General features: G+C 36.2%; 68 protein-coding genes and 1 tRNA gene (1 of these 69 cut by a window edge). 17 read left to right on the top strand and 52 right to left on the bottom strand.

Annotated features, from left to right (window positions below; translation table 11 throughout):
- A protein-coding gene (locus QZ138_RS03480; RefSeq protein ID WP_292886258.1) for a 7-cyano-7-deazaguanine synthase crosses the window boundary here: on the top strand, positions 1-820 show its 3' portion. 194 nt of this gene lie to the left of the window's left edge; 820 of the gene's 1,014 nt are visible here — the last part of the coding sequence; its start codon lies off the left edge, out of view; its stop codon occupies positions 818-820.
- Positions 821-1,000: 180 nt separating this feature from the next.
- On the opposite strand, the gene argH is transcribed toward QZ138_RS03480, so the two are convergent.
- From argH to thsA, 22 genes are all read right to left on the bottom strand, one after another.
- On the bottom strand, positions 1,001-2,422 hold the full coding sequence (gene argH, locus QZ138_RS03475) for an argininosuccinate lyase (protein WP_292886255.1): 1,422 nt from the start codon (positions 2,420-2,422) through the stop codon (positions 1,001-1,003).
- Positions 2,423-2,491: 69 nt separating this feature from the next.
- Positions 2,492-2,644, bottom strand: a complete 153-nt coding sequence (locus QZ138_RS03470; protein ID WP_067042875.1) for a 30S ribosomal protein S27ae — start codon at positions 2,642-2,644, stop codon at positions 2,492-2,494.
- A 9-nt stretch (positions 2,645-2,653) separates the two neighbouring features.
- A complete protein-coding gene (locus QZ138_RS03465) occupies positions 2,654-2,974 on the bottom strand; it encodes a 30S ribosomal protein S24e (RefSeq protein WP_292603977.1) in 321 nt (106 codons plus the stop codon).
- Between the two features lie 18 nt (positions 2,975-2,992).
- Complete coding sequence (locus QZ138_RS03460; RefSeq protein ID WP_292886252.1) at positions 2,993-3,502, bottom strand: GTP-dependent dephospho-CoA kinase family protein; 510 nt, start codon at positions 3,500-3,502, stop codon at positions 2,993-2,995.
- 9 nt (positions 3,503-3,511) lie between these two features.
- Positions 3,512-3,688, bottom strand: coding sequence for a transcription elongation factor subunit Spt4 (gene spt4 / locus QZ138_RS03455; RefSeq protein WP_292886249.1), 177 nt, complete (start codon positions 3,686-3,688; stop codon positions 3,512-3,514).
- Between the two features lie 2 nt (positions 3,689-3,690).
- A complete protein-coding gene (locus QZ138_RS03450; RefSeq protein ID WP_292886246.1) occupies positions 3,691-4,269 on the bottom strand; it encodes a DNA-directed RNA polymerase in 579 nt (192 codons plus the stop codon).
- A gap of 36 nt (positions 4,270-4,305) precedes the next feature.
- Complete coding sequence (locus QZ138_RS03445) at positions 4,306-4,698, bottom strand: PIN domain-containing protein (protein ID WP_292603969.1); 393 nt, start codon at positions 4,696-4,698, stop codon at positions 4,306-4,308.
- Positions 4,699-4,707: 9 nt separating this feature from the next.
- Complete coding sequence (locus QZ138_RS03440; protein WP_292886243.1) at positions 4,708-5,922, bottom strand: translation initiation factor IF-2 subunit gamma; 1,215 nt, start codon at positions 5,920-5,922, stop codon at positions 4,708-4,710.
- Between the two features lie 50 nt (positions 5,923-5,972).
- A complete protein-coding gene (locus tag QZ138_RS03435) occupies positions 5,973-6,356 on the bottom strand; it encodes a 30S ribosomal protein S6e (RefSeq protein WP_292603963.1) in 384 nt (127 codons plus the stop codon).
- Between the two features lie 34 nt (positions 6,357-6,390).
- Entirely contained in the window at positions 6,391-8,181 is a 1,791-nt protein-coding gene (gene infB, locus QZ138_RS03430) for a translation initiation factor IF-2 (RefSeq protein ID WP_292886240.1), read from the bottom strand.
- Between the two features lie 39 nt (positions 8,182-8,220).
- Positions 8,221-8,673 carry a nucleoside-diphosphate kinase gene (ndk, locus tag QZ138_RS03425; protein WP_292603960.1) on the bottom strand — a complete coding sequence of 151 codons (453 nt, stop codon included), beginning with the start codon at positions 8,671-8,673 and terminating at the stop codon, positions 8,221-8,223.
- A complete protein-coding gene (locus QZ138_RS03420; protein ID WP_292886237.1) occupies positions 8,670-8,831 on the bottom strand; it encodes a 50S ribosomal protein L24e in 162 nt (53 codons plus the stop codon). Before QZ138_RS03420 ends, ndk begins: the two co-directional genes overlap by 4 nt.
- Positions 8,832-8,845: 14 nt before the next feature.
- Positions 8,846-9,052, bottom strand: a complete 207-nt coding sequence (locus QZ138_RS03415) for a 30S ribosomal protein S28e (RefSeq protein ID WP_292801795.1) — start codon at positions 9,050-9,052, stop codon at positions 8,846-8,848.
- Positions 9,053-9,086: 34 nt separating this feature from the next.
- The gene (locus tag QZ138_RS03410) at positions 9,087-9,431 is read right to left on the bottom strand and encodes a ribosomal L7Ae/L30e/S12e/Gadd45 family protein (RefSeq protein ID WP_292886234.1); all 345 of its coding nucleotides are present in this window, start codon (positions 9,429-9,431) and stop codon (positions 9,087-9,089) included.
- 446 nt (positions 9,432-9,877) lie between these two features.
- Positions 9,878-10,078 (bottom strand): histone family protein, encoded by a 201-nt coding sequence (locus QZ138_RS03405; RefSeq protein WP_292886231.1) that lies wholly within the window; start codon positions 10,076-10,078, stop codon positions 9,878-9,880.
- A gap of 249 nt (positions 10,079-10,327) precedes the next feature.
- Positions 10,328-11,524 (bottom strand): threonine synthase, encoded by a 1,197-nt coding sequence (thrC, locus tag QZ138_RS03400; protein ID WP_292600063.1) that lies wholly within the window; start codon positions 11,522-11,524, stop codon positions 10,328-10,330.
- Between the two features lie 33 nt (positions 11,525-11,557).
- The gene (locus QZ138_RS03395; RefSeq protein ID WP_292886229.1) at positions 11,558-12,175 is read right to left on the bottom strand and encodes a stage II sporulation protein M; all 618 of its coding nucleotides are present in this window, start codon (positions 12,173-12,175) and stop codon (positions 11,558-11,560) included.
- Entirely contained in the window at positions 12,172-13,269 is a 1,098-nt protein-coding gene (locus QZ138_RS03390; protein ID WP_292886226.1) for a tryptophan--tRNA ligase, read from the bottom strand. Before QZ138_RS03390 ends, QZ138_RS03395 begins: the two co-directional genes overlap by 4 nt.
- A 98-nt stretch (positions 13,270-13,367) precedes the next feature.
- Positions 13,368-13,883, bottom strand: coding sequence for a tRNA-intron lyase (endA, locus tag QZ138_RS03385; RefSeq protein ID WP_292600072.1), 516 nt, complete (start codon positions 13,881-13,883; stop codon positions 13,368-13,370).
- A 93-nt stretch (positions 13,884-13,976) separates the two neighbouring features.
- Entirely contained in the window at positions 13,977-14,690 is a 714-nt protein-coding gene (locus tag QZ138_RS03380) for a metal-dependent transcriptional regulator (RefSeq protein WP_292600108.1), read from the bottom strand.
- Between the two features lie 136 nt (positions 14,691-14,826).
- Positions 14,827-18,456: a transglutaminase domain-containing protein gene (locus QZ138_RS03375; RefSeq protein ID WP_292886223.1), complete on the bottom strand. Its 3,630-nt coding sequence runs from the start codon at positions 18,454-18,456 to the stop codon at positions 14,827-14,829.
- Positions 18,457-18,873: 417 nt separating this feature from the next.
- Entirely contained in the window at positions 18,874-20,532 is a 1,659-nt protein-coding gene (gene thsA, locus QZ138_RS03370; protein WP_292886220.1) for a thermosome subunit alpha, read from the bottom strand.
- A gap of 117 nt (positions 20,533-20,649) precedes the next feature.
- Here thsA and QZ138_RS03365 point away from each other — a divergent pair, with 117 nt between their 5' ends.
- The 4 genes from QZ138_RS03365 to QZ138_RS03350 all read left to right on the top strand — a co-directional run bounded on the left by QZ138_RS03365 (position 20,650) and on the right by QZ138_RS03350 (position 23,025).
- Positions 20,650-21,666, top strand: a complete 1,017-nt coding sequence (locus QZ138_RS03365) for a tetratricopeptide repeat protein (protein ID WP_292886218.1) — start codon at positions 20,650-20,652, stop codon at positions 21,664-21,666.
- Positions 21,667-21,732: 66 nt separating this feature from the next.
- Positions 21,733-21,867, top strand: coding sequence for a hypothetical protein (locus QZ138_RS03360; RefSeq protein ID WP_292600257.1), 135 nt, complete (start codon positions 21,733-21,735; stop codon positions 21,865-21,867).
- Between the two features lie 37 nt (positions 21,868-21,904).
- Complete coding sequence (locus tag QZ138_RS03355; protein WP_292600117.1) at positions 21,905-22,357, top strand: hypothetical protein; 453 nt, start codon at positions 21,905-21,907, stop codon at positions 22,355-22,357.
- Between the two features lie 8 nt (positions 22,358-22,365).
- Positions 22,366-23,025 carry a DUF116 domain-containing protein gene (locus tag QZ138_RS03350; RefSeq protein WP_292886215.1) on the top strand — a complete coding sequence of 220 codons (660 nt, stop codon included), beginning with the start codon at positions 22,366-22,368 and terminating at the stop codon, positions 23,023-23,025.
- Here QZ138_RS03350 and QZ138_RS03345 read toward each other — a convergent pair.
- The 4 genes from QZ138_RS03345 to QZ138_RS03330 are packed head-to-tail and all read right to left on the bottom strand — an operon-like array spanning position 23,006 to position 26,012.
- Positions 23,006-23,209, bottom strand: coding sequence for a hypothetical protein (locus tag QZ138_RS03345; RefSeq protein ID WP_292886212.1), 204 nt, complete (start codon positions 23,207-23,209; stop codon positions 23,006-23,008). The genes QZ138_RS03350 and QZ138_RS03345 overlap by 20 nt on opposite strands.
- Before the next feature lie 2 nt (positions 23,210-23,211).
- Positions 23,212-24,414 (bottom strand): hydroxymethylglutaryl-CoA reductase (NADPH), encoded by a 1,203-nt coding sequence (gene hmgA, locus QZ138_RS03340; RefSeq protein ID WP_292886210.1) that lies wholly within the window; start codon positions 24,412-24,414, stop codon positions 23,212-23,214.
- Positions 24,415-25,275, bottom strand: coding sequence for a succinate--CoA ligase subunit alpha (sucD, locus tag QZ138_RS03335; RefSeq protein ID WP_292886207.1), 861 nt, complete (start codon positions 25,273-25,275; stop codon positions 24,415-24,417). It abuts the gene before it with no gap.
- 11 nt (positions 25,276-25,286) lie between these two features.
- Positions 25,287-26,012, bottom strand: a complete 726-nt coding sequence (locus QZ138_RS03330; protein WP_292600126.1) for a hypothetical protein — start codon at positions 26,010-26,012, stop codon at positions 25,287-25,289.
- A gap of 131 nt (positions 26,013-26,143) precedes the next feature.
- Here QZ138_RS03330 and aroD point away from each other — a divergent pair, with 131 nt between their 5' ends.
- Positions 26,144-26,821: a type I 3-dehydroquinate dehydratase gene (gene aroD, locus QZ138_RS03325; protein WP_292886204.1), complete on the top strand. Its 678-nt coding sequence runs from the start codon at positions 26,144-26,146 to the stop codon at positions 26,819-26,821.
- A 5-nt stretch (positions 26,822-26,826) separates the two neighbouring features.
- Positions 26,827-27,429 (top strand): S24/S26 family peptidase, encoded by a 603-nt coding sequence (locus QZ138_RS03320; RefSeq protein ID WP_292886201.1) that lies wholly within the window; start codon positions 26,827-26,829, stop codon positions 27,427-27,429.
- Between the two features lie 71 nt (positions 27,430-27,500).
- Here QZ138_RS03320 and QZ138_RS03315 read toward each other — a convergent pair whose 3' ends face one another.
- Entirely contained in the window at positions 27,501-27,839 is a 339-nt protein-coding gene (locus QZ138_RS03315) for a P-II family nitrogen regulator (RefSeq protein ID WP_292886198.1), read from the bottom strand.
- An 11-nt stretch (positions 27,840-27,850) separates the two neighbouring features.
- On the bottom strand, positions 27,851-29,068 hold the full coding sequence (locus QZ138_RS03310; RefSeq protein ID WP_292886195.1) for an ammonium transporter: 1,218 nt from the start codon (positions 29,066-29,068) through the stop codon (positions 27,851-27,853).
- A 200-nt stretch (positions 29,069-29,268) separates the two neighbouring features.
- Here QZ138_RS03310 and QZ138_RS03305 point away from each other — a divergent pair, with 200 nt between their 5' ends.
- The 6 genes from QZ138_RS03305 to QZ138_RS03280 are packed head-to-tail and all read left to right on the top strand — an operon-like array spanning position 29,269 to position 33,362.
- A complete protein-coding gene (locus QZ138_RS03305; RefSeq protein ID WP_292886192.1) occupies positions 29,269-29,586 on the top strand; it encodes a hypothetical protein in 318 nt (105 codons plus the stop codon).
- Between the two features lie 4 nt (positions 29,587-29,590).
- Entirely contained in the window at positions 29,591-30,817 is a 1,227-nt protein-coding gene (locus QZ138_RS03300) for an HD domain-containing protein (RefSeq protein ID WP_292886189.1), read from the top strand.
- Between the two features lie 9 nt (positions 30,818-30,826).
- A complete protein-coding gene (locus QZ138_RS03295; protein WP_292600140.1) occupies positions 30,827-31,375 on the top strand; it encodes a UbiX family flavin prenyltransferase in 549 nt (182 codons plus the stop codon).
- Positions 31,376-31,939 (top strand): precorrin-6Y C5,15-methyltransferase (decarboxylating) subunit CbiT, encoded by a 564-nt coding sequence (gene cbiT / locus QZ138_RS03290; protein WP_292886186.1) that lies wholly within the window; start codon positions 31,376-31,378, stop codon positions 31,937-31,939.
- Between the two features lie 17 nt (positions 31,940-31,956).
- Positions 31,957-32,715, top strand: coding sequence for a hypothetical protein (locus QZ138_RS03285; protein WP_292600144.1), 759 nt, complete (start codon positions 31,957-31,959; stop codon positions 32,713-32,715).
- 17 nt (positions 32,716-32,732) lie between these two features.
- On the top strand, positions 32,733-33,362 hold the full coding sequence (locus QZ138_RS03280; protein WP_292886184.1) for a molybdenum cofactor guanylyltransferase: 630 nt from the start codon (positions 32,733-32,735) through the stop codon (positions 33,360-33,362).
- Here the strand turns inward: QZ138_RS03280 and rrp42 are convergent.
- The 8 genes from rrp42 to QZ138_RS03240 form a co-directional block, all read right to left on the bottom strand.
- The gene (rrp42, locus tag QZ138_RS03275) at positions 33,359-34,144 is read right to left on the bottom strand and encodes an exosome complex protein Rrp42 (RefSeq protein ID WP_292600148.1); all 786 of its coding nucleotides are present in this window, start codon (positions 34,142-34,144) and stop codon (positions 33,359-33,361) included. The two genes, QZ138_RS03280 and rrp42, sit on opposite strands and share 4 nt — an antisense overlap.
- Positions 34,145-34,156: 12 nt before the next feature.
- Positions 34,157-34,852, bottom strand: coding sequence for an exosome complex exonuclease Rrp41 (gene rrp41, locus QZ138_RS03270; RefSeq protein ID WP_292600150.1), 696 nt, complete (start codon positions 34,850-34,852; stop codon positions 34,157-34,159).
- A 23-nt stretch (positions 34,853-34,875) separates the two neighbouring features.
- On the bottom strand, positions 34,876-35,850 hold the full coding sequence (gene rrp4 / locus QZ138_RS03265) for an exosome complex RNA-binding protein Rrp4 (RefSeq protein ID WP_292886181.1): 975 nt from the start codon (positions 35,848-35,850) through the stop codon (positions 34,876-34,878).
- A gap of 22 nt (positions 35,851-35,872) precedes the next feature.
- Complete coding sequence (locus tag QZ138_RS03260; protein WP_292886178.1) at positions 35,873-36,574, bottom strand: ribosome assembly factor SBDS; 702 nt, start codon at positions 36,572-36,574, stop codon at positions 35,873-35,875.
- A gap of 34 nt (positions 36,575-36,608) precedes the next feature.
- Positions 36,609-37,385 (bottom strand): archaeal proteasome endopeptidase complex subunit alpha, encoded by a 777-nt coding sequence (gene psmA / locus QZ138_RS03255; RefSeq protein ID WP_292886176.1) that lies wholly within the window; start codon positions 37,383-37,385, stop codon positions 36,609-36,611.
- A 211-nt stretch (positions 37,386-37,596) separates the two neighbouring features.
- Positions 37,597-37,953, bottom strand: coding sequence for an Rpp14/Pop5 family protein (locus QZ138_RS03250; RefSeq protein ID WP_292886173.1), 357 nt, complete (start codon positions 37,951-37,953; stop codon positions 37,597-37,599).
- Positions 37,943-38,653, bottom strand: coding sequence for a ribonuclease P protein component 3 (gene rnp3 / locus QZ138_RS03245; RefSeq protein ID WP_292886170.1), 711 nt, complete (start codon positions 38,651-38,653; stop codon positions 37,943-37,945). The genes QZ138_RS03250 and rnp3 overlap by 11 nt, the downstream gene beginning before the upstream one ends.
- Before the next feature lie 72 nt (positions 38,654-38,725).
- Entirely contained in the window at positions 38,726-39,382 is a 657-nt protein-coding gene (locus QZ138_RS03240) for a zinc ribbon domain-containing protein (protein WP_292886168.1), read from the bottom strand.
- A gap of 155 nt (positions 39,383-39,537) precedes the next feature.
- Here QZ138_RS03240 and QZ138_RS03235 point away from each other — a divergent pair, with 155 nt between their 5' ends.
- Positions 39,538-39,828: a winged helix-turn-helix domain-containing protein gene (locus QZ138_RS03235; protein WP_292600163.1), complete on the top strand. Its 291-nt coding sequence runs from the start codon at positions 39,538-39,540 to the stop codon at positions 39,826-39,828.
- Here the strand turns inward: QZ138_RS03235 and QZ138_RS03230 are convergent, their stop codons facing one another.
- The 8 genes from QZ138_RS03230 to QZ138_RS03195 form a co-directional block, all read right to left on the bottom strand.
- Entirely contained in the window at positions 39,829-40,806 is a 978-nt protein-coding gene (locus tag QZ138_RS03230) for a zinc ribbon domain-containing protein (RefSeq protein WP_292886166.1), read from the bottom strand.
- 8 nt (positions 40,807-40,814) lie between these two features.
- A complete protein-coding gene (locus QZ138_RS03225) occupies positions 40,815-41,690 on the bottom strand; it encodes a zinc ribbon domain-containing protein (protein WP_292886163.1) in 876 nt (291 codons plus the stop codon).
- An 11-nt stretch (positions 41,691-41,701) separates the two neighbouring features.
- Positions 41,702-43,966 (bottom strand): DHH family phosphoesterase, encoded by a 2,265-nt coding sequence (locus QZ138_RS03220; RefSeq protein ID WP_292886160.1) that lies wholly within the window; start codon positions 43,964-43,966, stop codon positions 41,702-41,704.
- A 12-nt stretch (positions 43,967-43,978) separates the two neighbouring features.
- The gene (locus QZ138_RS03215; protein WP_292886157.1) at positions 43,979-44,425 is read right to left on the bottom strand and encodes a hypothetical protein; all 447 of its coding nucleotides are present in this window, start codon (positions 44,423-44,425) and stop codon (positions 43,979-43,981) included.
- 134 nt (positions 44,426-44,559) lie between these two features.
- A complete protein-coding gene (locus QZ138_RS03210) occupies positions 44,560-44,925 on the bottom strand; it encodes a desulfoferrodoxin family protein (RefSeq protein ID WP_292886154.1) in 366 nt (121 codons plus the stop codon).
- A gap of 56 nt (positions 44,926-44,981) precedes the next feature.
- Positions 44,982-45,356 (bottom strand): Fe-S cluster assembly scaffold protein NifU, encoded by a 375-nt coding sequence (gene nifU, locus QZ138_RS03205; protein ID WP_292600174.1) that lies wholly within the window; start codon positions 45,354-45,356, stop codon positions 44,982-44,984.
- A 2-nt stretch (positions 45,357-45,358) separates the two neighbouring features.
- Positions 45,359-46,567 carry a cysteine desulfurase NifS gene (gene nifS / locus QZ138_RS03200; protein WP_292886151.1) on the bottom strand — a complete coding sequence of 403 codons (1,209 nt, stop codon included), beginning with the start codon at positions 46,565-46,567 and terminating at the stop codon, positions 45,359-45,361.
- Between the two features lie 80 nt (positions 46,568-46,647).
- A complete protein-coding gene (locus tag QZ138_RS03195; RefSeq protein ID WP_292886149.1) occupies positions 46,648-47,943 on the bottom strand; it encodes an O-acetylhomoserine aminocarboxypropyltransferase/cysteine synthase family protein in 1,296 nt (431 codons plus the stop codon).
- A gap of 491 nt (positions 47,944-48,434) precedes the next feature.
- Between QZ138_RS03195 and QZ138_RS03190 the strand changes: the two genes are divergently transcribed.
- A complete protein-coding gene (locus tag QZ138_RS03190; protein ID WP_292886146.1) occupies positions 48,435-49,349 on the top strand; it encodes a metallophosphoesterase in 915 nt (304 codons plus the stop codon).
- Positions 49,350-49,414: 65 nt separating this feature from the next.
- On the opposite strand, the gene cysS is transcribed toward QZ138_RS03190, so the two are convergent.
- The 8 genes from cysS to QZ138_RS03150 all read right to left on the bottom strand — a co-directional run bounded on the left by cysS (position 49,415) and on the right by QZ138_RS03150 (position 56,065).
- A complete protein-coding gene (gene cysS / locus QZ138_RS03185; protein ID WP_292886143.1) occupies positions 49,415-50,761 on the bottom strand; it encodes a cysteine--tRNA ligase in 1,347 nt (448 codons plus the stop codon).
- Between the two features lie 31 nt (positions 50,762-50,792).
- Positions 50,793-50,863 (bottom strand) — tRNA-Cys (locus QZ138_RS03180).
- A gap of 73 nt (positions 50,864-50,936) precedes the next feature.
- Positions 50,937-51,311, bottom strand: coding sequence for a transcriptional regulator (locus QZ138_RS03175; protein WP_292600183.1), 375 nt, complete (start codon positions 51,309-51,311; stop codon positions 50,937-50,939).
- 1 nt (position 51,312) lies between these two features.
- Positions 51,313-52,029, bottom strand: coding sequence for a serine O-acetyltransferase (gene cysE / locus QZ138_RS03170; RefSeq protein ID WP_292600184.1), 717 nt, complete (start codon positions 52,027-52,029; stop codon positions 51,313-51,315).
- Between the two features lie 60 nt (positions 52,030-52,089).
- A complete protein-coding gene (cysK, locus tag QZ138_RS03165) occupies positions 52,090-53,037 on the bottom strand; it encodes a cysteine synthase A (protein WP_292600187.1) in 948 nt (315 codons plus the stop codon).
- 139 nt (positions 53,038-53,176) lie between these two features.
- A complete protein-coding gene (nth, locus tag QZ138_RS03160) occupies positions 53,177-53,806 on the bottom strand; it encodes an endonuclease III (RefSeq protein WP_292600189.1) in 630 nt (209 codons plus the stop codon).
- The gene (gene aroA, locus QZ138_RS03155) at positions 53,803-55,122 is read right to left on the bottom strand and encodes a 3-phosphoshikimate 1-carboxyvinyltransferase (protein ID WP_292886139.1); all 1,320 of its coding nucleotides are present in this window, start codon (positions 55,120-55,122) and stop codon (positions 53,803-53,805) included. The genes nth and aroA overlap by 4 nt, the downstream gene beginning before the upstream one ends.
- A gap of 214 nt (positions 55,123-55,336) precedes the next feature.
- The gene (locus QZ138_RS03150) at positions 55,337-56,065 is read right to left on the bottom strand and encodes a DUF4013 domain-containing protein (protein WP_292886136.1); all 729 of its coding nucleotides are present in this window, start codon (positions 56,063-56,065) and stop codon (positions 55,337-55,339) included.
- Between the two features lie 330 nt (positions 56,066-56,395).
- On the opposite strand from QZ138_RS03150, the gene QZ138_RS03145 reads away from it, so the two are divergent.
- Positions 56,396-57,100, top strand: a complete 705-nt coding sequence (locus QZ138_RS03145) for a hypothetical protein (RefSeq protein ID WP_292886133.1) — start codon at positions 56,396-56,398, stop codon at positions 57,098-57,100.
- Between the two features lie 35 nt (positions 57,101-57,135).
- The coding region (locus QZ138_RS03140) for a phage holin family protein (RefSeq protein WP_292886130.1) at positions 57,136-57,671 on the top strand (536 nt) is incomplete at its 3' end.

Genomic DNA, 57,671 nt, shown 5'->3' with positions numbered 1-57,671 from the left:
GGGCCTTGACAGTATACATGTTGAGTCATATGGGGACTTTTTAAACAAGAATTATAAATTGAAATTATCCAAAAAGACAGTGCATAACGTCAATTTAGATTCTTCTGGACTGAAAAACCTGGAAAGAACCATTGACTGCAAACTGGAAAATATCTACAGTTTCAATTTCGACAAATATTTCAGCGAAAACGAGTTTGAAGAATCTTCAAAAATTGAAGCCGTCGTTGCACTTTCGGGTGGTGTGGACAGTAGCTTTTCACTTATTCTAGCCAAAAAGCTTGGTTTTAATCCTGTGGCGGTTACGGTTGATCCGGGAACCATAATTCTTCCGAACCAATTCAAAAAGAACATCAAGGTTTTGGTTGAATCATTAGGCATTAAACATAAGTATATTGAAGCCGATTATTCAGATGTCATCGGCGAATCTTTCACAGGCAATGTTCATCCTTGCGGAAGATGCTCCAAAAACACCGGTCAACTAGTGAAGCACTACGCAAAAGACAATGAAATTCCAATAATTATATTCGGTGATATGCTTGCAACAGGTAGCCAATGCATAAATTTACAGGAGGATTCATTATATCGCCTGAACCTTCCAGCAAGTTTAAGTGTCGGCAAGCAAGAGATTAAATCCTTAATCAGAAACTATGATTTGCAGACATTCAAAGGATTTGGCTGTCCGCTGCTTTATGAAGTTCACAAAAAATTTCCACATATGAGAAAATTCTCGATTCAAAGAATATTGAGAGAAACCCGTTCAGGCGCACTGGAGCCTGGTGAAGCTCTTGACTTAATTTGGAGTTTCAATAAGGCAAAATAAATAGATGTGAGATATTAATAGAAGCTGAGCCTTACTTAATAATTTATTAAGTAATTCTACTAACATCTCACTGTGCCACATAACCAGTGATTATGTTGGCAATACTATTTTTGTAACTTAGACTATTTAAATTTTAGGTAAACCTAAAAAATTTTAAAACTAAAAAAAATATAGGAATGTTTAAATTCCTTTCTTTTCGAATTCATCATTTAAGAATGATTTAATATTATCCCTTGCCATTTCAACCATTTCAGGTGCAGGACCTCCCGGAACGGATCTGATTCTGACATTTTCGGCAGGATTTAAAGCATTTTGAATCAAATCATCTGACAAATTCAGTTCATCAAAACCTAAATCAACTGCAACATCATCAATGAATGCGGAAGTGATGTCCTCTTCGGCCATGTCATTTGCTGTGGCTTCATTAACAATCCTTCCAACAATCTTATGAGCGGTTCTGAATGGTATTTCCTTTTCACGAACCATGATGTCTGCAAGGTCGGTTGCAGTTGCAAAGTTTTTACCTGCAAGCTCAGCGCATCTGTCGATTTTGAACTCAACGGAAAGAAGCATTTTGGTTACAATGGACAATGTATCCTGAGTTACCTTAATTGAATTCCACAAATGCGGAGTGATTTCCTGCAAATCCCTGTTATATGTATAAGGAATTGCTTTCAGGATTGTCAAAATTGTTACCAATTCACCATTGACAATTGTACATTTTCCCCTTGCAAGCTCTGCAACATCAGGATTTTTCTTTTGAGGCATAATAGAAGAAGTTGATGAATATTCATCAGCCATTTCAATGACTCCGAATTCATAGGTGCTCCATAAAACCAGCTCTTCACAGATTTTGGACAATGTGGTGCAAAGTGAAACCATATCAAATACCGCTTCGGCAATGAAGTCCCTTGCTGAAACCCCATCCATTGAATTTTCAAGATATGCGTCAAAACCGAGCAAGTCAGTGGTCAACTGCCTGTTGATTGGAAAGCTGGTGGTTGCCATTGCAGCTGAACCTAATGGGTTTAAATTAACACGCTTATAAGTATCCTCAAAACGTTCATAATCCCTTTTTAATGCTTGCACATGAGCCATCAAATGATGTGCAATGGTAATCGGTTGAGCATGCTGCAGGTGAGTGAAACCGATGAAAACATCTTCCAAATGCTCGCCGGCCATCTCATTTATTCCTTCAATGAATTCCAAAATGCCAATCTGAAGCTCTGTGATTTTTTGCCTTAAAACCAATCTGACATCACATGCAACCTGATCGTTACGTGATTTGGCAGTGTGCATAAAACCCGCTTCAGGGCCGATTTTAGAAGTTACATAGTTTTCAATAGCCATGTGAACATCTTCAACTGAAGGATCAAATACCAATGCTTCGTAGCCCTCCTCTTTAAGGCTGTCAAGAGCGCATAAAATATTATCTGCAATTCCTTCATCAATGATTCCCTCATGCTTTAACATTGAAGTATGTGCAAAATTAGTTTTGATATCAGCTTCAAAAAGAAGTTTATCCGCTTCAAGTGATGAAGTATAAATAGCTGCTTCATCAGTCATTCCAGTTTTAAAACGACCGCTTCTAATATTATCCAAAAAAATCCCTTCTGAAAAATAATTGAAAATAAAATAAATAAAAAAAGAAATAAAAAGATTTGAAAAAATCTATTTTTTCATTTCGGTGTATCCGCATTTACCGCAAGCGACTCTGTCACCGTGGTCAGCCATGAATACGCCTTCACCACAACGAGGACAAATCTGGTTTTTTCTAACGATTTTGTCTCCGTCCACTTCATATAAATCAGATTTTCTTACCATTTAAATCACCTATTCTTCTGCTTCTGCTTCTTCTTCAGCAGGTTCTTCTTCAGGTTCTGCATTTTTAGCAATTACATGTTCAGTTTCAATGTAAGTCAAATCATCTACAGTGTCGTAGACTTTAGCATAACCTAATGCTCTAGGTTCACCGTAGTGTGGTTGTACATTGTCGACAACGATTAATTCTTTTTTAGTGTTTAATAAAGCAATTAATTTAGATTTGATATCTAATACTTTAGGAGTTGCTTCTCCATCGTAATCAACATAAAATTTAATTTCCTTTCTGTTAAATAATTTATTTTCTTTTTCTTCAATAAATTCAATTTCCATGATAAAACCTCATTTAATTTATTCATTAATAAATCCGTCAATAAGCTTTTGAGCTTTATTTTTTAAATCACCAGCTTTTAAAAGCACCAATCCTTCATTAGGTTGACCATAAAGAATGGTAGTTTCCGGATTTGCCATCAAGATGCAAGGAAGAACTGCAAGATCTTCTTCCCCAGCCACTTCAATTACATAACATTCGCCATTGTCAGATAATTCAAGAGCCTCGCCTATGGTTTCCCATAGATCATCAGTAAGGCATCCGGCGGGATTGTCAGCTTTTAGAATGTGATTTGCAAGTATAATTTCATGAGTATGATTTTTTCTTTGAATTAAATTATCAATTATACCAATATTAGGATATAATTTGTATTTTGTAAGATTGGCAAAAGTCGCATCCCCAACAGAAATTAAAAACTCTGAAGCCTTGATTTCATCAATAGCATCTTCAAAGTCAGGATATAATGTACCTAAAGGCTTTTTGAGCTCAACGATTATATCTTTATTTAATTCTGCATCTAATCTTAACACGAAAACACCCTATCTTACTCTTAAACAATATTCGCCTGGAATTTCAATATTTAATTCGCGAGCAATCTTAGAATCTTCAGGATCAGTTATAATCAAAAGACCGCTCCAATTATCTGAAGTTGGGTTTCCACAACTAGGACACTGGTCTTTACTTGAAATCATTTTACAAACAGTACAAGCTTTCATTATTAAACCTTCTTACTTTTTTGTTTTGCTTCTTCAATCCATTCAAATTTACCTAAGTTATTTTGTCTCATAGTAAGCGGAATTTTAGAATTTCTATGATTTTCCATACTGTTAGTGGATTCATCTTTAATAGAAACGCTAACTGCTCTAGCCCTTACTAAGTCACCAACACCTAAAGTCTTATTAGATTCTTTTGCTATTAAAGCTCCTCTTTTACCATCATGATTAATATAATCATCAGTGACTTGAGAAACATGAATTAAACCATCCATAGCTCCAATTCTAACAAAAGCACCATAATCTGCAATATCAATTACTTCACCATTAAAGATCTCATGTTGCTCCGGTTTAAAGAAAATAGCATCAAAAACAACATTATGATATGAAGCTCCATCACCCATAATGAGTTTTCCTTCACCAATGTCATCTATTGAATTAACACAGATGAGTAAACCGAGTTTTTTGTCTAAACGACCTTCATAGGTTTCATTTAATGTCTTAATTGCAACTTCTTTGAGAGGCTCTTCAAATCTGTAAGGAGGAATCCTTACAATGTCTTTAATTTTTGTTTTATAATACAAAATAATCCCTCATTTTTTTAATAAGTTTAATTAATATTATATTTTACCCTCAACAGCAATATATTTTTTTTGCCTCAAATATACGACTGTAATTCCTTTATCTTTTGCACGATTTTTTAATTCAATATCGTTTGTAGCTAAAACTTCTGAAACTCTAAGTAACGCATCATCCACAGTTTCGTTTTCAAGTAATGAAATATCCTTTATTTCAACTTTTGAAGAATTAGCTAATTTTAAGGCCAAATTTGCATTTAACCTTACTTTTCCTTTATTATTATTTTTTAAACCCTTCAATTCATTGATAACAAAGCTTGGAGTAGTTAATGTATAAGAAGGTAATTTATTTTCAAGTTCAGTGATGATATCCACATTGAACTGAAAAGGAACCATAAAAAAATTGGTATCAATCACAACTTCTTTAGAGTTCATTATTTACCTCTACTTAATAATACCGTAACCAATTAATCTCCAACGAGCACCGACTCTACGACTTAAAGCGACTCTATCACCAGGGCTTGCGCATACCGGCAATTTAAGAGTGACATCTACATTGTTTTTCTTGGTTGAAGTAACAACACCAATAGTAGTTGTAGTACCGCAATTAATCATTAATGGTTCTTTAATCTTAATTGGAGCAACTTCACGTTCCTCTTTAGTACCGACAACACGGTCAAGTAAATTGGCTTCCATTGTAAAAGCGTCCAATACTTCAGGCAATGTACCTTCTTCACCAGCAACGGTTCCAGATAATGAATCTGATTTGGTTAAGGATGGATCCAATTTGGTTGCAATACCAACAAGTCCTCCAGGACCAATCTCTTCAACTTGCTTACCGTTGGCTTCAAGACCAATAATCTCTGATTTTAATGTGACCCTTTTTCCATTGTTGGTAGGGCCTGGTCTGATTTCAATGGTATCGCCAAGTTTGAAAGTCCCTTGAACTAATGTACCACCTATAACTCCACCTTTGATTTTATCAGCGCCGGAACCAGGTTTGTTGATATCAAATGATCTTGCAACATGCATTAATGCAGTATCATCAACGTTCCTTTCAGGAGGTTGAATTTGCTTGAGCATGTTTTCGATTAAGATATCCATGTTAGCGCCTTGTTGAGCGGATACAGGTATTATTAAAGCATCCTCTGCACAGGTACCTTTAACAAATTCCTTGATTTCATTATAACTTTCAATAGCTCTTTCTTTTGAAACAATATCAATTTTATTTTGAACTACAATAACATCCTTAACACCGATTACATCAAGTGCCATTAGATGTTCTTTGGTTTGTGGTTGTGGACAAGACTCATTTGCAGCAATTACTAACACTGCACCATCCATAATTGCAGCACCAGATAACATAGTTGCCATAAGAGTTTCGTGACCTGGAGCATCAACAAAAGATACTTTTCTTATTAATTCAGTTTCGCTCCCACAGATTTCACATTTATCAGAAGTAGTGTAACATTCAGGTTCATCGCAGTTAGGACATTTCTTGAATTCAATGTCTGCATAACCCAAACGAATTGAAATACCTCTTTTTGTTTCCTCACTGTGAGTATCAGTCCATACACCTGATAATGCCTTAGTAAGAGTAGTCTTACCGTGGTCTACGTGACCAACTAAACCTATGTTAACATCTGACTGTACGTTCACAGATAACCACCTTTTTATTATAAGTTAAAGTAATGAGAAAAATAGTAGAACTATTCTTCCTCTTCTTCACCAGCACCAAGAATATCAGCTATTGATTTGCTACCAGCTTCAGTAACTACAGTATTGATTTGTACTATATCATCAGCAATAGTGTTTCCTCTAACGGTTTTTCTTCTTTTAACACCATCTGCTTTTGGATGATATCCTGTACCACCAGTTAATAAACTTTTTATTCTTCTGGTACCTGGAACATCTTTTTTCATGGTGAAACCGTTTTTATCACTACCACCAGTTATTTTTAAAGTGTAACCATCTAAACCAACAATAGAACCATCAAATTCATCGCCGATGACTAAACCGTTAAGTGCTTTAGCATCTTCAACTTCCATTTGATAAGTTTCAGCTTTTTGAGACACAACAATTTTGAATGCCATGGTATTCCTCCATAATTTTTATAATCATAATTTATTATTCGAAAAGACCAAATTTACCCCAATCTGGATCTTGTTTACGTTTTATTTCAACAAATTCATATAAAGTTTCAAATTCATCTTCTGTTAATTTCTCCTTGAATTCCCTTTCAATGAATTTATAATGCTTTTCTGGAACATCAACATATAATTCGTCCCCTTCATCAAAATGTTTTCCAACAACAGCATCTTTAATTGCCATAGCCACCCTTTGACCTCTAGGGATAGAAGGTAATGTTTCGCCCTTATCTTCCATACTGGCTATAACACCAACATAGTCACCATTCTTATTGATTAATGTTTGACCTTGTTTAACTGTACCGCTAATAGATTCAATTCCAATAATAGCAGGTTTGCTTTGACGGAAAACCAATTTAGGCAAAGACATGAATTTAGCAGGCTTAATGATAGCATCATAAAAGGCTTTTTTCTTTGCTTGTTCCATTTCATCAATCCATGCTTCATAATCTTCAATAATCTGATAGATTACATCGCCCTGGAATAGTTTAACATCTGAATTCTCTAAATCCTCGACAGAATTAGAGTTAACATTTACATTGAAAGCAATGATTGCACCGTGTGCATCATTTTCGTTTAAAGCAATAGATGAATTGATTATATCTCTACGATTTACATCACCGATGTCCGCTTCACGAATAGGAATATCCAATTCCTTAAGCAATTTAACAATAGCTTCAAGGGAACCTAAAGTATCCGCTTTAACCAAAACACCTTCATCATCAGTGCTGATTGTGATATCTTCAATTTCCTTTAGGATTTCCTCTTCCACATTCTCCTCATCATTCAATACTCTTAAAGGAGAGCCAGAAATAACATCATCCAAATTAGGAGCAGCTATTTTAATACCTGCAGCCGCAACAACTTCGTCGAACTTTTGGAATTTCTTTTTGGAATCCCTCATTTCTTCAAGTGGAAGTGGCCTTAAGATAGACCTAATCTTAGTTGTTAAAACCTCATTTGAAGAGGTCATTAAAGCTATTTCATCATTAGTTCGCAAAACACCATCGTAAATGATACTGTCAATAGTAAGACCTAAACCGACTTCTTCCTTGATTTCAAGTACTGTACCTTTAGCCGGAGCATCTTCATTAATTTCAAGCTGTTCTGTTAAATATTCCTGAGCAAGACCCAAAAGCATTGCCAGAACTTCAATAATCCCTTCACCAGACCTAGCACTAATCGGAATAATACTGATTTGTGAAGCGAAATTACTGATCCTGTCAAATCTTTCGGACTGGAATCCCTCTTTGTGAAGAGTACCAACAATCTCATAAATTTTAGTGTCCAAAGTTTGCTGTACACTTGGAGCCTGTTGATTAAAGGATTCCTTAAAGGATGCTCCTTCATGTGTTTCCCAACCGAAAATCATGTCGATTTTATTTGCAACAACAATAAAAGGAGTCTTATACATCTTAAGAATATTTATTGCCTCATAAGTTTGTGGTTTAAAACCATCATTAATATCAAGAATTAAAACAGCTAAATCCGCTAAAGCGCCACCACGTTTTCTTAAACTGGTGAATGCAGCGTGACCCGGAGTATCAATGAAAAATAATCCTGGTATTAAATCTTTGATAGACAATCGTGATATAAAATTCCCACAGATTTCTTCAATTGTATCATTCGGGATTTCTGTAGCACCAATATGTTGTGTAATGCCTCCTGCTTCCTTATCAGCAATAGCACTACCTCTAATATAATCTAATAATGTAGTTTTTCCATGGTCTACATGTCCTAAAACTGATACGATTGGGGATCTGATTTTCATAATATCTTCTTTAATAATAAATGCTTTTAAAATCTAAATTTATTCATAAATTAAGTCATTATCGATAATTTGATAATCACAAATTTCGTCTTCATTAAAGAAAAGGCCAATTTCTCTTTCTGCAGATTCAGGAGCGTCTGATGCATGAATAATGTTTCTTCCGGTATCCATACCAAAGTCTCCTCTAATTGTTCCAAGATCTGCTTCTAAAGGATTGGTTGCTCCAACGATTTTTCTAATAGTGGTAATAGCTTCTTCTCCTTGAATTACCATTGCAAGGCATGGTGAAGAAGTAATATACTCAACTAAACTTGGGAAAAATGGTTTTTCAGCGTGTTCTCCATAATGAGTTTTTGCTAAATCTTCATCAATTTGAATTAATTTACATGCTACGATTTGAAGTCCTTTATCTTCAAAACGGGATAATATTTTACCCATGAGACGTCTTTGTACAGCGTCTGGTTTCATCATTACAAAACTTTTTTGAATCATTGTTTAACCCATTTAACTTTTCTTGGAACTCTTCCGAGTTTAATCATATTTTTTTCGCATTTGCTGCTACAAAAGAAATAAATTGAACCGTCTCTTTTAACGTACATTTTTCCTGTACCTTCTTCTATTTCTTTATTACAGAATGAACAAGTTCTCATGCTTTTACACCTTCTTAAGGAGTTCTAATTTCTTTAGCTTCTCTAATAGTATCAAGTAACATTAAAATGTCGCCTTTTCTTACAGGACCCATAATGTTTCTTGTTAAAATTCTTCCTTTGTCTCTACCATCGAGGATTCTGCATTTGATTTGCATAACCTCACCAGTCATACCAGTTCTTTTTAAAACTTCAATGACTTCAGCAGGAGTTCCTTCTTCCATTTAAATCACCGTAAAAATCCTTAAAAGAATTTATCTATTCTTTTAATTCAGCAACTTTTTCTACGATTTCAGTTACAGCAGCTTCAGCGTCACCAGCATCAACAATACATGCGGAAGCAGTACCAACAGTTAAACCAGCAGCGATACCCACTTGTTCTTTGGTTGGTAAGTAAACATAAGGAATTTCCTTTTCATCAGCTAATACAGGAATGTGTGCAACGATTTCAGCAGGATCAACATCTTCTGCGATAACAACTAATGCTGCATCTCCTTTAGTACCTTTTGCTACTTTACCAGTAGATTGTGCGGTTTCTAATGCTTCTTCAGCTTGTTTAGCTAATTCTTCAGGTGTGTCAAATTTTACATAAATGTTTGCCATAATATATACCTCCTTTTTCATCTGGCATTGCCATCCATCGGCAGATATTATAATCCATTTTGAATCATAATATTATTTAATTACTGCTTTAAACCACTCAAATTATTTTATAGAGTAATCTAATAGCATTTAATAATACTAATTCTTGAATAATTCATATATCACTAAATATAATCCCGTAAGAAAAAATAGGGGGATTAGACTTTCAATACAAATACTTCTGAATTTCAATAATTTTTAGCAAAACTAAAAATAAAAATTTAGTAATTAATGAAATAATTCTAGAGAACTAGACAATAATAAATTGGTTAGTATAGTATATAAATGTTTGTAAAAATAGCTTAAAATAAGTCGATTTTTGCGTTAAAAAAAATAATACAAAAAAATAAAAAAAATGTAAAAGCGATAGTAAAAAATTACTATCTAGAAAATGATCATCAACAAATCTATTTGATTGCTAATTTTACATCTTCAGCTTTTACGGTTTTCCTACCTGCGTGGCGTGCAAATCCTACTGCTTTTTGTGCGATTTCGTTACCGTAGTCTTCGATTGCTTCGGTTAAAGCGATTTTTGCGTCATCACTTACTCTTTGTGCACCAGCATTTTTGAGGACTCTGCCTACAGGAGCAATTGGTAATTCACTCATTTATTACACCTCACATTTAACTTGGTTAATAATAGTTTTAATTTGCTTATATATAAATCTATTGGTGTTACATCGGTGATTTTAAAAAATTTCAACAAATCTTACCATGATATTTTAACATAAATAGTGACATGAATATATTGGGAAATGTTTTTCATATATTGGCTTAATTAAAAAAAGTATAAATTTTGTTCGAATATAACAGAATTAAAAGAAAAAATTAAAATTAAAAGAGATTTAAAGCAATATTTATTTATTCATCAAAATCTCTCTTAAAGTGTCTATATCAGCATCAACCTGTGTAGGCTGTGTACATGCATCAATAGCAGTGTTAGGATCTTTAAGCAAGTGACCTGTAACTACACAAGTTATTGTTTCACCCTTGTCAACTACTCCTTGGTCTACAAGTTTTTTAAGACCTGCAATGGAAGCCGCTGAAGCCGGTTCAACACCAATACCCTCAGTTCTTGCGAGTAATTTTTGTGCATCAAGGATTTCCTCATCAGTTACAGTTTCTGAATAACCATTTGAATCATAAATAGCGTTTAAAGCTTTAATGTCACTGACTGGAGCACCAATACGTATTGCAGTTGCAATGGTTTCTGGATTCTCTACAGGTACAACACGCCTGTCTCCTTTCTTAAATGCATTTGTAACAGGACATGCACCTTCCGCCTGAATACCAGTCATCATCGGCAAATCTTTGATGAATCCTGCATCATAGAATTCACTGATTCCCTTCCAGATAGCTGAAATGTTACCTGCATTACCTACAGGCAAAATGACTCTATCGGGAGCCTGCCAACCTAAATCACGGACGATTTCATAACCTATAGTTTTTTGCCCTTCCAGTCTGTAAGGGTTGATTGAATTTAATAAGTAAAGATGTTTTTCTAATGCAAGAGCGGTCATTGCTTCAAGAGCCTCATCAAAGTTACCGTTGATGGACATTACCTCAGCGCCGTGGAACATTGCCTGTGCCAATTTACCTAATGCAACCTTTCCTGAAGGCAGGAATACAATACATCTCAATCCCGCACGGGCAGCATAAGCTGAAAGTGATGCGGAAGTGTTACCGGTTGAAGCGCAACCTACAGTATGAACTCCCAATTCCATTGCTTTTGTCATACCCACGGTCATTCCCCTATCCTTGAAACTTCCGGTAGGGTTTGATCCTTCAACTTTAACATACAGGTTGACTCCAAGCTCTTCACCTAACTTGTCACATTTGCAGAATGGGGTTCCTCCTTCATCAAGGGAAACAATTTTTGTCTCATCTACAGGAATGCACTCTTTAAATTTCCATAAGTTATCTCTTCTACCATCAAAAATGTCTTTTGAAACATCTATCTCATTGACGAGCTCAAGCACTGATCCACACTTTTCACAGGTGTAGATTACTTCATCATCATCATATTCTTCTCCACAAGAAACACATCTTATCATAAAAAATCACTATCTATATCTTTTTAATTAGTTTTATATAAAATTTAATATAAATTCGGCAATATGAATTGTCAAATAAACTTCAACAAAACCTGCAATTGCCATCAATATTGAAGCAATAACAAGCAGAATTATTGCCTGTTTTAATTTATCGGCACTTTCATCAAAGGAATTTGACAATAGCTCCTTAACAGAACCATCGTCTTGGCCATGCAATGTCTTGAGGAACTTGAACAAAAAGTTAAATAAGACAAAGCCTGATGCGCAGGCCAGGATGCATGATGAAAACTCAAAAATTCCATGGGGAATTATCAAAAGCGCAGTCACCAGCAAATTATCGGTTGTGGCCACATAGTAACCTGCAAAAAATCCATTAAACCCAAGAAGAACTCCTGAAACGAAACAGGTTACTCCAAATATGAACATTGCAAGTACAATCCGGATATTATTTAAGAATATGCTCTGGAAAGTCAATTTGATAGTGCCCTGCTGGACTTTCTGGGTCAAATCATCGACAACGGGATTGAAATAGCTATACAGATAAGGCTCTAAAAAATATCCCAATACCATAGAAATGAATAAAATAGCCATTGCTGCATAAATTGCCAATTTATTTTCACGAAATGCCGATTTAACTTCGTCAACGATCATATCAATGTTTTGGCAATTTCTCTTGCTTCAACCTGCTTTTCGTGCAAATCATCCATGAACTCTTCCATCAGCTCGGCGGTTCTGACCTTACATTCGCCGCATCTCAATGTTCCGTTCAGACACTCCTGCCTGATTTTTTCAAGCTCTGAATCATCATCGATGAAGTGATATAAAAGCATTTCATATATTACGCACTTGTCTACTTCACCGCCCAGTTCCTCTTGCTCTTTTAGGGTTTCCCGTCCACCGGTTTTAGCAGATTTGACCTTTTTGACAGCGGTTTTGGTATCATCGTTGAGATAGATTGCGGTAGCCGGCTTTGAACTGCTCATCTTGTCACCGGTCAGGCCTGTCAGGAACCTGTGATATGTTGAAGCGGGTGATATGAATCCCTCTTCCTCATTGAGCTTATGTGCAATATCTCTTGTTAGCCTGATGTGAGGGTCCTGGTCTATTCCTACAGGAACAACAACCTTTTTCGGACCTCCAAACTCTTCAATCTGAGGAAGCAGTATGTCTGCAACCTGGAATAATGGTGCCTGAACGTGAGCAATATTTGTAGAGTTTTCAAAACCGTAAATTGCCCTTAACTGACTGAAGTTTGTTTTGATTGAAGCCTTGAATGCCAAATTCTTCAGCAGGTTATTTTGTGACTGCAGATAAACGTTTACATCGTCCTTTTCAAGGTCAAGGCCCAAAGCAATCCAGTTAGTCAGATATTCGTTTACCGCAATTTCACGACCCCTATCAAAGCTCATGTCACGTGCGGCATATGCCTCAAGGTCTGCAATCGGCAGGGACAGCATTGCCCCCATGTCCTGATACCATTTTATTTGGTCAACGACCATCTTATGACCAATATGCATTTGTCCACTTGGCATCATACCTGTTACAACTGCAAAATCCTTGTTTTGATTGATTAAATTATTAATTTCATTGAATTCCCTGTGTCCGAAGATTACCCCCCTTTTCATCAGTCTTTGAGGGTTTTTAACGTCTCCAATCATGTCTGAAATCTTACCTATTCCGAACTTGTTAACTAACTTGTCATAATCCAGGCTGAATGATGCCCATGGATCGATTAAATCTGCCATATTATCACCACTATTAATGTTAAATTAGATTTACGATTAAAAATTATTATAGTAAATATAAAAGCATATTAAAATATAAATGATTTCTTTAATTAAACTTATGGTCTTGTCCATTCAATATTATAGTATGTTATGTCAAAATCCTCATCCACTATTGCCAAAAGAAGCTTCTTGTTAACACCATGGGAAACTCTCACATAACTTGCAAAATCAAGTGCATTGATATCATAATTTTCAAAAATGATTTTAACCAGATAATCGGAATGCCCTTGTCCTGGACCCCCTCCACGATTATACAATCTGAATTCGGTGCCATACTTAAAACCGGTTTTTATAACATATCCACGGTCTTTTAAGTCACGGTAAACTACATATTTGCCATAAAGTTCCTCTTCCTTTAAAAGGTCAATCAAATAGCCTACACTGCATTTGACATCATCCTCATAGATATTCAAACGACCCTTCTCCTGCAGATAGCATGCCTCAATCAATGAAATGTGAAGGAAATCTGATTCGATTTTGCCGAATTTGCTTTTCTCATGTAAAGCTATCGGTCTTTTGCTTCCCTCTTCAATTTTAATTGAAACAATATCATTAAGTAAATCTCCACGCATTAAAACACCGCAAAAAGAAATAAATTATATTTAATGCTTATTACTTTGAAAAAAATATTATATAAAATTTTTGTAAAAAAAGAGTTGAAAAAGTTAAACTCTAATAAAAATATTATTAGCCATTTCTGAGGAAACGTTTAACTCTTTATCATCAATCATGACGGAATAATTATTTGTCAAAGTGTTTTCAACGAATTCATATTTCAGATGCTGACCCACTTTAATGCCTTTATCGGTAATTTCATCCAACAATTCAGCGTTTCCGCGAATGAATGAAATGGTTCCTTCAGCATTGCCTGTTAACTCTGAAATTGACAACAAATTAAATTTCCTGTTCATAACTTGGTCAAAGTCCTTTTGAGAGAAGCATTCCTGACAGCTTCCGAAATCAAAATTGCATGCAGGAATCACATTTTCGTCAGGACATAAATCCGGATGATGCAGCATGGTACAGATTGCCCTTTCCGCCTCATCGGATAAGGTATGTTCCATCTCACATGCCTGATCGTGAATATTTTCCTCCTTGACCTTCAATATATCCAATAAGAATTTTTCCAAAATCCTGTGTTTTCGGGTAATCTTTTGAGCTATCTTCATTCCTTCATCAGTCAATGTAGCTCCTTTGTATGGAGTGTATGTAATGTAACCCAAATCTTCTAATTTTTTAAGCATTTGAGTTACGCTTCCAGGCGCAATGCCCAAATCCTTTGATAGTTGTGTTGTGGAAACCTGTTCCCCATTGCTTCCATTACGGTAGAGAACTTCTAAATATTCCTCAATGTTTTCACTTATTTTAGCTTCAGCCATGAAAAGTCACCTACATTTATATTAATTAATATTCTGTAAGTAACAGTATAAAAAAGTTTTGGTAAACCTAAATAAAAATGAAAATTTTGTAAAAAAAATAAAGATTGATTAAAAAAAATAAAAAGAAAATAAATAATTAGAATGGCAAACTTGCATATTTACTGTGCAAAGTAAATGATTTAGTATTCCAATTATTTATTACTCCAAATGAGTTTCTAGAACTGGTAGGATCTACACAAGTCCAAACACCATCAACCAATACCTGAACCCATACATGACCATAAGTGCTTCCACTACTGGTGAAATAACAGGTTCCATGGACATATCTTGCAGCAATACCTGCTGTCCTGTACATAGCAACCAATAAGTGAGACTGGTCCACACAGTTTCCGGTCTTATAGGACAATGTGCTTGCAGCACCGTATCTGGTATCGGAATAGAAACTGTATGAAATTTTATCCCTCACATAATTAAATATTGCCACTGCCTTATCCTTGACAGTTGTTAAACCACTTATTACTGAATTAACAGTGCTTTTGATTGCGGAATTAGTAATTGGACAGTTTGTAGTAGCCTTTAGATATGCACTTACATCAGATAATGTATTTTTCTCATTCAAACCAGATCCAGTTATTGAGACTGTACCTGTACCTGTGCTTGTACTGGTACTGGTGGTTCCATAGACAACCATTGAGTAATTCGGCAACTGATTGTTATTACCATAAAATGTCAGTATACGTGAAAATGTATCAACAACTTCATAGTAGATAATGTCTCCCAGTGAAGATGAGGAATAATTCGGAGCCTGATTATTCTTGACGATATAATTTGCCAAGTTTTTGGCTACCACCAAATAATCCGCCTTATACAATTCATCGTTAAGAGTGTCACCAAAAGGAGATTCCGGATCTACAATGCCTCTAATGATAGCAATATCATTATTATTAGAATTACCAAGTTGGTAAATTGCCTGTGACATCAGATATAAGAATTCCGGAGTGGTGAAAGTCTGTCCACCAGCACTGACACTGCTTGGCACCTTCTTATTGGTTTCATAATATGATTTCACTGTACTTGCACCGGCAATAATATCCTTGATAGATATTGTATTGGCCGAAGAAGTTGCAGTTGCTGTTGTAGCAGTTGAATTAGCTGTTGCAGTTGCTGTTGGAGTAGCTGTAGCAGCGGTTGTATCAACAGCAGCGGATGCAGTATTTATAACCGGTCCGGAAGAAGCCAAATATCCTGTCAGTGATTTAAAATTGACAAAATTAGTGACTCCCCATCTGAATATGATTACACCAGATGCGCCACCGTTAATTGCTGATTGTGAATCTGTTTTGATTGCAGAAGAGGACAATTTAGCAGTATTCTCATCAGAAACATAACCCTGCAAACCGCTCCATATCTTTGCACCTTTGGAATTATCCACAAACCACTTGGTAGTGGATTTAATCCATGCAGTTCCAGAGTTATAATTGCCCTTGTAAATCATAGGAATAATTACATCCATATATTGAGAGAGTGTAGCCATATCCTGACCATAATAATACTTGTTATCTGTTGTTTCAGGCATTACTGCACAGGACAGGATTAAATTTGAATTTACACTACGTACTGCCTGAGTGATCTGTTTTACAAATTCGTTGATTGCTGCAGTACCTTTTGAAGTCTGATATGCATTTCCAGGATATCTCAGATAATCTATATGGACACCTGCAACACCTTTGACATTTGCATACTTCTTGGCTTCCGCTATTTTCTGATTGAAAAATGCCTGATTATAAGAGCCGCTTTTAACCGGATTAATCCAACTTCCATCATAAAATGCCTGCATCCAGATATGAACCCTAATTCCTAATTTATTTGCACTGGCAATCCAAGATTCCACTGCAGACTGACCATGAGCAGTTAAAGCATAGAAATTCAGGAACAAATCAGTAGTTCCCTGAGAGGCCAATGTGTTTAAATTAACACTTTTCATGTCAGATCCGAAAACCCAGTATCCATATCCATTTGAAGACACATCTCTTTTGGCAACTTCAATTTTTGAGGATCCTGATGACGGAGCGTTATCGTTATCCCCACTAGCATCATAATTAAATGAAACGGTATAATTTCCAGGATTTAAACTGACAGTGAATGTTGCATAACCGCTTGAAGAGGTTTTAGCTGTATAAGTTTTTGAATTTACAGTTAATTTAACAGTTTTACTAGCCAATGCCTGATTGTTTGAATTTTTCAATAAAACTTTAAAGGAATTTGAACCCTGATAGAAAGAAGTTCCACTTTTCCATGTCACAGTTGTAGGAGTTCTTTCTTTAACAGTTATTGTTTTAGAGACTGTTTTTGAGTTTACTTTTGACTCGGCCTTATTCTTATATGTTATAACATACTTTCCAATAGGCAATTTAATAGTCAATGAAGCAATTCCATTAGTGTTTGTGGTTTTAGTGTATGATTTACCGTCCACTGTGAAAGTGACAGTTCTTTTTGCTAAAGGAACCTTGCCTGCAGTCAAAGCAACTTTAAATGGAGTGTTTGCCCCATGACCAAAGGTGGTTGTGCTTTTTACTGTGAAAGTAGGATTTTTAGTGGTTATAACGTATAGTTTGTTGCTTGCACTTGATTTTTTATATAAGCTATTACCTGCAAAGCTGTATTTGACAGTGTATGCTCCAGCTTTTAAAGAAGGCAATTTAAGTGTAGCAACACCTTTAGCATTTGTTTTTCTATTGTATGTTTTTCCATTTACTTTGAACTTAATAATCTTTCCTTTTCCAGGAGCATAGCCAAAAGCGTTAAGAAGCTTGACTTTTATCCTTTTTGTATCCTTCTTAAGGAAAGTGTACATGTTTGTAGTTAATGAAGTTTTTACAGATTTAACGACTTTAACCTTATTTGTTTTGGTTAAACCATCTTTATTATAAGAAATTATTTTATATGTACCTTTCTTAAGGGTTTTTAAGGATAAAGTAGCTACACCTTTACTGTTTGTTTTTACCTTGTATGTTTTTCCATTAATCTTAAACTTGATGGTTTTTTTAGCCAACACCTTTCCATTACTTTTATAGAATTTTGCACTGAATTTCTTACCGTCAGTATAGACCTTAGAGATATCCTTTGCAGTAATGGTGGACAATATTTTGAAATTTCTAGTTAGGCTATAACCTGTTGCAGGATTAACCGCAATTACCTTGTAGGTTCCAGGTTTAAGATTTATCGCTAAAGAAGCCACCCCATTCGCATTTGTTTTGACAGTGTGTAAAACACCATTTACAGTAATCTGAACATCAGTATGAGCTAACGGATTACCATAGGCATCTAAGAATGTTGCGCTGTATTGAGTGCTTCCCTTGTAATATTTAGTAATGTCTTTTGCAGTGATTGTCTTAGACACATCTATTGTTGAAGAAACGTTGCTTTCATTTCCCGCATCGGAGGAAACTACAGCAACCCCACTATCACTACTTAAAAGATCATTATCATCTGAGTTAGTTGATAAAATATTTGAATTGTCAGATTCTAAAACTTCTTCACTTGATAGAGAAACTTTAGATGAATCATTATCAACGTTTGAATCACTTGATACAGAAAGATCTGATGAATCAGCAGTATTCTCCAGTGGGACTGATACATCTGACGTGTCATCTACTAAGTTAGTAGCATACGAATCTGTAACATTAACTTCACTTGCTGAAATAGTGCCGACTGCAAAAACAGCAATGAGCAATATCAACAAAGCGAGCAATATTTTATTGTTCAAATTAATTTACCTCCATAACAAAATTTTTAAACATAATGGGAGAAATCCCATGTAACTAATATTTATTACAAATATCTTATATAAACCTTTTTATTTACTAAATCCGATTAAATGAATTTAATTTTTAAAAATAAAGCTAAAACTTTATGAAAATTAACTATAAAGTAAAATTATCATTGAATTTAATTATAAAAGGATTAAATGATATGAAATAATATTTAAAGTTACTTAACTTTACTAAACTAAAAATCATTATTCTAATAGTTATAATATAAAATAGGGCATGTTAAAAAGTTATTTAATTTAAAATCATTGAATAAAGTATGATTAGAATAAAAAACAATGCATTTAATAAAGAATTTTGAAAAATAAGCATGAAAAATAAAAAAAAGTAGAAAAATGTAAAATTTTTAAATTTTACATCATTGGAGGCATTCCGCCCATTCCACCCATGCCGCCCATACCAGGCATTGGAGGCATGCCGCTGTCATCGTTTCCGGTCTCATCAGGTCCGGTGGAATTGAGTGCATTTCTTGCTGCAATCATGTCATCAATACGCAATATCATTTCTGCAGCTTCGCCAGCTGATTGAAGAGCTTGTATTTTTACCCTTAAAGGTTCAATTACACCTGCATCCTTCATGTCAACCACTTTGCCTTCAAATACATTGATTCCGATGAACGGGTTGTCTTCGTGAGCAGCCTTTAAATCAGCAATCAGGTTAATGGTGTCCAAACCTGCATTTTCAATTAAGGTTCTTGGAATAACTTCCAGTGCTTCGGCATACTTCAAGATAGCCAATTGTTCTCTTCCGCTTACGGATTCACCATATTCCCTTAACTGTTTTACCAAATCGATTTCACAAGCTCCTCCACCAATGAGAACTTTACCTTCTTCAATGGTTGCTCCAACCACTCCTAAGGCATCGTCAAGAGCCCTTGCGATTTGTTCGGTAACATAACGGGTACTTCCCCTCAATACAATTGAGGAAGCCTTCGGATTGTCACATTCTTCGATTAAGGTTAATTCGTGATCAAATATTTTATCAAGATATACGTGACCTGCATGACCTAATTTATCTTCGGATAAATCTTCAATGTCAGTTACAAGTTTAGCGCCTGTAGCCTTTTCGATTCTTTCCATGTCAGATTTTTTAACACGTTTGAAAGCCATGATTCCTGCCTTTTTAAGGTAGTGTTCTGCCATGTCGTCAATACCTTTCTGACAGAATAGGACGTTGACTCCGGAGTCGATTACCTTGTTGACTAACTCTTTGATCATGTTTTCTTCCTGTTTGAGGAATGCTTCGAATTGGTCAGGACTAGTTATGTCAATTTTTGAATCAGTATTAACATCTTTTAATTCAATAGGATATTTCATGATGGCAATTTTTGCATCTTTAATATCTTTAGGCATGTTTTTGGATACTGGAGCTTTATCGATGATGATTCCTTCAGCTAAAAATGAATCCTCTACAGAATCTCCTGAAACCCTTTGTATGTTAATATTGTCAATGTCGGATTTTCCGTCTTCTTTGATTCTTAATGCAGCTTTCACAACTAAATCGGCCAAGTGTTCTTTTGCATAGTCTGAACCTTTACCGCTCATTGCAGTGATAGCCACTTTTTTAAGAGTTTCTTCATCATCCGCATCAATTGCGATTTCCTTTAATAACTCAACTGCTTTTTTAGTTGCATTTCTGTATCCTTTAACAACAACGGATGTTGCAATTCCATCTTCCAATAGCTCTTCAGCTTTAGATAATAATTCACCAGCAACAACAACGACAGAAGTGGTTCCGTCTCCAACAATTTCTTCTTGTTTTTTTGCTGTTTCCACAAGCATTCTAGCTGCAGGCTGGTTGATTTCCATTTCTCTCATGATGGTTGCACCATCGTTGGTGACAGTCACATCACCTAATGAATTGGTTAACATTTTGTCCATTCCTTTAGGACCGAGAGTGGTTCTTACGATGCCTGCCAATACTTTAGCGGCAGTGATATTCATTCTTAAAGCATCTCTTTTTGAATATCTTTCGGTTCCTTCAGGAAGGATAAATATTGGTTGATTTGCCATTTAATAATCACCTTAAATTTTTTTTAAATAAAATATAAAACTAAGTTTTTATACATTAATAAATAGGTAAGAGGTAATATAAAAACATTGCCCATTAAAGTAACTTTAGGTGTGTTAATGTACGAAAAAATCATAAAAGAAATTAAATCTAACTTAGGTGAAAACAAGGATTTGAACAGGCAATACTTGTCCGACCAGATAGAAGTCTATAAGGACCATCCATACAACAAGGAAATAATCAAGGAAATCTCCCGCCTGATGTGGGACTGCCTGAGCGATGATGAAAAGCAGGAGTTCATTGAAATGTCGGAAAAGGAAAATCCGATACTTGACATTCTAAATGATATCTATTTTGATATTGAAAACGGCAACTATGAAACACCTCTAAAAAAGCTTGATGAGTTTATGAAAACATTTCCTGCAATGTTTGAAGACGATAAGGTAAGCGAGTACCATTACTTTACCAATCCTCTGGAAGAGCTGATCTTTAGAAAATATATCGGACTGAAAAAGGAACTGAGATACATTCCGGACAATCAGCCCCTGCTTGACTTGTATTACGTTTATGGATTTCTGCTTCTTGAGTCCAAGCAGTATGACAAGGCTGAAGAATACCTGAAAAAGGCCATTAAAATCAATCCGGTCTCATCAAGAATAATTCTGGAACTGACTGAAATATACAAGGTCCACACATACACATTCAATGAATACGTCCTGCACACATCCGATGCACTGAAATACGCCTATTATCCGCAGGACATTGCGAGATGCTACAGGAACCTGGGATATTACTATGTGGAAGAAAACGACATGAAAACTGCCCTGGCACTATACATCTACAGCATGGAGTTTGAGGCAAGCCCCCTTGCATATGCCGAAATAAAGTTCATCCAGTCAAAAAACGACAACATCGAATTGTCCATTAAAGAATGCATTGACATTATTGCAGGTAAAAACATTCAATTGGGAGCAAATCCATTCATTTTGGATGCATTGAATGAACTGATTGAAGAATATGATAAAAACAAGCTATATAATCAATTGTTGTATTTTTTAGAATTGAAATTTGATTTGGACAATGACAGACAAACACTTGAAAGAATTAATGAAACCCGAAAGAAACTGGAAAACTAAACTATTAATAATATATAATATATATTATATAACAGGTGATTTATAATGTGTTCAAGTGGAGGGCCAATGGCCGATATTGATTTGAAAAAATTGAAAACCAAAAAATACCATTGTAAAGACTGTGGAAATTCCTTTAAGGGACTTGGAAAAAAAGTAGTTTGTCCGTCCTGTCAAAGTGACAATGTAGAACTTGCAGAGTAAATTTATTTACTCTCCTTTTATTTTTTTAGTGATTAACATGAATATTGATTTTAAAGATGATGAAATACTATTTCTTGAAGGCGAAACCGGAATGGTTGGCGTCGTTAAGGTGGCATATGAAAACAAGATGCTTTTCATTGCAACACAGGACAACGAGGAGATAGTCCAATTTTTAGAATCAGATGACATTATCGCCGTATCAAACTTCAAAAAAGATAAAAGGGCCATTCGCTCACAGGCTTATCTCAGCCGTGAAGAATCCTCACCACTGGTCATTCTAAACAAGGATCATCCGTCAACAAAGCGTTTGGAAACAGTGATATCAATAGGAGATGGAGTAAACCTGAACTGCAACATCACACCGGGAACACATCCAGAACAGAACGTATTATGTTCCTGTGACAGCCTGTCAGGACTTGAGATAATAAAGACACCCACCGGCGTGAAATTAAACAGAGACTTTGAGAATTACACTATTGAAAAATTTTAGGTTGAAATATGATTTTTATTGACTCCTTTTACATGTTTTTAGGTCAACTGGTAGTTTTTATAGCTATCCTGATTGTCATATTATTTATTGTGGTGTTGATTTTAGGATATCTGATAGCCCGTAAAAACAAGATAAAGTTCCCAAGATTCCTATTATACATTGTGGATTTATTATACTCACCTTTCAAGACAATTGCCAGCTTCTTAAAATTGGATGAGCATCTGATTGACAACATTGCAATAAAAGTTCGCGATGACCTCAACAGGGAACGATTCAGACATATTCCTGCTGAAAAGACATTGATTTTTTTACCTCATTGCCTCAGACACAGGGACTGTCCTGCAACGCTTCAAAAGGAAGGCATAAACTGCATCGAATGTGGATTATGTTCCATCGGAGCCATCAAGAAAAAATCCGAGCCAATGGGTTACAAACTATACATTGTTCCTGGATCAAGTTTCGTTAAAAAAATAGTCATGGAAAATAAGTTTCAGGCAGTTCTCGGCGTGGCCTGCCATGAGGATTTGAATCAAGTGATGATGCTTCTATCCGATTTCTGCCCGCAGGGCGTTCTGCTTGAAAAGACAGGATGTTATGAGACAAAAGTAAATGTTAAAAAAGTATTTGAAAAGATAGATTCCAAATACCCTAATCAAAATAAGCCATGAATTCATCGGATTCCGGTGTTTCACTAAACTCTTTAATGAAATCGTTTAAATCATTGATGAATTCATCTTTTCTTTTGTCCAAATCTTTAATCTCAGAATAGTCCTTTTTAACTGATATTGTCATTGCAATATCATCGGTTTCAAGAGTGATTTCAGGATACAGCGAATCTAGAAAATCATCCATGTTTATCCTCTTCCAAGTTCCTGGTGAGCTCTTGCAAGATGTCCTGCAGCCAATGCCCCTACAAGTGACAGTTCACCTGCCAGAACGGTTGAAGCCACAATTTCTGCAAATTCACGTGCATGACCTGAACCTGCAACACCAAGAATCTCCAGTCCTTCATGAGCAACTTCCAAACTGGTTCCGCCACCAACAGTGGCAACAGGCAAATCAGGCAAGTTTACTGAGAAATATAAATCGCCGTTTCTGTTTTCGGCTGTTGTTATACCAAGAGATCCTTCAGCAACATGTGCCGGGTCCTGACCGGTGGCCAAAAATATTGCCGCAACCATATTAGCATAATGGGCATTGAACGCCATGGAACCGCTTGCCGCTGAACCGATTAGATTTTTAGCAGTGTTGACCTCAACGATTGCCTCGGATGTTGTTTTCAGTTTTTTAGCTACAATGTCCTTTGGTATTAATATGTCTGCTATAACGCTTTTTCCCCTTCCTTCAACAATGTTTATAGCAGCAGGCTTTTTATCGACACAGACGTTACCGCTCAATGCAATATGGAGTGCACTGGTCTCTTCAGCCAATTTATCTAAGATTTTTTCAGAAGCTATTGTCACCATGTTCATCCCCATGCTGTCTCCGGTTGAGAAGACAAATCTCGGATACACATAGCTTCCGACGATTAAGATAGGATCTATTTTAATCAGTTTACCATGAGAAGTTGTACTTTCGGCAATCTGCTTTAACTCATCGAAATTATCAATAAACCATTGTTTGATTTTCAAAGCATCACCAACACCATCACATTTGATTGCTGGTGCACGGGTCATGATATCTGAGACAACCCTCGGATTTACACCACCGGATGCAGTGATTGTTGATGCTCCTCTGTTGATTGATGCAACTAATGCTCCTTCAGATGTTGCGAGTGGAACAAAGACTTCCCTTTGACAATATTCCCCATTGATTTTCATTGGCCCTGCAATTCCCATAGGCAACTGCAATACGCCGATTGAATTTTCAATGTTACGGGCAGATGCCCTTTCCATGTCCAAAGTATAGTTTGCAATATTGGATAATTCCAAATCATACTTCTGTTCGAGAAATTCCCTTCTAATGTCGGTTGCTTCCTTTGCTGAAACCTCTTTATCAACCTGATAAAGCTTCATTTCTCCGCTTAATAATTTATCAATAATTTCCTGATTTGACATCTACATTACCTTTTTAAGTAAATCTACAATTTCAGATGGTTTTTTAGCTACTTCAACACCAGCCTCATTTAGGGCTTGGGTTTTGCTTGCAACTGTACCTGATGATCCTTGAATGATTGCTCCGGCATGTCCCATTCTTTTGCCCGGAGGTGCTGTTCTTCCTGCAATATATGATACGACCGGTTTTGACATTTCTTCAGCAATATATTTGCCGGCCCTTTCCTCTGCATTTCCTCCAATTTCACCAATCAAAACAACAGCATCGGTTTGCTCATCCCTTTCAAATCTTTCCAGGATATCAACATAGTTGCTTCCGGTTACAGGGTCTCCTCCAATACCTACAGCGGTGCTCTGGCCGATTCCTGCATTGGTAAGCTCGCTTGCAATTTCATATGTTAATGTACCGCTTCTTGAAATTACGCCCACGTTACCTTCCTTGAAGATGTGGGTCGGCATAATTCCCAATTTTCCGATGCCCGGAGAAATGATTCCAGGAGTGTTCGGTCCGATAACGGTTGTGTCCATCTCCTTTGCATATGCCATGATTTTCATACTGTCATGAACTGGAATATGTTCTGAAATGATAACAACCAAATCCAAGTGTCTGATTGCTTCAAAAGCAGCATCTTTTGCAAATCTTGCAGGAACAAAAATGATTGAAGCATTAACATCGACTTCCTCTGTCGCTTCTTCCATGGAGTTAAAAATAGGAACTCCCATAAAGTCCTGACCTCCTTTTCCAGGAGTCAAACCAGCCACAATATTAGTATCGTATTTTAACATTTGTTCAGTGTGGAAAGAACCTTGCTTACCGGTTATTCCCTGAACTAAACATTTTGTATCTTTGTTTAATAAAATCATAATTAAATCTCCTATCTCAATATTCTTGTTTTATTTTCAAATGGAACAGCTAAATCTATTACATTTCCATTCATCAATGCAGTAGCTGAAAATATTACACTACCAGGCAATACATTACAAGTTGTTCCTCTTTCAACTAAATAAACGTTCTTATTTCCAAGTGCAGCTCCAATCATGGCTCCTGCAATAACTCCAACAGATTCTATATTCTCAACAGTTGCTACAACAACAGGATCATCGGTTTCCGGTGAGACATAACCTACACCGGGAATCTTTCTTGTCTTTGGCTCGATATAATCTGATACATCAGTGCAGTTTTTCATGCCTTTTGCCGCTTCAATTGCTGAGTTTGCAACATCCGCAACGAATGGCTCACCACCATAAGTGTCAAAACCCAAGATAATGGCATCAGGATAGAAATCCTTTCTTATGCTTGCTTCAGCATAGGATATTCCTTCTCCCGCATCATCCGGATTATCAGATATTCCAGACAAATCACCAAGATTTTCTGCACTCATCTTTAAAACATTGACCAGACCTTCATTGACCACTTCAAGCAAATCATCCTCAACAAATGCGGTGACAACGACATCATCACCGGTGACATTTGTTAATTCAGCGTTTCTTGCACCTAAGTCTATCACACTCTGAAGGTTCTTTTCTATAGTTTCTACTAGCTTAGAACTGCAGGATACATCATTTTTTGATATATCTGCACCTATAGCTGTAACTTTCAAATTAACACCTTGTATAATTAATTTAACAAATAAATAAAATTTTGAAATTTTATTGGTATATATTATGTTTTTTAATTTATATAAAGTTTTTAAGAAAACTTATTTAATAATAATAAATATAGTATAATGTAATGTATTCACAAACAAAAATTGCAATTCCCATTTTTCAAGAAAAATACGAGGATGTCATTGAAGTTGCAAACGATTGCATCGATAAGGGCGCTGACGTATTGGAATTCAGGATAGATGCACTTGAAAATCCTGAAATTAACAAAATCAGAGAGACAATCAAAAAAATTGATTTTCCGATGATCGCCACCAACAGAATCAACACAGAAGGCGGTTCCTTTAAGGGAAGCGAAGAGGAAAGGTTCAATATTCTCTATGAATGCTGCGACCTTGTTGATTATGTGGACATTGAGCTTCAAAGCAGCGACGAATACATAAATAAAATTCATGATACAGGTGTCAAAACCATCGTTTCCTATCATGACTTTGAAAAGACTCCCGATTTAAATGAGATAATGTACATTGTCGATAAAGAGCATGAAATGGGAGACATCGCCAAGGTTGCCTTCATGCCACAGGATTTGGAGGATACCTTAACAATACTTGCAGTTCTTTCCCATTGCGAAGACACAATCGCCATTTCAATGGGGGATCTGGGAAGCTATACCCGAGTCATGGCTTCCAAATTTGACTCACCAATCACTTTTGCTGCCGGAAGGGATGCAACCGCTCCCGGCCAAATAGACATTGAAACAATGAAAGCTCTTCTAAATATGGATTTAAACATTATGGATGAGTGATTTAAATGGCTAAAAAGATAATTTTAGCTTTAATAATACTGATTTTAATCATATTTTTAGGAATCCTATTTCTAGGCAATAATACAGTTGATGTTTATAACGACGGGGAAAACGTGACTGTCGAAACCACCACCTTTTCAGACATCGACAAGCACAGGCTTAACAAGGAGATTTGCAACTACACTTTAGATGTCATGAACAATACAAATACAAGCATATCCACTTATAGGCATGGAATCGAGGATATATGCAGACAGTATGGTCTTGAAAATGTTAAAATAAATATAGAATCAAGCATTGGCCCCAATCAGATTCCGATTATAGTTACTGTCGACGGAACATCCATGCTTCCAACGCTGCAGGATGGGCAAACCGTTCTTTTAAACAAGACCCATGACATACATGTCGGGGATATCGTTGTTGCCGAATCTGATGAGTACGGCGGAATCATAAAAAGAGTTGACCAAATCAAAGGAAATGAAGTCCATCTGATAAGCGACAATAAGGGAATCTCATACGAGTACATAAATGGCGTTTTATATGAAGTCAGCGGCATAACCACCTGGGTTGACATTTCAGACATAAACGGTGTGGTTATTCAGTATTAAAAAAAGGAAAATAATGCAGAAATGCACTATTTTCCCAGGGAGATATAAAAATAAGTTTTTCAAGGAATCGGCTACACGGCATCATCCCCCTCTTCACCAGTTCTTATCCTTATCACATTCTCAACAGGCTGGATGAATATCTTTCCATCCCCAATGTTTCCTGTATGAGCTCCTTTCTTGATTGCATCAACTAATAAGTCAAGGCCTTCATCTTTTACAACAATTTCTATGCGTGTTTTCGGAATCAAATCTACACAATAGCTTGATCCCCTGTAAGACTGTCTGATTCCCTGTTGGCTTCCTCTTCCTTTTACTTCAGTGACTGTCATTCCTTCACAGCCCGCTTCCACCAAGGCCCTTTTGACGTCATCAAATTTTTCCTGTCTTATAATTGCAACAATACGTTTCATTTACATTCCTCCTATGAATTAAAGTTATAAGCAGATTCTTTGTGAAGATGGGTATCCAGTCCACCAATTTCTTCGCTCTCTTCTACTCTTATACCATTCATTGATTTATCTATTATCTTAGCCAATATATAGCTTACTACAAATGAATAGGCCATTGTTGCGATAACGCTTATTATCTGTATTACAACCTGATTGGCATTTCCTGCAATCAATCCTGCAACTCCTCCAACTGATGGAACTGCAAAGATTCCTGTTGCGATTGCTCCCCATACACCGGACATTCCGTGAATGCCCCATGCATCCAATGCGTCATCGTATCCGAGTTTAGGTTTTAAGTAATTGATTGAATAGTATGACACAATAGGAGCCACAGCACCAATGACCAATGCTCCGAAAACATCCACAAAACCTGCTGCAGGGGTGATTCCTACCAAACCTGCCACAGCACCGGATATTGCACCTAACATTGTTGGTTTTCCAATTTTTGTTACATCAATTATTGTCCAGACAATGAGACCTGTAGCTGCAGCGACATTTGATACGATTATAGCGTTTGCTGCAAGACCGTCAGCCGCAAGGCCTGATCCTCCATTGAATCCCATCCAACCAAACCAGAGCAGTGCAGCACCAAGTACCGCATATCCTAAATTATGTGGAATCAATGAGGTGTTTTTCCTTTTACCTAAAACCAATGCCACGGCAAGAGCGGAAATACCTGAATTAATGTGGACTACCGCACCTCCTGCAAAATCAAGTGCGCCCATCTGCATCAGCCATCCTCCGCCCCATACCCAGTGGGCAATAGGGACGTAGACAAGACATGCCCAAATCGGAACAAATATTACCCATGCTTTTGTCTTCATTCTTCCAACCAAAGCACCGGACATGATTGCAACAGTAATTCCTAAGAATGCACATTGAAACATTACAAACAGTAATGTCGGAATAGTTCCATTTAAGTCATCCAATCCAATTCCCTGCAAGAAGAAATTGGTTGGTGAACCGATTAATCCATTAATATCACTTCCAAATGCAAACTGATAACCGAATGCTACCCAAAGCACACTGATTATTGCAAATGCAATGAAAGTTAAAAACATTGTATTTAAAACATTTTTTCTTTTGCTTAATCCTCCGTAAAAAAATGCTACTGCAGGAATGCTCATCAGAAGCACCAGTAAGGTACAAATAAGAACCCATGCAGTGTCACCAGCACTAAACATATCCATAATATCTTAACTCTATCTATTTTTATTAGTCGGAAATATACTGTCGGAAGTATACTTCCGATATAGTAATTTATCACTAATCCTATATAAACATTTTGCAAAATTGAGAAAAAAACTTTAAATGTAGTTTAATTTTACCAAACAATTAAATAATAGCTTTTAAAAAAAATAATAATAGCATAGATTAATAAAGTGTTATTATGAGAGGTTCAATTAAAGCAAATTTAATAGTATTTTTAATAATTGCCGTAATTGCGTTTTGTATCAGCTCAGCATTCGCAACACTGACAATACATGAAGATAATGAATCGTACAAATTAAAATCACTTGAAGACGATTCATTTGAACCAGAAGAGATTGAATATGTGCCGACATACATTCCAAAAAATGATACAAACACAACAAATAAAACTACAACTAATGACACTAAGACTAATGTAACCGATTATGTAGAAACTATAATAGACAATCTGACGGATGACAATTACACAATGATAGAAAAATACATTGAGGACTGATAAAATGAGTGAAAAAAAGAAATTTATCAGAGATAGCGTCTATGGAGATATTAGCTTAAACAGTTTTGAAGTGAAAATAATGGACATGCCCCAATTTCAACGTTTAAGACGCATTAAGCAGTTGGGACTGATAAGTTTAATTTATCCCGGTGCAACACACACAAGGTTTGAACATTGTGTCGGAACCATGAATCTGGGATCAAAACTTTCCGAAGAATTGGGATTGAATAAAGACGAAATAGAACTGATTAGAGCATCCGGACTCCTGCATGATATCGGCCACGGCCCATTTTCACACGTTTCAGAAGGAGTGCTATCCGTTCCTCATGAGGAATTGTCAAAATATGTAATCACCAAAACATCAATGAGAGACCTTCTGGAAGAAAAATTTGATGTTAATGAAATCGTTGACATCATCAACGGAAAAGGCACACTAGGACCAATCGTTTCAGGAGAGCTTGATGTTGACAGAATGGATTATCTTTTAAGAGATTCACACAATACCGGCGTTTCCTATGGAAAAATAGATTATGAAAGACTGATTTCAAATCTGAGATTAGATGATGGACTTATACTTGACATCAAAGGTGTTCAGGCAGCTGAAGGAGCATTAGTATCAAGATATTTCATGTATCCGAGCGTTTATCAGCACCACACCACCAGAATCGTGAACACAATGTTTAGAAGGGCTCTGAAAAAAATAATCGATGAAGACATAATCAAGGAACGTGAAATCTACAAATACGACGATTCAGACATTATCGCAACATTCAGACAGTGCGAAAACGATTATGCAAGAGACATTATGTACAGGCTTGACAACAGGATTGTTCCAAAAAGAGTGAAGACAATCCGTTTGGACAACTTCAAATTTCCGGAAAAAATGTATAAGATAGAAGCCGATGAGCTCAGAAAAGCAGAAGCGGAAATTGCAGAAGATTATGGGCTTGACAAAGATTATGTATTCATAAACATTGCAGAATATCCTCGCTTTGATGAGATGAAGACCCAGGTGAGCGTTGATGGAAAACTGTTCCCATTGACTGAAATATCAAACATCATCTCAGCATTAAGCAAAGCAAGATTCAACATTCCAGACATCAGCGTTTATGTTCCGGAAGAGGAAAAATCAAAATTTGACAAATTAAAACTCGAAAATTACATTGACTTACCAGAGATTGACCGTGAAAAATTCCACGGAATACATTATGACCAGATTAAACTGTTTTAGGAGAATAATATGATAGTAGTTGGAATAACAGGAGCAAGCGGAGTCATATATGGAATAAGACTTCTTGAAGCGTTGAAAGAATTGAATATTGAAAACAGTTTGGTCATAAGCGATGCAGCCAAGATTGTCATTGAATCGGAAACGGATTACAGCGTTGAGGATGTCATCAACAAAGCTGACATATATTACGATTTCAATGACCTGACCGCTTCCATAAATAGCGGATCATTTAAAGCGGACGGCCTGGCAATTGTTCCATGTTCGATGAAGACATTGTCATCAATTGCCAATGGATATGGTGCAAATACAATAACAAGGGTTGCCGACGTTAGCCTTAAAGAAAGAAGACCAACTGTTATTGTTCCCCGTGAAACTCCGCTTAGAAGCATTCATTTACAGAACATGCTAACATTATCACAGGAGGGAGCCATCATTTTACCAGCGATGCCTGGTTTTTACTCAACACATGACACCGTTGATGACCAGATTAATTTCATTGTCGGAAAGATTCTTGACTCCCTGAAAATTGAAAATGATTTATTTAAAAGGTGGGAATAAATGTTAGAAGACAAGGATTTCTTTAAATCCTGTGAAGTTCCAGGACCAACCAAAGAAGCCATAAGAGCAATAATACTATATAAATCAGAAGTGAAACCAACCGACAGGGTTGTTGACTGCGGCTGCGGAACCGGAGGGATAACCTGCGAGTTCAGCCAAAGGGCAGGGGAGGTCATTTCCATTGACACCAACCCTGAAGCGATTGAAGTAACTTCAAAAAATCTTAAGAAATTCGGACTTGGAGATAATGTCACATTAATTAATGATGATGGAGCAAATGCCCTAAATGATATTGACAATATTGATATTGCCGTTGTGGGAGGCAGCGGCAGGCAATTAGAAAATATTTTAGACATTGTCCATGAAAAACTGAATTCAAAAGGTAGAATCATCATTACAGCTATTCTGGTTGACACTAAAGTTGAAGCAGTCAATAAGCTTAAGGATTTGGGATACAATCCAAAACTTATGGAAGTCAATGTTTCAAATGGAAGAATCCTCGACAGAGGAATCCTGATGATTAGCGAAAACCCGATAGCCATCATAACTGCAAAAAAACGATAAGATTGGAGATTATACAAATGAGTAAACGATTAAGTTGGAAGGTAAAATTTTCCATAGTAATGGTTTTGCTGATAATTATCATTTATGGATCAAATTACCTTGTATTAGGTGACGGAGAACATATTATTTCATATGTTTGGACACATTTAGGTTTCATTCCAGTTGATATTCTGCTAGTAGCATTCTTGCTTGATGAAATCATTGAAAAGAAGGAAAAAGAAGCCATGCTTGAAAAATTAGACATGCTTATGAGTACTTTCTTTTCAGAAGTTGGAAACGACTTGATTAGCCAGTTGAGCGCTGCAAACAAATATAAAACAAGTACCGAAAACTTAAAATCAATCAAAAATTGGAATGAAGAAGACTTTGACAATAAACTAGCTGAACTAAAAGACGCTTCACTTGATTTTCAGGCAGACATCTCTGCTGAAGAACGTGAAGAGTTCTTAGAAAACTTAAGAACATTGCTTGCAAGTAAAAGAGAATTTATTATTAACTTAATAAACAACCCTAATTTACTTGAAAAAGAGGAATTTACCGAATTGACCAATGCCATTCTTCACTTGGATGAAGAGCTTGAACACAGAAAAGATTTGGCATTAGTTACAGATACTGACTTCGGCCATTTGAATGGAGACATGAAAAGGGTATACGACAAATTAGTCTATGAATGGGTCAATTATCTAAAATACCTGTATAAGAATTACCCTTACATGATTGCATTAGTTATTCGTACCAATCCATTTGATGCTGATGCAGACGTATATGTAAAATAGTTCCGGAGAGATTTAATATGAGTAACGATATTGAAAATGGTGAAAGTATTAAATCTTGCATTATTTTATGTGGAGGTAAGAGTAGCAGAATGGGTCAGGACAAAGGTTCCATGATTATTCGGGACAAACCTATGATCAAACATATTCTTGCTACTTTAAACCACCAGATTAATGAAGCAATAATTGTTTTAAATGACACAAAAAGGATTGAGAGATACAGCGAATTTATCAATCCAAAAGACTACACATACACAATTACTTTTGTAGAAGATAAGATTAAAAACAAAGGCCCCATGCCCGGAATCATGACCGGACTATATGAAATCAAAGGTGAATATGCCCTTATTCTGCCTTGCGACAGTCCTTATGTTTCCAAAAATTATATAAATACTATTTTTGAAGAGATTGATGAAGACTATCAGGCCATTGTGCCATATCACGATGATGAAAACAAATTGAAAACATCCGAACCACTTCATTCAATATACCATAAAAGCATTATTCCCGAAATCGAAAATCTGATATCAAATGATGTTCTGCATATCAAGGGACTGATAGAAAAAATAGATGCAAAATTTGTCCTGATTGATAATAAAAAAATAGAAAAAAAAGAATTTAGAAATCTTAATCGTCCTCAGGACATTTAAAGATGTTCTATTAACTCTTTTGTTTTTTTAACTGCCAAATTGACAGCGAAAAGAATGTCATCTTTGGTCAATGGCTCTTTTCCACCTTTTTGCATGGAACAGATGTGGCCATCTTTTGTAACACCAACATTTAAACGAGCGGAAGCTACGCTTTCTTCGGATAATGTTGGGTCGATTACAATCTTATCACCAATTTTAACGAAGGTACATAAAGCCAATTCGTTGTTGATTGGTAAATCAAAGGTTTCATCTTCACTGAGTACAACTTCTTCATCAACGATAGTTGCAACAGGCAATTTAGTGGTTTTTAAAGCAGCCATGACTGCTAATTCACATGCATCGAAAAGGTTTCCACAGTTATCGATAATATGCAAGTCAATGAATAGCATCCAAACGTGTTTTCCTTCTTCAACACATAACTTATCTAATTCCACCAATTCACTTTCACGAATACCTCTGTCAACCACACGTGCAAGTTCGATTGAATCTTCACTAGGTGGTCCCGGTTCAAAAGTAGGATCAGCCATCGGCAACATTTCACAGTTGGTCATTAAAACTCCTAAATCTGGAGTGTCCGGGAATGGGCTTCCAAGCTGTGGTTTAATACCTACAATAACTTGAGTTCCACCGATTTTAACACGAGCGGAACCTTCAGCCTTAGAAATAACATTAGTTTCAATAGAAATGTCCCTATATTCATCAAGTGCCCTGCCATCTTCTCTTTTATCATTTCCGACAAGGTTTTCAATACTTCTTCTTGTAATTTCTGGTACTATCTGCATATTTCCACCCCCTTATTCTATAGAATATTTTTTCATTAAAGCTTCTTTTTGGATTTCATTTACTTTACGACATCCTTCCATAGCTAAATCGATTGCTTTTGCAAATTCTTCTTCAGTTAAGTCACCGTCACTTTGCAATAAGGTGATTTCGCCGGTTCTTGGCATCATAGCTATTGGAACATCAGCTTGACCTTCCTTATCCTCTTTTTCAGATAAGTCAAGGACTATTTCATCATAAACTTTACCTGCAGCGCAACCTACAACAATGTCTTTCATAGGTATTCCTGCATCGACAAGAGCAACGGAAGCTGCTGTAATTCCAGCACAACGGGTTCCACCTTCAGCTTCGATTACTTCTATATAAATATCAATCATTGATCTAGGATAATTTTCCAACATTAATGCTGGTCTTAAAGCATCAGCAGTGATTTTGGAAATTTCAGAGGATCTCCTGTCAGGTCCTGGTCTTTTTCTGTCATCTACAGAAAACGGTGCCATGTTATATCTGCATCTGATTACACCGGTGTTAGGTTCGAGTAATCTTCTGATGTATGATTCCCTAGGACCATAAACAGCTACCAGTATTTTATTTCCTCCAACTTCCAAGTAAGCTGAACCGTCTGCACGTTCAAGAACTCCAGCTTCAATCTTAATAGGACGTAATTCATCAAATTTCCTACCATCATCTCTTATAATATCTGACATCATATCAACCTCATAAACGTGAAGAATTATTTATTATTCAATATGAAAGAATTGTTTGAGTTATCACCGTATGATAGTGAACCATCTTTGCTTTTATTTTTTCTTTTAAATTCTTCTATAACTTCACCAATGTCTGGTTTTTCTTTTTTCTCTTTCTCTTCTTCTGCTTCTTCAGCCTCTTCTGATTCCTCAGCTTCTTCAGCTTCTTCTGCTGCTGCCTTTTCTTCAGCTTCCTTTTCTTCTTGTTCTAATTCTTCTTTAAAATTTTGAAGTTTAGGTTTTTCTAAAACAAATTCCTCTTCGGTTTCCTCAACTTCTTCAGGAGGCAATTCTCCATCGATAGCCAGGTACAATTTGTTTTTAATTTTATTTGTTAAACCAGAAGTATGAGCTTCAGCTTCAATCAAATGAATTATTTCACGGGTAAGCTGTTCCATGTCTTCGTTTCCTTTAACCCATACAAGACCGTTTTGACCAACAACGATTTTACATTTTGTTTTGTCTTTAATCATGTTAATCATTGAGCCTTTTTTACCGATTAATCTAGGAACCTTGGTTGGAGCAATATCTACAATAATTCCTCCTTTGAATTTACCCATTCCTCTACCTTTTAAACCGAGTTTTGCCTTTTTGATTTCATCAACATCGACAACTCTTAAAAATAGCACATCCCCAACATCATATACCTTGTTGAGTTCTTTTTTCTCACGACCAAACACTTCAAAGGCAGGTAAAATTCCTGAATATGGTGAATTGATGTCTACATCCCACATTGAGAATCTGACATCCTTAATCTTACCGATTACGACATCTCCTTTTTTAGGAACATATTTGCTCTTTAAAGGAATGACTCTAATTTTTTTATTCCTTAAAGAAACACGTCCCAACAAAGAAGAGCAAACTTTACCGTTTTCTTTAAAGGTACCTCTTCCTGAATAGTATTCATCATCAGCCAATATCTGGCCTGGAATAACTAAATCTTTATTTTCCACGTGTATCATAGTAATCCCTATAAATATGAATTTACTTTATAGTTCTGGTTTCCGCCTCTCCACCTGAAATTTCAGCCATTTTTGAAGCGAAAGAATTCTGAAGACCACCCGGCATTTCCACAATGCCTATCCAAGAACCGTCCTGCTGCCATTCTTCATTGACGATTTCTCCAAATCCATGGATTACATTATAGGCTCCGCCTGCTACTGAACCCGGAAGTCTGACAGCGACTTTAACTTTTTCAAATCTGATTGGAATAAGTGGCTTGATAGCTTTAAGGGCTGATTGAACCTGTTGGTCAACTGATGTGAACGGATCAAATTTGACCTTGGCCTCGTCACATGCATTTTCAATCCTTTGGACCGGATGAGGCAAGCCATTTTGAGGATTGATTGCTTCTCTTGCAATCTTATTTATTACAAGTTTTCTTTTATCCTCCTGCATCTTTCTTTTTTGATCGGCAGTTAACTGTACAGTTCCCTTTTCAAGTATAATCCTTGAAACTTCAATAGGATCGGTAGTTTCAAAGATTTTATTCATGGCTTCATCAGAAGCCTTATCTCCTTTTTTGGAGTCTTTAAAAATTTCTTCAACAGCTAAAAGATCTTCGATGGCAACATCTGGGCCGTCAGGATTTCGAAAATCTGCCGCTAAATCAGGGTCAACCAATATTTCAAAATGTTCACCTGAGTACTCGTATTTAGCAATTATAGCTTCATCAACATTTACCATCAAAGCATCCCCTAACTAATTTATCAGAAAATAATTATTCTTCTTTGGAATCCTCTTCGGATTCTTCGTTTTCGTCTTCTTCCTCTTCTTTAGGAAGTACTTCATCAATGTATTTTTGTACTTCATCCTGAGAGAGTTTCACATACTTTTCGTCATCGATTTTAATTACTGCGATTTCAACATTGTTTGAAGTGGTTTCATGATCGGTGGCTTCATTGATAGCGGTCAATGCCAATTCGATAGCTCCCTCCAATGTTAAAGAATCTTCGTATTTTTCTTCAAAAATGTCCATTGCAGCATTTCTTCCAGAACCAATAGCGGTTGCCTTGTATTCAATTAAAGCTCCACTTGGGTCAGTTTCGAATAATTTGCATTTGCCGTTATATATTCCACCAATGATTAAAGCTGAACCGAATGGCCTTACTCCACCATTTTGAGTATATAACTGTAGCATGTCACATAATTTCTTAGATAAGCTAGTTACACGAATAGGTTCACTATATGTGATTTTATTGATTTGAGCTTCAACTCTTGCTCTTTCAACCAATGCCCTTGCATCAGCGACAAGACCTGAAGTAGCTGCTCCAATATGCTCATCTATTTTGAAAATCTTTTCGATAGATGAAGCTTCAACCAATTTTGAAGTTGTTCTTTTGTCAACAGCTAAAACAATACCTTCTGAACTTTTTACACCTATTGATGTAGTTCCTCTTTTAACAGCTTCTCTTGCATATTCTACTTGGAAAAGTCTTCCATCTGGGCTAAATACAGTAATAGCCCTGTCATATCCAGCATTTTGTAAAGGTTGCATATTAATACCTCATATTTTTATAAATATTATATTTCATATTCGACAACTTAAAAAAAATAAAACCAAATCTTCCATGAAAAGGCAAATTTTTATTTTAATCACAAATCAGTGCGAATTAAAATATTTTTTATTCTTTTTTTCCATAAATCCAATTGATATTTATAATTATATTTATTTATAAAGTTTTCTATTTTAAAATAACAAAAAGTAATTAAATGTATTTTTGAGAAGCCTTTATAGTTCCGGACATGCCGATGGTAGTCAGCGAAACAACATTGCCGTTGTACTTGTAGGTCAGGGCAAGGGAAGATCGTACATTTTCTGCAAAATCCCTTTGGCATCTCACAATGGATTTGTAATTAATGTAATCCTCTGTTTTTTCGATTTCATAAAATTTCATGACCCATAAATTAAAATTGGAAGACATAGCTTCACCCTGAAAACGAATACATGTGTCCCATATCATACTTACCAATTCGTCTTTGGTGATTGGAGAAGTGGTTTTGATATCCAATGTAAGATATCTGTTATTTTTTCTAAGAGTGGGCGGCAAAACCTTAAGCCTCATCGTTTACCCTCCTAACGCCCTTAAAAATCAAGTCCTTCCTATTCTTGTTGAATTCAAGTATGTCCTTGGATGTTTTGAACGCAGTGATTATTTCATCTTCACTCAAACCGGTTTGCTTGAAAACAGAAACAAAATCCTGGGTGGTCTTTACATCAAATATGGACTCTGCTCTTGAAGATAGAATCAAAGGAAAATCGAATTTCCTGTATAATGTGTAAATGTCTCTGAAATTTGAAATTATTTTTGCCCTAGGCGCCAAATAGCTTTTTAAAATATCCTCAAAACATAATTCAATGGCAACATTATTTTTTAGAGCTTCTTTTGCAAGAATATGATTTAATCCGGAATCATACCTTTTCAGGTAAGGTCTTGACAATACATCAATTTTAACATTTTCCAGAACGGCCCGGTTAACCTTCAAATCTCCACCAATAACAGAAATGCATAATGAGTCATTCCGGAATTTATTGACTGCCTTTCTGATTTCATTAATGTTTGTTGATTTAATCTCCAAAGTATAATTAAAAGTAATAATGTCTTTTAAACTATCTTTTAACTCATCACTTAAATTCAGGGCATTTTTAAAGTCATTTTGATTGTATGAAAAATTAATATGCTCCCATCCATACTCAGAAGCCTGCCTAGCCAATTTGACATTATTTTCCAAGCTACTGCCCTTAACATTTAAATCAAAAAACATAGTAATTATTTTATTATTCTATATATTTAAAAATTTGTCAAAAAAAAATAGAATAAGTGATTATTTAATCACTTATTGATACCTAAAGAATTCAACTTCCCAACTTACAGTCTCATAATAATCTATCGTAAATTCTTCCTCTGATTTAGAGGTAAACTTGAATGAATCTGATCTTGTCTCAACATCACTTGTTGGACCCCAATCCACTCCACCGGACTCACCATTTGTACCAGATACATACAAATGGTTTGTAGCGTAATTCAAAATTGGATATGCAGAAAGTTCCACTTTAATTTTACCATCAGGAACCTTGATAGTTTTAGAACCTGAACCGGAACCGGAATATCTTCCTATAGAAACCCATTTTTTCGATTTAGATGAACTGGATGTTTTTGAAGAAGATTCATGTGTTTTCTTTGAAGAATCTGAATTATCGTTAGAACTATCATTAGCCTTATCATTAGAATTATCATTAGACTGAACTTTGTCGGAATCTGCACTAGTTTTTGGACTGGCATCACCAACACCTGAACCGTTATTCAGTGCAAAATAACCAATAACTCCAACCAGTACTATAATAACAACAATCAAAGCGATTATCAGATATTTAGTATTAAAATTGGAATTGCTAGGCGTAACACTTTCAGCGGGTGCTGACAATGGGTTGCCGCACTTAGTGCAAAATTTCGCTTCACGCTTATTTTCTTGACCACATTTACTACATTTCATTTTAATCAGTGTACAAATAATTTTAATATGTTAATATTTTTAACAAGCCTTATATATGAAGTTATTTATCCATGAATATCATAACCTAAGAAGTGTTTAAATTAAACATACAATGTTATAAAATATTTTATATCATAAAGACTATATATTTTATTATGGTAAAAGACAATGATGAACTTTTGAAATTAACTTCATATGTTCAAATTTCAAAATACCGAGAAAAAACATTAAAATCAATTGGTGATGATGTTAAAATACCAACAAACATTGCTAAAGATAGTGGGATTAGAACTAATCATATTTCAAAAGTTCTAAGCGAATTAAAAAGCAAAGAAATTGTTGAATGTATAAACGAAGAAGCCCGTAAAGGAAGATTATACAGATTGACCGATACCGGCAAAGACGTTTTAGAAACTATTAAAGAGAAAGAAGAAAAAGAAGAGTAATTAATCTAATTCTATACCTTCTTTTATACTTTCTAATTCAATTATATCTCCATTGTTTGAAACTTCTTTTAAGACATCATATAACATTTTTAACAAAAGAGTATTTTTTATATCTAATGGATAACTATCTGTTGTTTCTTTAAAAATTGACTCATATGTTGGTTGAACCAAATCTTTTCTGTACTGTAGCTTTATTTCATTTCTAAGCTCTTCATCAATATATTTTTCCAAATAGATTATTATCTCATTAGCAAATGAATTGCCTAATTTTATCATAACATCAAGCGATTCCTCATCAAATCCATAATTTTCAACCAAAGCATTGAAAGATCCGTAATTTTGATACCCGTATGGAATGAACCTTCCCTCAACAGTGTGTGCACAGTACTCATTCATGATTTTGAATTCCGGAAGGGTTAAAAAATGCCAAACAAAACTTTGAAGAGTGGAAGAAGATTTGACCTTAAAAATATAACATAATAAGATTTCAACAATTTCAAATAAGAAAAAATGACCTAATTCATGAATTAATGTGGCAATCTGAACTGAATCCTCCAACCTATCATCATAATAAATTCCATTGCCTACAAATATAAAACCCCTCTCATATCCCCGTGATTTAGGCTTGCACTCAGTGAAAATGCCTGCCAGATTTAATATCTTATTTTTTATAGTATCCCCCCAAACGTCAAAGTAATCAGCCCTGACAAATATATTGGATAAAATCTGATTATACTGTTCACCGGAAATATTGGCATTCAATAACATGTTCTGGTTGAATTCGGAAAACAGAGTATCAAAATCCTCAATACTGATGGGATTGATTTGGCTTTTGCATCCAACACAATATGTAGCTGAATCAGGATTGTTTTTGCCGCAGAATGGACAAATATGCTCCAATATTAATTTATTGCCGCAATGGGTGCAATAATTATTTTCCTTAAGATTCAAAGTTCCGCAAATATCACAGGTTCTCATGGCCATACCTACCTAAACATGTCCTTAAGACTTCTAACCGTTGAATTGATTGAAATTTTTTGATTAATTCTTCTTCGAATATTTTTACCGCAATTTGAACAAAATTCCGCATCCCATGTCAAGATTTCTCCGCATGAGCAAACCAATCTTGTTTTTACATTTCTCTGAGGATTTAATGGCCTTTCACAGTTTTCACAGAATTTCAGATGTTTAGGATTTCTATGTCCGCATATGCAGACTATTTTTGTATCCAGTTTTTTTAGATTATTGCCGCATTCAATGCAGAAATCGGACGTGATTTCATTTAGGGTGGAACAAGTGCATAAAATTGCAATTTCTCCTAAATTGCCGTAATTGACCAAAGGACGTCCACAGTTGCGGCAAAACTGTGAGAATTTTTCATTTTCCTCACCGCAAAAGCAGAATATTGAATCATTGAATTCGAGATTGAAATTGCTGTAGTTATCATCAGGCCTGATTTCATCGGCTTTCAATTGTTTGCCGCACATTTCACAGAAAATGTTTTCATTTGAGTTGACTGCCCCGCATTCACACAAAACATTACCCACAGAAAACTTTGGCTTGGCATTCCTTTTGAAAATTTTTGAAAACCTGCTCTGTGATCGTTTGGCTCCACACATATAGCAATATTCGTTATTTATATCGTTTAAGTAACCGCAGGAGCATATCTCATATTTGAAATCATTTTTAGTGATGATATATGGTGAAAAGTCTATTTGAAAATTAAAAAATCCTATATTGTGTATTGGAGGGGTTAAAACAGGAACTGCATTACTCGCATCAAAACCTGTTTTATGTCCGCAACCTATACAGTAAGGTTCATTTGGCAGTATTCTATGACCGCATATTTTACAATAGTTCATTGATGCCATTTCTATCCTTTTCTAGATAATGATTGTATTTCCTCTACAACTTTATATAATACCTCTTGACCAAGGCCCTCAATGTATTTGATGGATCCTGCACATTCGTGACCTCCACCATCCACACCGGCTTGAGGTACATTTTCTATCATTTTTGCAACAATTTCATTTACGTTAAATCCATATAATTCATTTACTGCATCAGTTGCTCTAAATACGCCAAAATCAGGACCATGGCCCAATGTCACTATCGGCTTGTCTTCACCGATTTCCTTTATGACATGGTCATGTACAAATCCGCAGGTTTTGCCCGGTGCAGGGAACGTGAATTTGTGTGCGAACTTTTCAACATCGAGCAGATTAAAGTAAATTCCATTTTCAAGCTGAGTCCTTTTAATGTTTGGAAGGGCAGCCCTAAGCTGGGTGTCGATTCTTTTTTGATATTCCTTATAGAGAGCATCTATCATTTTTCTGTGCTTGTCCAGATTGTCAACCGCAAGAATGGTATCCATTATTCCCCTTCCATTCATGAATCTTAAAAAGTATGCCTCAAAATCAACACATTCGGCAACCTTTGAAAGATGTTCCTGGCTGAATCCCTTCTGGGCGGCAAGCTTAAGGTATTGATAAGTCTCACCGCATTCAGCACGGTCTCCCAATGATGCAATTGCAGGCAGATGCTTGATTAAATCTTCAACATCAGGATTTATTATATGTGCCACCTCTGTTGCAAGACATCCTGCAGTCAGCTGTGAATCTCCGCCGACAAGGTATGGATTTACATGTGTGTCAACATATTCGTCCACCGCAACTGTTGCACCGAAGATTTCGCCATCCCTTTCATCTTTTGTGAGCAATTCTCCCGGAGAATGGTGGTCTATTACAACGACTTCAATGTCATATATTTTCGCCTGCATCAGTGCCACGATGTCCTCTTCTGTTGAACCGTTGTCCAGCAAAACGATTAAAGGCAATTTTTGGCCATGCCTTTCCTGGTCTTCAAGGGCAAATGACAGATCCTTTACAACATCTTCAAGCTCATAAAACGGCGCTTTGCTCGGTGACCTTTTAAAGTAATAGTATTCCGCATCATTGCTTGGATTTGATTCCTGTATCAATGGCACAATGGCCTTTTCCATAGCAACACCTGAAACGATACCGTCTGCATCATTGTGGTGTCTGAGAAGTATTGTCCTTCCGTCAAGTATTGCCCTTCTGATTCTTTGAGCTGCCTCATACATCTTAGGTCTGAGCCTGTTTAAAACATCACTTTTGACAAAGAAATCAACCTCTTGTGGCTGAGCTTTGCGATTTAATGCATCGTCAATTAATTTATGTAGCTGGCGTGTGCTTTCTTCATCAAGTTTTATCATTGAAGATGACTCGATTTGTGTCTTTCCACCATGTTCGTTAACTTCACCGATTACCTGAACAGCATCATTCAGCTCAATTTCCGGATATGACCTTTCGCCTGCCTTATCAAAGGCGGCAATTTCAGTGGTTCCAGTTTCATCGCTGATGATGAATATTGTTGGGCCGGAAGTCTGCTGAATCTGCTGGACTTGACCGTCAATCCTGACAATCTTGCCTTTACTTTCATCCAATTCTGAAATAAGAGTTCTTGGAATTGACTTTGTGAGTCTTTTAAGATTATATGACTCAACATAAGCCGGTGCAAAATCGATCTTGCCTTCCCTTGATTTGATTGAAGTTACAAATACGATTATCTCTTCACCAACATTATATTCAGATACATCTCCCCTCATGAGTCCCCAGACATTATTGTTTAGGGATATGAAAGCACCATACCTTTCTATCCTTGTGATTTTTCCTTTGTATAGCTTATCCCTGTCAATATCCTTCATATTACATATTGAATCCAGGACATATACGTCACGGACCTCTTTTCTTTTAGCTTCAAATTCATCGTGCTTCATTTTCTCAGCCTTTCTTTTTTCACCACATTCGTGGCATAAATCATATTTTTCATCAAGTATCTTTCCACAGTCACGACATACATTTATTTGACCGGTTCCATGACAATGAGGGCATTCCTCGTAAACTTCAACTTGCCCTTTTCCATTGCATGCTTCACATGGAATATCCTCTTCTCCTCCGAGGTCAAATTTATCACGTGCTTTGCTGTTTACTCCTTTAAAATGACTTCCTATATCAAAAACATCATCTTCATAACCTGTTCCACCACAGGCATCGCATTCCTTATAGTCCACTACAACTGAACCTATTCCCTTACATTTCGGACATTTTGTTTTCATTTAAACACCTGCCTAACTAAATAAATTTGAATTATTCTGGAGGATTTCATTTCTTTCATTCTGATACTTCAATGCATCATACATTATCTCGTTTGCATCTGTTCCATAAGATGATCCGGTATAATTTTCATACATCTCCAGATAGTATATTGAATCCTTCAAATTATCAACAGCTTTCAACTTGAGTTCCAATTCTTTGATGGTTGTGTCAATGTAGTCTTTGTGAACTTCCTTCAAGTCCTTTTTGTATTTATCTTTGATATTTTGCAGACCATGCAAACTATTATTATAATTGTCTCCTGCGGATATCGCTTTTTGCCTTGATTGGTCATAATTTTGATTATTCAATAATTCAACGGACTCATTGTAATCCCTGTCGCCATGAACAATGCTGTCACTAATCTTAGGCATTGATTCGTTAATGGTATCCATTGAGCTATCGATATAAACAACAGCCACAGATATTAAAAGTAAAACTACAATAAAAATTATTAATTTGATATAACTAGACACATTATAAGGTATATAAAAAGAAGTAATTAAAATTTTTCATGAAAAAAAATAAGGAAAGTTTAAAAAATATATTTTTAAACTTATTCGCTGGACCAAAGTCCGTGCAAGTTACAGAATGCTAAGGCTTTAACATCATCTGTTGAGTTTACAGTGAATGTTGCTTCTGCAACATCACCAGGTTTGAAGCATTTTCCGTATTGTTCTGCACCAGCTTCAACAACTAAAAATTGGATGTAGTGATCATCATCCATTGGGTGAGCGGCTTCGCCGACTTTTACGGTCACTTTGTCACCATCGATTTCAACTACAGGTTTGTGTTTAGGAGCTTTTTCCCCTTCGGTTTGTACAGGGATTGCGAGCATGTGAGTGTCACATGTGTCTCCGTCATCTTCAACTAAAACTTGGATAATACTTCCACAGTCGTCACATTTTAATATTTTTGCCATAATAAAACATCTCCTTATTTGAGTTAAAGATAATTTATTTATCAAAGTATATATTATTATTGATTGTTTTCTTTATAGTTTTCAATTGCTGCCTGAAGACCGTCTGCAGCAAGGTTTGAACAGTGCATCTTAATAGGTGGAAGACCGTCCAACTCATCGGCAACATCATTTCTTGATATCTTTAAAGCTTCATCAACGGTTTTGCCAACGGCAATCTCGGTTATCATACTGCTGGTTGCAATTGCAGCCCCACAGCCGAAGGTCTGGAAGGAAATGTCTTCGATGACTTCATCATCATTGACCTTAATGTATATTGTCATCAAATCTCCACAGGTCGGGTTTCCTACAGTTCCAACACCATTTGCATCTTCCATTTTTCTGCAGTTTCTAGGGTTTGCAAAGTGATCCATTACCTTTTCTGAATAATCCATTATTAACACCTCTTACAAGTATCGCTATGCTTTTTACACATTATATCATCATAATCAAGTTCCTGATTCCATAACGGTGACATTTGTCTTAATCTTTTGACGGCTTCCGCAACAGTATCCACGAATTCATCCACATCGAAAGTGTCGCTTTCAGGCGCCAGTGAAATTCTCAGTGACCCATGAACATCAACAGGATCCAATCCCAATGCGGTTAGCACCGGTGATGCCTCAAGGGTATTTGATGAACATGCTGAACCGGTTGAAGCCTGATATCCTTTAGCATCCAATAGAAGAATCAATGATTCACCTTCAATGGCTTTAAATCTGAAACTTACAAGGTTTGGCAACCTGGTATCCCTGTCACCGTTCAGGTATGCTTCCGGAATGGTGGTTAAAACCTTTTCAATGAGCTCATCACGAATTGAAGACAATTTTTTATAATGTTCATCCAATTTGTTTGCGGCTATTTCGCAGGCCTTTCCGAATCCGACAATTCCAGGCACGTTTTCTGTACCTGACCTGATGCCTTTCTCCTGGCCTCCACCATGTATGAGCGGGACAACACGAGTTCCTTTCTTGATGTATATTGCTCCAACACCTTTCGGACCGTTGATTTTGTGAGAAGATAATGAAAGCAAATCAACATTCAATTTCTCAACATCCACCTCAATTTTTCCGAAGCTTTGAACAGCATCAGTGTGGAATTTGATTCCCTTTTCACGAGCAATCTTACCTATTTCCTCAATAGGCTGAATTGTACCTAGCTCGTTGTTGGCATGCATTACGGTTATCAAAATGGTTTCATCAGTGATTGCCTCTTTCAAATCATCTATTTCTATGATACCGTTTTCATTGACTGGAAGGTAAGTTACCTTAAAGTCAAGGGATTCCAAAAATCCTAAGGTATTTTTTACAGCCGGATGCTCAATATTGGTGGTAATTATATGTTTACCTTTTTTTGCCAATTTAAAAGCGATTCCCTTGATTGCAAGGTTATCGGATTCAGATCCTCCACTTGTAAAAATTATTTCTTCAGGTTTTGCATTGATTGCATCAGCCACTCTTTGACGGGCCAAATCCAATGCCTTTTTTGATTCACGACCGATTTTATAAAGAGTTGAAGGGTTTCCGAACTCTTCAATAAAATACGGTTTCATTTCTTCAAAAACTTCCTCACTAACTTGTGTGGTTGCTGAGTTATCCAAATACATTTCATTATCCCCCAATTGTCTTTTTTAATAAGTAAAATTTTATAATATAAATAGTTTAAGTGAGTAAAGGGTTACTTTACTCAGATACTGTCAAGTGCTTGACTTAAATCAGCTATCAAATCATCAACATCCTCAAGACCGATGGAAAGTCTGATGAAGTCAGGTGTTACGCCTGTTGCTTCCTGCTCTTCTGGTGTCAGCTGTTGATGTGTTGTACTTGCCGGGTGGATTGCAAGACTTTTTGCGTCTCCGATGTTTGCAAGTATTGAGAACAATTCAAGCTTTTCAATCACTTTTCTTCCGGCTTCCTCTCCACCTTCAACACCGAAACCTAAGATACCTGCAAAATTGTCCTTCAAGTATTTCTTGTTGATTTCATAGGTAGGATGTGATTCAAGTCCAGGATAGTTTACCCATTTGACTTTAGGGTGAGCTTCCAGGAATTTTGCCACTTTCAATGCATTTTCAGAGTGTCTTTTTACCCTTACATCCAGACTTTCCAATCCTTGAAGGAACAGGAAACTGTGAACAGGTGCCAAGGTTGCTCCAAGATCCCTTAAGAGTCTTGCCCTTATCCTTACGGTAAATGCCAGGTTTCCAAGTTCAGGAACATCGCCGAATGCATCCCAGAATACCAATCCGTGGTAACTTGGATCCGGTTTTGTGAAGTTTGCGAACTTGCCGTTTCCCCAGTTGAACTTACCGGAATCCACAATGTATCCTCCAACTGCAGTACCGTGTCCTCCCACATATTTGGTTGCAGATGCTGCAATGACATCAGCCCCATGTTCCAGAGGCCTTACAAGTCCTACACCAACAGTGTTGTCAACTATCAGTGGAATGTCATGTGAGTGTGCGATTTCAGCCAATGCTTCAAAGTCAGGCACATCCAATTTTGGGTTTCCGACTGATTCGACATAAATCGCTTTTGTCTTTTCATCGATTGCCGCTTCAAAAGCTTCGAGGTCCTGTGAGTCGACAAACTTGACATTTCTTGCGAGATCCTTGAAGGTGTAGTTGAACAGCTGGTAAGTTCCACCATAAAGGTTGTCTGCTGATACGATGTTGTCTCCAGGCTCGGTTACGTTTAGAATTGCATATGAAATTGCTGCAAGACCACTTGATGTTGAAATACCTGAGTTGCCGCCTTCGATAGCAGCAATTCTTGCTTCAAATACATCACTGGTAGGGTTAGTTAATCTGGAGTAAATCTGTCCAAATTCTTGAAGGGCGAATCTTCTTGCAGCCTCATCTGAGTCTTTAAATACATATGAAGTTGTCTGATAAATAGGAACCGCCTGTGCCCCTGTTGCGGGGTCTGGAGTTTGTCCTGCACGTACACCTAAAGTTGCTAATCCATAATTTTTATTTGTCATTTATTATCACCTTTATTTTTGAATTTCAGTAAAATATATCACGTGTTATATTCACTATATAACAATAGTTATTTTTTATATATAAATGTTTTGGTAAACCTAAAAAAAGTAGAATAGATAAGTATAACTTATGTTATACAAAAATAACATCTGTTATTTTTAGTATATAAATATTGTTATATTTTTGAAAAAGAGTCGGCAAATAATAATTGAAAATAATGAGTAAAAAATTAATTACATATTAACTTCAACATAATATTATTATGAATCATTTACACTTTTTTACATTAGGATTTTTCCAGGAATATCTATTTATAGGAATAATTTTAGGCATTTTAATTGGGTCATATTCCTTTTTTAGAGTAAAATATGCTTTCAATGAAGTTAGATTATCAAAAAATAAACAAATCATAATTAGCAGCATAATTGCAATTTTATCATTTCTATTTTGCCTAAACATATGGTCATTAGCAGCAATATTGACATTTTACTTGTTTATTTCATCTTTAATCGCTGATTCAATAAGACTTATTCAAAAATATCTACTTAAAGAAAAACACCTGAATTTCATCACAAAAATCCATAAAAACGGATTGCTGGCCGCAATCATCTTTGCAGTCATTATCATCGGTAGCGTTTATGGAATGAACCACATTGAACTAACTGAATATAATTTAACCACAGATAAAATTGACAATGAATCCTATTCCATTCTTTTCGTTAGTGATGTTCATTATGGAACCATACAGGACACTCAATTAGTGAAAGACAGCATTTTAAAAATGAATAAACTGAAACCAGATATTATTGTTTTAGGTGGAGACATTGTTGATGAGAGAACGACCGAAGAAGAGATGCAAGAGATATTTGAGGAATTCGGAAAACTTAACTCTACATATGGAACATATTACATCTTTGGAAATCATGACAGACAACCCTACTCAACAGATTATGAAAATGGAAACAGGACATTCACTAACAGTGACCTAAATCAATCTATTGAAGAAAACGGAATTAAAATATTGAATGATGATAAGATCACCATCAATAATGATATTGTTTTGGTTGGAAGAAGTGATGCTGCGTGGGAAGATTCAGTCAATAGAATTGATGTTGATGAAATTCTTAATGAAAGTGACTTGTCCAAATATCTCATTGTATTGGACCACCAAGCTGTTGAAGATGAAGAAAACGCCAAAGAAGATATTGATTTGCAGCTTTCCGGCCATACACATGGCGGACAGATGTTTCCTTATGGAATGATGTACGATTTAACCGGTCGTTTAAACTATGGGGAGTATGAATTTGGAGATATGAAACAAATCATATCATCAGGTTTAACAGGATGGGGATGGCCTATGAGAAATGAGGCAAAATGCGAATATGTGCTAATTAATATCAATTAGGCATTTCACATAAATGTTAAAAATAGTTTACATCATATTTTGAAAAAAAAGGAGAAAAATTCTCCTTAATCGTTAATTTCATAGCCTAAAGCCTGCAGGTTATCACGGATTTTATCAGACAAATCATATTGCTTGTTGGCTCTTAGCTCTGATCTCACTTCAGAAATCAGGTTAAGCAAGTCATCAGATCCTGCATTTACATCCTGAAGCTCAAAGCTGACTCCCAAAATGTGGGAAGCATCATCCAGGAACGCCTTAATGGCAATCTTATCAGATTCACTGAAGCCATCCAAATCGTTTTTGGTATCGTTGATTAAACCAAATATTGCAGCAATGGCCTTTGGAGTGTTGAAATCATCATCCATGCTGGCGAAGAACTCTTCCTTGTGAGGAGCTAATGCGTCACATTCAAAGTCTTCATCGCCCACTTCAACATCCAATTGTTCATAGTATTTTCTGATTCTATCCAGACTCCTTTCGGACTGGTGAAGTGAATCTTTTGAAAAGTCAATAGGACTTCTGTAATGGGTTGACAATACAAAGAACCTGAAGGTATCCGGTTCATAGCTTTCCAGCAATTCACGGATTGTAATGAAGTTGTGTAAAGACTTGGACATCTTTTCTCCATTAACATTTAAAAATCCTGTGTGCAACCAGTATCTTACCATTGGAGATTTTCCTGAAACCGCTTCCATTTGTGTGATTTCAGCTTCGTGGTGAGGGAATATTAAATCTAAACCTCCACCGTGGACATCATACTGTTCTCCAAAGTAGAATTCAGTGATTGCAGTATCTTCAATGTGCCATCCAGGCCTTCCGTCTCCCCATGGAGATGGCCAGGTAGGTTCATCGACGCCTTCACGTTTTTTCCATAAAGCGAAATCCTGATGATTTTTCTTGGTGGTTTCCGCTATTTCACGATGAGATTCCAGCTCTTCAACGTTCCTGTTGGAGAGTTTACCAAACTCATCAAATGTATCGATTTCAAAATAGACTCCATCTTCGGTTTCATATGCAAAGCCCTTGTCAATCAGCCTTTGAATCTGGTCAAGGATTTCAGGCATGTGATCGGTTGCCCTTGCAAAAAGGTTTACGCCATTGACGTTCAGTTTTGCCATGTCTTCACGGTATCTTTTCTCAAATTTACGTGCCAAAACATCTGATGGAATTCCGCTTTCCTTTGAGCGGTTGATAATCTTGTCATCAATATCAGTTACATTTTGAATATAAAATACTGCATATCCCTTGAACTCCAAGTATCTTTTGATTGTATCAAAGGAAATGTAGGTTCTTCCATGCCCGATATGAGCATCATCATAAACAGTAGGGCCACATACAAATAAGTTAACCCTATTATCATTAATTGTTTTAAAATCCTCTTTATTACGAGTTAAAGTTGAATAAATTTCCATAAGAATAAACCTCGAAAAAAAGTAATTAAAAAGGCAAGTGAGGGACTTGAACCCCCGTATTATGGTCTGCAGCCACACACCTAGCCACTCGGTAAACTTGCCACTAACTAAAAAAGTATAATAAAATATTGGTAACTAATAGTTTAAATACTTTACTATATTTTCCAATATTTCACTATTCCACTTCGGAACCAATACAAGATTGACAGTCTTCACCGAGTTCAGATTTATCAATATTGAGTTGGGCCAAAACGTCAACAGTCTTGACATTTTTGCAAATCTTACATGTTCTTGGTATCAAATCTGCTTTTGTGGCTTCACCTTCTGACAATTGGCGAGCAAATTCATGAATCATTGCTCTTACATCATCATCAAGCTTAATGCCGCTTCCACGTTTATCCGTGATGTACTGAGATACTGCAGGTTGGGTAATGTCCATAAGTTCTGAAACATCTTTCTGTTTCATTCCTAAGTTTAATAGCTCTTTTGCCAGTTCTGATCTGATTGCAGGAATTACATACCATACAACAATTTCACAGGGTGGTTTCATATTAATCGCCATCTTTTTTAAATAAATCTTCTAATTCTTCTTGTTCATCTCTAATGTCTTCAGTCAAACAAATCTCATGCTTTTCAAATAAAATTTCGAAACGCTTATCGTTTTCCTGAAGATGCTTTTCGATTACTCTAATTGCATCGGCAACAGGGTCCGGGAGCTTGCCATGGTCCAAGTCAACCTCTTCGTGACGCACACCTCTGCGTTTGACAATTCTTCCTGGAACACCAACACAGGTTGATTGGGAAGGAACATCCTTTAAAACTACTGCACCGGTACCTATTTTGGAATATTCCCCAATGGTAATGTTTCCCATTACCTTTGCACCAGCTCCAACAATCACTCCCCTTTCAACTGTTGGGTGCCTTTTGGTTTTTTCCGTACTTGTTCCACCAAGAATCACTCCCTGATATAACAGCACATCATCGCCAACAATAGCGGTTTCGCCGACTACAACACCCATACCATGATCAATAAATACTCGTTTACCAAATGTTGCGCCAGGGTGAATTTCAATGCCCGTAAGGAACCTTGCCAAGTTGGAGTTCATACGAGCCAAAAGCTTGAAAGAATGAATCCAAAGCCAATGACTAACCCTATGCATCAACAGGGCCCAAAATCCAGGATAACATAGAAAAATCTCTAATGTTGACCTGGCGGCAGGATCCTTATCCTTAATGGCTTTAATTTCAGCCCTCAAATTATCAAACATTGATAAACCTCATAATATGTTATACTTAAATTATATAACATATGGTATATATACTTATTCTTATTCAAATAACCAGTCAACAGAGAGATATCTCTCACCATTATCAGGTAAGATGGCTATTATTCTTTTACCTTTATTTTCTTCTTTTTTAGCTAAATCTAAAGCAGCCCAAGTTGCAGCTCCAGAAGATATACCGGAAAATATACCTTCCTTCTTAGCGAGTGCAAGCAAGGTGTTTCCAGCATCCTCATTTGCAACAGGAATTATTTCATCGATTACATCGGCATCATATATTGACGGAACAAATCCTGCACCGATACCTTGGATTTTATGAGGTCCTTTTTCACCTTTTCCCAAAGTCTGTGAGTCTTTTGGCTCGACTGCAACGATTTTGACACCTGGAACCTCCTCTTTCAATACCTTACCGATTCCGGTGATTGTTCCTCCGGTACCTACACCGCCAATAACGATGTCAACTTTGCCTTCTGTATCCCTTAGGATTTCCTGAGCGGTGGTTTCTGCATGGATTTTGACGTTTGCAGGATTGTCAAACTGACCTAAGATGATTGAATCAGGAGTTTCCTCATTGAGCTCATTTGCCTTTGCAATGGCTCCGCCCATTCCGTCAGCACCAGGAGTCAATACCAATTCTGCCCCTAAAACGCTTAGGAATTTTCTTCTTTCAATGGACATGGTTTCCGGCATGGTCAAAATCAATTTGTAGCCTTTGGCAGCTGCTGCAAAAGCAAGACCTATACCAGTGTTACCGCTGGTTGGCTCGATGATTGTTGATCCTTGCTTGAGAAGACCCTTTTCTTCCGCATCTTCAATCATTGCAACCGCTACCCTGTCCTTTACGCTTCCGGTTGGGTTGAATGATTCAATTTTTACGTCAACTTCTGCTTCTAATTCTTCAGTCAAATTGTTTAACTTTACGATTGGAGTGTTTCCAATAGCATCGGTTATGCTATCGAGCACTCCTCTTTTCAATTTTGGAATATTTGCCATAATTTTTTCTCCTATTTATTTATTTTATTTTAGGGCATATTAAAGGGGTTACATTAAAGTTATATAACATTCGTTATAATAACTATTGTTATATAACAATGTTTTACTTAATAAATGTTTTGGTATGACTAAAAATTAGTTAAATATTTTCCTTGAAATAATCACAGATATCAGTGCATGGACAAATCTCACACTGAGGACCTATAGGTTTGCAGATGTTCTGGCCAAACTGAACCATCAAATCATTCAATTTAATCCATAACTCCTCAGGAGCAATTTTGCACAATTCAGCTTCAGTTTCTTCCGGATCTTTAGTGTCAACAAGTCCCAGACGATTGGAAATTCTGTGAACATGAGTATCCACCGGAATTGCCGGAAGCTCAAAGGCAAATACCATTACGCAATTTGCGGTTTTTCGGCCAACTCCCGGAAGCTTGACCATTTCCTCGACTGTATCCGGAACCTCACCGCCATATTGGTCTATCAGAATCTGTGAAACTTCCTGAATTCTGCCTGCCTTGACATTATAAAAACCAGCAGGCCGGATTAGCTCCTTAACATCATCAATCGGAGCATCAACGACAGCATAAATGTCCGGATATTTGGCAAAGAGATTATTGGTGGCCTGGTCTGTATTTTCATCCCGTGTCCTTTGGGACAATATTGTTCTAATCAAAACCTTGTATGGGTCATGATCAAGGAAAGTCCTTATCTCAAAAACACCCTCCAACTCTTCAATCAACTTGATTACACGTTCTTCCTTATTCATTTTATTAACTCCAGTCCAAATCCGAGTTCCGCCATCGCTTCAATGAAATTAGGGAAAGACACATCAAATACCTCACCATTTGTAATTTCAATGTCATGCTTAAGGCCAATCAGTGAAAATGCCATCGCCAACCGGTGGTCTCCATGCGAATCGACAACACCTGAGGTTACACCACCTGTTATGCTCATTCCATCTTCCCTTTCAGTCAACTTGCAGTCCAATTTCTCCAATTCCCTGCAGGTCGTATCTATCCTGTCGGTTTCCTTAACCCTTGCATGGGCAACTCCTGTAATGTTGGTTGTGCCTTCAGCCATTGCAGCCAGCACTGCAACGGTAATGAGCAAATCAGGAGCATTTGACAAATCAACATCAATCGCCTTCAGATTTCCTTCCGAAGCGATTTCTACATAATCCTCACCACGGATGATTGTAACACCCATATCCTGCAGAATATCTAAAATGTACTTGTCACCCTGCTTGGAATCCCTGAACAGGTTTTTAATCTTGGCTTTTCCGCCGTTAATTGCAATCAATGCCAGCAGATAGGACGCTGAAGAATAGTCTCCCTCAACAGTATAATCGCAGGCAACATAATTCTGCTTCCTTACAAGAAACTCATCAATTCTGCAGCCCTGATGCTCCTTATCGCAGCCTTCATGCTTTAAATAATAACCTTTTAGAGTTTTGACACCAAATTTCCTCATGATATCCAATGTCATATTAACATAAGGTCTTGATTTGAATTCAGGGAGTACATACAATCTTACACCCTTTTTAGACAATGAAGACGAAATCAGTATTGATGAAATGAACTGTGAACTGACATTTCCCATGATATTGGTCTCACCACCAGCATATCCCGGCTTGATTAAAATCGGCGCCTTTCCATTATCTTTTAAAGAACAAGCTTCAACTCCCAACGGCACCAATGCATCCATAAGAAGACCCATGGGACGGGTTTGAAGGGAATCATCACCGGTTAAAATAACCTCATTATCGCTTAAGGCTGAAACAGAGGTCATCAGCCTTAATGTGGTTCCTGAATTTGCAAGATCAATTTCATCAGCAGAGGAATTATGGAGATTGCCTCCAGTACCAATCACCTCTAAATAATCTTCATTTTTAGTAATTTTTGCACCCAATGCCTTACATACTCGAATTGATGCTAAAGTATCCTCAGAGTACAACATATCATACAATTTTGATGTCCCTTTAGCCAAACTGGCTAGAATTACAGCCCTGTGAGAATAGCTTTTGGAAGGTGGCGCTTTGACAACTCCACCAATTTCTGAAATATTTTTAACCTTAAGAATCATTTTATCCTATCGAAAAGATATGAACTTATCGATTTCCCTCAACTTTTTCTTATATTAATTATATTTCAGATTATTAATTAAATTTTTGGAAATTCAATGAAAATCAGATAGGAAAAAAGCATACCACATTTTTGAAATTGTTAATTTCTATCTAAAAAATGATAGCAAATTTTTTGAAAAAAAGTCAAAAAAAAGAAAGGTATAGCTTAAAAAATTAAGCTATATCAGAATATAATAATCCAATAGCTCTTTGAGCAAAGATTGCTAAATATGGAGTTATTATAAATGAAAGAATTGCTAAAAACGGTATAATTGATAAAATCATATTAACAATAGCAACAACTATAATAATCAATAAGACAACAATTATTACTTTGCCTATTCCAATTCTTCTTAAGTCTTTGGCTGCTTCCATAACGTTTAAAGCTTCACCTAGACTACCGGTATTTGCCAATCTTGCTTGAGCCATAGTTTGGAAGAATGCAAAGATTACAAATACGATTACACCAATAGCAACAGTGGTAGCTAAAGAAATCGCCAAATTGATAAGTGCCTGAGAAATCGCACCAGACATAAAACTGGTAGAATATCCTAGATATGAACCTTCTGCCTGCAGCATTATTCCTTGTGCAACAATCATGAAATTACCGAAAACATTTGTAAGATATGCCACGACAAAAACAATGAAAGCAGGAATAATAAAGTAAACGATTGCGACAACGAAATTATTGAAACCATTGATGAAATTATCCCACCATACAAATCCAGGAACTTTATCATCCTGATCAATTCCAGATTTGATAATGGAGATTAAATAACCTGACATTATCCATCCAATTATCATTGCAACAATACAAGCCATTCCTCCCCACATAAAACATTCAGGGACAATGAATCCTCCAATATATAATACAAATCCTCCAAAAGCAAATGCACCTGCCACTAATGACAGTACAATAAAGATTAATAAGTTTTTTAGATCTTTTGATGGAAATACAAAAGCATCTTTAATTATTTCCATTACATTCATATTTTATCACCCGTTTAACATATTTATTGATACTCTTTAAAAGAGATATTAATAATTTATCGAAAAGGTAATATTTAATAATTTTGTTTAACTGAAAAAAATTTCATTTACATTATAAATATTATAAAACACAAACTTTAATTAACTAATGATTGTTTTATTCGTGTTTGATAGTTGCAATATCAAATCGATAAACATTGGTTCTAAAGAATTATTCTCAGAAAAATCATGAAGGTATGGCCAATGGACAATAAAAAACTAATTATAATCGGAATAATAATTTTAATAATCATTGCAGCAGGCGCCATTTTCATAATGCTTACCTCAGTAACTTATGAAAAAATTGACATAACTCCAAACGGAACAACCCTGGAGGTTCCCGCCAATCAAACCAAATATAGGGGAAATGTTGAGGGCGCCAAAGTATGGAATTGGAACAAGGGAATCCTGGTTACATACAACAGTCACGATGACAAAAATATTATCAAAGTAAGTGAATACGGTTTCAATAGCCTGAATGATTTGATAAAAAATGGAGAATATCAAAACATCGATGGTTATACATGTTATGTAATAAATGCTGATGAGATATTGCAAATTAGCATATTTAACATGATTAAATTAAATTATAATGGGAAATTCTATTGCATCCCATTGTCTAATGAAACTACTCACGACAATATCATAATATGTTGCAAGGACAGGGACGTGGCAGTTCACATGGCAAAATCAGTACAATACAAAAATGTATTTCCGAATGATACTGGTTTATCCAATACCATTTCCAACGTAAAAAACATGACTGGAGATTTGCAGTCAAAAGTAAATGATTTTACAAACAATACCAATTTGAGTGAAGTTAAATCCACAGTGGAGGAAAAAACAGGAATCAACTTGGATGACGCTAAAAACTCAATAGAACAATACACCGAAAAGTTACCCATATAAATGATTGAAGATTTTGAAAAGAGGAAATGATTACCATGGAAATAATTAAGGAAAAACAAAGCCCCAAAAGAAGTTTGAAAAGAAGTTTAATTGTATTTATCGGAAATATCCTGGGGATATATTTGATAAGTTTTTTAGGATTGGGAGTCGAAGTTAGCCAATTTGATGACATAATACTTTTAGTGCTCTTCATCAGTTTAATAAATTCACTGTTCTGGCCTCTTTTAACAAGAATAGCCATGCCGTTTTTAGTTTTAACCTTCGGTGTAGGAGCATTAATATTGAACGGACTCCTACTTCAGATTTTCGCACCAATGTTTGGAATAGAAATTAAGGGTGCAGCAATTATTCTTGCCCCTTTGGCCATGGCCGCCGTTACAACCATACTCTCCTCATTAATAACAATTAATGATGACAGTTCATATTACCGGTCTGTTTTAAGGGATGCTGAAAAGAAAAGAAAAACTGAAATTAAGGATTATCCTGGCGTAATAATTGTTGAAATCGATGGGCTTGCCTACGAGGTTTTACGTGAAGCGGTCGAAAGAGGAGACATGCCCACCATGAAAAA

It is taken from the genome of Methanobrevibacter sp. UBA212, assembly GCF_905233225.1.
In the GTDB taxonomy this organism is placed as follows: Archaea; Methanobacteriota; Methanobacteria; order Methanobacteriales; family Methanobacteriaceae; genus Methanocatella.
This window is presented reverse-complemented; position numbering and strand designations above follow the sequence as displayed.

Excerpts from the sequence above, each read along its gene's own strand:
- QZ138_RS03470 (WP_067042875.1), bottom strand. The coding sequence starts at position 2,644 with ATGGTAAGAAAATCTGATTTATATGAAGTGGACGGAGACAAAATCGTT.
- QZ138_RS03465 (WP_292603977.1), bottom strand. The coding sequence starts at position 2,974 with ATGGAAATTGAATTTATTGAAGAAAAAGAAAATAAATTATTTAACAGA.
- spt4 (WP_292886249.1), bottom strand. The coding sequence starts at position 3,688 with ATGAAAGCTTGTACTGTTTGTAAAATGATTTCAAGTAAAGACCAGTGT.
- QZ138_RS03445 (WP_292603969.1), bottom strand. The coding sequence starts at position 4,698 with ATGAACTCTAAAGAAGTTGTGATTGATACCAATTTTTTTATGGTTCCT.
- QZ138_RS03435 (WP_292603963.1), bottom strand. The coding sequence starts at position 6,356 with ATGGCATTCAAAATTGTTGTGTCTCAAAAAGCTGAAACTTATCAAATG.
- infB (WP_292886240.1), bottom strand. The coding sequence starts at position 8,181 with ATGAAAATCAGATCCCCAATCGTATCAGTTTTAGGACATGTAGACCAT.
- ndk (WP_292603960.1), bottom strand. The coding sequence starts at position 8,673 with ATGATTCAAAAAAGTTTTGTAATGATGAAACCAGACGCTGTACAAAGA.
- QZ138_RS03420 (WP_292886237.1), bottom strand. The coding sequence starts at position 8,831 with ATGAGAACTTGTTCATTCTGTAATAAAGAAATAGAAGAAGGTACAGGA.
- QZ138_RS03415 (WP_292801795.1), bottom strand. The coding sequence starts at position 9,052 with ATGGAAGAAGGAACTCCTGCTGAAGTCATTGAAGTTTTAAAAAGAACT.
- QZ138_RS03410 (WP_292886234.1), bottom strand. The coding sequence starts at position 9,431 with ATGGCAAACATTTATGTAAAATTTGACACACCTGAAGAATTAGCTAAA.
- QZ138_RS03405 (WP_292886231.1), bottom strand. The coding sequence starts at position 10,078 with ATGAGTGAATTACCAATTGCTCCTGTAGGCAGAGTCCTCAAAAATGCT.
- thrC (WP_292600063.1), bottom strand. The coding sequence starts at position 11,524 with ATGATAAGATGTGTTTCTTGTGGAGAAGAATATGATGATGATGAAGTA.
- QZ138_RS03395 (WP_292886229.1), bottom strand. The coding sequence starts at position 12,175 with ATGATCGTTGACGAAGTTAAATCGGCATTTCGTGAAAATAAATTGGCA.
- QZ138_RS03390 (WP_292886226.1), bottom strand. The coding sequence starts at position 13,269 with ATGGCAGATTTAATCGATCCATGGGCATCATTCAGCCTGGATTATGAC.
- endA (WP_292600072.1), bottom strand. The coding sequence starts at position 13,883 with ATGCGTGGAGATTTACTTAATGATATTGTTTCAATTAAAATTGAAGAG.
- QZ138_RS03380 (WP_292600108.1), bottom strand. The coding sequence starts at position 14,690 with ATGGCTGAAGCTAAAATAAGTGAAAACATTGAGGAATATTTAGAAGTT.
- thsA (WP_292886220.1), bottom strand. The coding sequence starts at position 20,532 with ATGGCAAATCAACCAATATTTATCCTTCCTGAAGGAACCGAAAGATAT.
- QZ138_RS03365 (WP_292886218.1), top strand. The coding sequence starts at position 20,650 with ATGTACGAAAAAATCATAAAAGAAATTAAATCTAACTTAGGTGAAAAC.
- QZ138_RS03360 (WP_292600257.1), top strand. The coding sequence starts at position 21,733 with ATGGCCGATATTGATTTGAAAAAATTGAAAACCAAAAAATACCATTGT.
- QZ138_RS03355 (WP_292600117.1), top strand. The coding sequence starts at position 21,905 with ATGAATATTGATTTTAAAGATGATGAAATACTATTTCTTGAAGGCGAA.
- QZ138_RS03350 (WP_292886215.1), top strand. The coding sequence starts at position 22,366 with ATGATTTTTATTGACTCCTTTTACATGTTTTTAGGTCAACTGGTAGTT.
- QZ138_RS03345 (WP_292886212.1), bottom strand. The coding sequence starts at position 23,209 with ATGGATGATTTTCTAGATTCGCTGTATCCTGAAATCACTCTTGAAACC.
- hmgA (WP_292886210.1), bottom strand. The coding sequence starts at position 24,414 with ATGTCAAATCAGGAAATTATTGATAAATTATTAAGCGGAGAAATGAAG.
- sucD (WP_292886207.1), bottom strand. The coding sequence starts at position 25,275 with ATGATTTTATTAAACAAAGATACAAAATGTTTAGTTCAGGGAATAACC.
- aroD (WP_292886204.1), top strand. The coding sequence starts at position 26,144 with ATGTATTCACAAACAAAAATTGCAATTCCCATTTTTCAAGAAAAATAC.
- QZ138_RS03320 (WP_292886201.1), top strand. The coding sequence starts at position 26,827 with ATGGCTAAAAAGATAATTTTAGCTTTAATAATACTGATTTTAATCATA.
- QZ138_RS03315 (WP_292886198.1), bottom strand. The coding sequence starts at position 27,839 with ATGAAACGTATTGTTGCAATTATAAGACAGGAAAAATTTGATGACGTC.
- QZ138_RS03310 (WP_292886195.1), bottom strand. The coding sequence starts at position 29,068 with ATGGATATGTTTAGTGCTGGTGACACTGCATGGGTTCTTATTTGTACC.
- QZ138_RS03305 (WP_292886192.1), top strand. The coding sequence starts at position 29,269 with ATGAGAGGTTCAATTAAAGCAAATTTAATAGTATTTTTAATAATTGCC.
- QZ138_RS03300 (WP_292886189.1), top strand. The coding sequence starts at position 29,591 with ATGAGTGAAAAAAAGAAATTTATCAGAGATAGCGTCTATGGAGATATT.
- QZ138_RS03295 (WP_292600140.1), top strand. The coding sequence starts at position 30,827 with ATGATAGTAGTTGGAATAACAGGAGCAAGCGGAGTCATATATGGAATA.
- cbiT (WP_292886186.1), top strand. The coding sequence starts at position 31,376 with ATGTTAGAAGACAAGGATTTCTTTAAATCCTGTGAAGTTCCAGGACCA.
- QZ138_RS03285 (WP_292600144.1), top strand. The coding sequence starts at position 31,957 with ATGAGTAAACGATTAAGTTGGAAGGTAAAATTTTCCATAGTAATGGTT.
- QZ138_RS03280 (WP_292886184.1), top strand. The coding sequence starts at position 32,733 with ATGAGTAACGATATTGAAAATGGTGAAAGTATTAAATCTTGCATTATT.
- rrp42 (WP_292600148.1), bottom strand. The coding sequence starts at position 34,144 with ATGCAGATAGTACCAGAAATTACAAGAAGAAGTATTGAAAACCTTGTC.
- rrp41 (WP_292600150.1), bottom strand. The coding sequence starts at position 34,852 with ATGATGTCAGATATTATAAGAGATGATGGTAGGAAATTTGATGAATTA.
- rrp4 (WP_292886181.1), bottom strand. The coding sequence starts at position 35,850 with ATGATACACGTGGAAAATAAAGATTTAGTTATTCCAGGCCAGATATTG.
- QZ138_RS03260 (WP_292886178.1), bottom strand. The coding sequence starts at position 36,574 with ATGGTAAATGTTGATGAAGCTATAATTGCTAAATACGAGTACTCAGGT.
- psmA (WP_292886176.1), bottom strand. The coding sequence starts at position 37,385 with ATGCAACCTTTACAAAATGCTGGATATGACAGGGCTATTACTGTATTT.
- QZ138_RS03250 (WP_292886173.1), bottom strand. The coding sequence starts at position 37,953 with ATGAGGCTTAAGGTTTTGCCGCCCACTCTTAGAAAAAATAACAGATAT.
- rnp3 (WP_292886170.1), bottom strand. The coding sequence starts at position 38,653 with ATGTTTTTTGATTTAAATGTTAAGGGCAGTAGCTTGGAAAATAATGTC.
- QZ138_RS03240 (WP_292886168.1), bottom strand. The coding sequence starts at position 39,382 with ATGAAATGTAGTAAATGTGGTCAAGAAAATAAGCGTGAAGCGAAATTT.
- QZ138_RS03235 (WP_292600163.1), top strand. The coding sequence starts at position 39,538 with ATGGTAAAAGACAATGATGAACTTTTGAAATTAACTTCATATGTTCAA.
- QZ138_RS03230 (WP_292886166.1), bottom strand. The coding sequence starts at position 40,806 with ATGAGAACCTGTGATATTTGCGGAACTTTGAATCTTAAGGAAAATAAT.
- QZ138_RS03225 (WP_292886163.1), bottom strand. The coding sequence starts at position 41,690 with ATGAACTATTGTAAAATATGCGGTCATAGAATACTGCCAAATGAACCT.
- QZ138_RS03220 (WP_292886160.1), bottom strand. The coding sequence starts at position 43,966 with ATGAAAACAAAATGTCCGAAATGTAAGGGAATAGGTTCAGTTGTAGTG.
- QZ138_RS03210 (WP_292886154.1), bottom strand. The coding sequence starts at position 44,925 with ATGGCAAAAATATTAAAATGTGACGACTGTGGAAGTATTATCCAAGTT.
- nifU (WP_292600174.1), bottom strand. The coding sequence starts at position 45,356 with ATGGATTATTCAGAAAAGGTAATGGATCACTTTGCAAACCCTAGAAAC.
- nifS (WP_292886151.1), bottom strand. The coding sequence starts at position 46,567 with ATGTATTTGGATAACTCAGCAACCACACAAGTTAGTGAGGAAGTTTTT.
- QZ138_RS03195 (WP_292886149.1), bottom strand. The coding sequence starts at position 47,943 with ATGACAAATAAAAATTATGGATTAGCAACTTTAGGTGTACGTGCAGGA.
- cysS (WP_292886143.1), bottom strand. The coding sequence starts at position 50,761 with ATGGAAATTTATTCAACTTTAACTCGTAATAAAGAGGATTTTAAAACA.
- QZ138_RS03175 (WP_292600183.1), bottom strand. The coding sequence starts at position 51,311 with ATGAAACCACCCTGTGAAATTGTTGTATGGTATGTAATTCCTGCAATC.
- cysE (WP_292600184.1), bottom strand. The coding sequence starts at position 52,029 with ATGTTTGATAATTTGAGGGCTGAAATTAAAGCCATTAAGGATAAGGAT.
- cysK (WP_292600187.1), bottom strand. The coding sequence starts at position 53,037 with ATGGCAAATATTCCAAAATTGAAAAGAGGAGTGCTCGATAGCATAACC.
- nth (WP_292600189.1), bottom strand. The coding sequence starts at position 53,806 with ATGAATAAGGAAGAACGTGTAATCAAGTTGATTGAAGAGTTGGAGGGT.
- aroA (WP_292886139.1), bottom strand. The coding sequence starts at position 55,122 with ATGATTCTTAAGGTTAAAAATATTTCAGAAATTGGTGGAGTTGTCAAA.
- QZ138_RS03145 (WP_292886133.1), top strand. The coding sequence starts at position 56,396 with ATGGACAATAAAAAACTAATTATAATCGGAATAATAATTTTAATAATC.